The sequence below is a fragment of the Dactylosporangium sp. NPDC006015 genome, assembly GCF_040614215.1.
Taxonomy (GTDB): Bacteria; Actinomycetota; Actinomycetes; order Mycobacteriales; family Micromonosporaceae; genus Dactylosporangium; species Dactylosporangium maewongense.
In genome coordinates, this window is sequence record NZ_JBEXUD010000044.1 from 56,569 (window position 1) to 103,264 (window position 46,696).

A 46,696-nucleotide genomic window follows, 5' to 3' on the forward strand; every position below is an offset into this window, starting at 1 on the left:
TGTCCATCGCCAAGGTCTTCGGCGGCCACGGATTCGATGTCGCCCTCATCTCGCGTAGCAAGGACAAACTCGACGCCCTGGTCGCCGAACTCAACGCCGTCGGGATCACCGCAGAGGGGTTCCCTGCCGACGCCGCAGTCGCCGCCCAGGTCACCGCCGCGCTGCAGCACGCGATCACGCGGTTCGGGCGGATCGACGTGCTGGAGTACTCCCCGCACGCGGGCCTGACCATGACCGCACCCAAAGACGTGACCCTCGAATCGCTGCGCCAGCCGATCGACAGCCTCCTGTACGGCGCGGTCGCCGCGGTCCAGGCGGTGCTGCCCGCCATGATCGTGGCCGGATCCGGCACGGTGCTGTTCACCACCGGCGGCGGCGCGATCAACCCGTACCCGATGCTCGCCGACGTCAACATCGCCCAGGCCGGCCAGCGCAACTGGGCCATCAACCTGCACAACACCCTCGCCGACCAGGGCGTCTACGTGGCGAGCGTGGCCATCAACCTGATGATCGGCACCCAGGCCCCAGACGGCGTCCCCTATCGCGCGCCGGACGAGATCGCCCTCGACTACTGGACCTTGCACACCACCCGAACTCAGGCCGAGCACTTCATCGGCGCCTGACTACCTGCCCATCACCTGCCCACCGTCCTCCCGTGGCTGGTGGCGACGAGTCGGTCTCTTGCCCGGCCGGCAGATTGACCAGGATCAGGACATGATGCGCGTTGCTGCCGTCTCCGCCATCCGTCGCGCAAAGTCACACATGTACCTGCCAGACTGAGTTGGCCATTGCAACGGTGAGTTGGCCAGACAGCCCAGACTGATCGACGGGCATCGTGGATAATGTGACGGTGGACGATCCCTCGGTCTCGGTGAGGCATGCCACCAGCAGCGACGCCGCGACGGTAGCCGAGCTTGCAAGTCGGCTCGCACAGTCGTTCCCGTTCTCCCGAATGCGGTTCGATGCCAACTACGCCGCCCTGCTGAACACGGATGATGCCTGTCTGCTGCACACTGATGGAGGCATTCGAACGGTGGGCCGTGAGCCGGAACTGCAGCCTTGTCACGCTTGCCACCCGACGGGCGGCGCCGTTCTACGTCGCGCTCGGGTACGAGGAGTCGGCGGCCTATCTGAGGAAGGTGCTGCGTGAGCCCGCAGCACAGTGACGGCTCGGCCGTGGCGCGCGTCGCCGCGGAACGGAGGGAGGAACGGTGATGACAACCGCGCAGGTGCTGGCCTTCGGCGGCGTTGTCGCCCTCGGTGCGATGTCGCCTGGACCGGACTTCGCCGTCGTGATGCGCCGCTCGGCCCTTGCAGGCCGCGCGCACGGCATGGCGACAGCGGTGGGCGTCGCCGCCGGGGTCTTCGCCTGGGCGATTGCCGCCGCCACCGGCGTTGCGGCACTGGTCGCCATGAGCTCCGTCGCCTTCACCATCATCAAGCTTGTAGGCGCGGGCTATCTGGTCTACCTGGGTGTCAACGCACTGCGCTCGGCATGGCGCTCGCGCGACGTCCGAGCCGATCCAGACGCCGAGCGCACCGCTGGCTCAGGTCTGTGGGGATCGTTCCGTGACGGTCTGCTGTGCAATGCGCTCAACCCCAAGGCGGCGATCTTCTTTGTCGCGCTCCTGCCCCAGTTTCTTTCGGCCGATGCCGGCCTCGTCCCGATGCTGACGTTGTCACTGATCGCCGTGGTCATCACGGCCGCCTGGTTCCTCACCGTGGCGAATCTGGTCGCCGCGGCGCGCCGGGTGCTCTCCCGACCGGCCGCACGTCGTTTCATCGACGGGATGAGCGGCACGGCGCTGATCGGCCTCGGGGTCCGGCTCGCGTTCACCACCGCCAGGTAAGTCCATCCCAGTCACCCCTCGCTCGATCTGCCGCTGCGCCCATCAGCTGGAACCCTCAGCTCGGACCGAGTCGAACTTCCGTCATCGGCACGAGCCCGTCGCCGGTTTCGACGACCGCCTCGCGCAGTGCGTTCCACCGTTCACATGGCATCACCAGTCGCCTGTTGCGTCATGCCGCATGTGTACGACGAAGCTTGCCACCTCTTCGATGGCGTCCGCCGAGAGCGGCGTCAGGTCCCAGACCAGTCCACCGATGTGTGATCTGTAGTCCGGGGTGGGCTCGTTGCCTGACGGTGTGGGCACTGCACTGAGCGCCGCCAGGTCGTCGGGGCGCAGGTCGAGCACGTCGCCGAGGTAGAGCAGCCACACCGGTTTTGGGGGGAAGTACCCGAGGATGAGCCGGCGGAGCAATGCCTCCGCCCAGCCGATGACATGACACACGCTCGTGTCGTCGAGGTTCCGGACGAGCATGAGCCGTTCGAGCACCGCGCCGAACGTCACGGTCGCCGGTGGCGCTGCCTGCTGGCGCGGGTTGGGCGATGGGGGCAGTGCGCGGGCGTACTGGCGGATCGGACCTATTTCCTTGGCGGTCAGCCGGCAGGTTCCCTGGAGCACATGCTGAACCTGGCGTTTCGCAGTGGGGTCGGCCGGCATCAGATCGGCTGGTATCGGCAGGCCGGCGATCGCGAGCATGTCGGCGAGGCGCCATCCGAGGTTATCGGCAAACTCGGGTAGCCGTTCCTGGTCCGGCACTGCGACGCCGCGGTGTGCTGCCAGCCGACGCAGTAGCACGCTGTCCACGTCGGCACGATAGCCGAACACTGTCTCGACAGCGCCACGACTGCTCATCGGCAGTTCAGTGAACGCCGGTCTTCCCCGGGCTTGCGAATCCCATACGGAGAGTCACACCGGCGCGGATGACGGCGCGCTCGTCCGGCGGCATGAGTGCGCACGTGATCAGGCGGAACGTGAGCCCATGTGTCACAAGGTCACGATCAGGTCCGCCGTCCACCAGTGCGGCCGGTTCTGCGTCCACCTGGCGACGTACCGCTGCTCGGTGATCTCCTCAACCTCGGCCAGCAGTTGTGCCTGCGCTTCCTCCGGGGCCGCCTCCGCTGAGGCATCAAGCATGCCGTCGAGGACCCCCTTGTCGTTGTAGACGGCGTAACGCCACTGCCCCTTCGGGTTGTAGAGCACCAGCACGCGAGCGGTCGCCTTCCATGCATGCCGTCTTGGATCGATCACGTGCTCCACGATGCCAGCTGGACCCCACCACCCACTCATCGGCTTCTTACCGGATCATGGATGTCTGCGGGAAGCTGAGACGGAGTGTCGGCGCGGTCATTGGGTCGGTTTTTGGAGTCCTGGCGTTGGCGTTCAGGCTGAGCACTGCGGTCAGCAATGTGATCCTCGACCTCGGGTCACCGGCGTCCCGTCGGATCCGCTCGACTGTTGCTGAACTGCTCCAGCAGGTCAACGGCGGTGGCGGCGCCGTCGCGCTCGCGGATCTGCTCCCCGAGCCGGCGCGCGGCCGTGCGGTGTGGGCCGTCGGCGAGCAGCGCCGTTACGGCCGCGCGGATGGTCTTCGGCCGCGCCGACTTGGCCAGCATCCGGCCCGCGTCGTGCCGGACCAGCGCGCGGCCGATGGCGGCCTGGTCCATGAGCGGGTGCATCGGCAGGACGAGGAGCGGGATTCCATAGGACAGGGCGCGGGCGGTGGTGCTGTGCCCGCCATGGCCGATCACCAGCGACGTTTCCGGCATGACCGTTGCGTGGTCGAGGTAGCGGTGGACTGCGGCGTTGCCCGGCACCCGCAGGGAGGCCGGATCGATCGAGGGCCCGGTGGTGACGACCACGTCGGTGTCCAGGCCGTCGACGGCGTCGAGGATCCGCTGCAGGGCTTTGTCCTGACCGGGGAACCGGGTGGTGCTCAGGCTGACGAGCACGCGGGGCGGCACGGTGGGCTCGGCCGGGCGGGGCGTGCCGCCTGCTGGCACCTGCCAGACCGGGCCGATGTGATGCACGCGTGAGGGTGCCGGCGGACCCGCGGGCGGCTCGAAGTCCGCGCGCACCGTCACCAGGCTCAGCGCGGGCGAGGCCAGGACGGGCCGCATCCGGATGCCGCGCAGGCGCAGGATCGCGCCGACCGGGCCGCGCGCCTCGGCGTGGAAGAAGCTCCAGAGGGTGTGCACGAGCGAGACGGTCGGCAGGCCGGCCCGCACGAGCTCGTCGAGCCCGCCGAGCAGCAGGCAGTCCACGACGACCACGTCGGTGGGCTCGGCGCGGGCCAGCCGGACGGCGTCGGTGCCGATGCCCCGGTCGGCGAAGACCGCGGTCAGGTCGCGCAGGCGGACAGGGTGCTGCGCGGTGCCGCCGAATCGTATTGCCGGCCCTCGCGCACGGTCTCGAAGCGGAACCCGGCGCGCTCGATGGCGGCGCGCTGCGGTTCGTGGCCGAGGAACCGTGCGCTCCCGCCGCGCCGCACGATCTCGCGGGCGATGCCGAGCGCGGGCGGCAGGTTTCCGCCGGCGTCGACGGTGGCGAAGAGTGCGTCCACGGTGCTCGCTCCTCCTTGCGGGTCATTTGCCGACGAGGATCGCGGTGACCAGGGCATGCATCCGGGCCTGCGTGGTCGCGGCGTCGAGACCGCGGTCGCGGCGCAGCAGCTTCCACGCGTAGACGTCGGTGGCGACCACGAGCAGGTCAATCAGCGTGTCCCGGTCGCCCCCCGCCGCGTCGAGCTGCGGCCGGAAGACGTCCTCGACCCAGCGGCGGTGCAGCAGTTTGCCCGGCCCGACGACGGCGGCGATGCGCGGGTCGTGCTCCTGGCCGAGCAGCCGCAGGACATAGTCACCGCGTCGCTCGTAGTGGGCGACGATGACCGCGAGCGCGCCGGCGACGTCGCCGACCGGCGCGCGGCGCTCCTCCTCGACGTCGGCGGAGGCGAGCCGCACCGCCTCGTCGAGGAGGTTGTCCCGGCTGCCGAAGTGCCGCAGCACGGTCTGCACGCTCGTGCCGGCGCGGGAGGCGACCTCGTCGAGCGTGATCTCGATCGTCATCTTCTCCTCGCTCAGCTCGAGTACGGCGCGCAGCACCCGCAGGTGCGTCGCCGCCTTCGCGTCAGCGCGCGCCCGCATGGTGTAGGTGCGTGGGGCGTCCATCCGTGCTCACGCTACGCCGCGCGAGAATTTGATGTCAACGAGTACTAACGCGAAATAGTAGGGCGCACTCCGGCCGGCAAACCGGCGACCGGAATGGCTACGGCGAGCCTGACCAGCAGGCAAGCGGCGCGCCAGCCCGCGGGTGGCGGCCTGCAGCACGCCCACGACGAACGACCGGCGGTCGCTCCTAGGTAGCCGGCGCACCGGGCCTTCACGGACAACGTGATGGACACCTGCGTGCTCGCAGCGCGCGATCGGCGGGTCGATATCGAGATACGGATGGCCATGATTCACGTACGTCGATAGGGCGATGGTCTTGCATGATCCGGGTTCCTCAATTCGGCACGAGCGAGCGCCGAAGCCGTGATTCGATGTGCCTGTCCACCGCCACGAAGCGTGACGATCTACAGGACCTCGACGCGCGAGACCCGCGGCATGACCGGACACCTGATCAGAGGTGCGATGCCGCTGGAGGTGTCTGGCGCGTGATCACAGCGAGGAAGCGGGGCTTCAGCGCTTCGACGCGGGTGTTACGCCAGCACGCAGCAGTGGCATGATGTAACGACATAGTTGATGCTGGAAGTGTTCATGCCTCGCCGATCAGCGAGTCAGATCAGGATGCAGTCGTCCTGCCGCCGCCGCTGGTATCTGGTCCCCGCATCACGCGTGCCGTTGCCCACCAGCCTGTCAACCTCGACCGAGCACCAGATACGCGACTTCGAACGTCGTCACGGCCTCGACTCCGACCAGGTCGCACGAGCGTTGCTTCGGTGGACCGGTTGGGCCCGATGCCCGCGGCCAGACCGATGGCGTTACGGATGGCAGTTCAGCCCACCTTTTGCCGACGATCGTGCGTTGCTGGAGGCTCTGCTCGCCGAACTCCGTCGACCAGCACGCCGACAGCTCTGGCCGATCGTGGCGACGCTGGACGCGCGCTACCGCGCCGTGACGGTTCCCGATCCCTTCACGCCCGCCTACCTGCCATGGTGGCGCCGCCGGACAGAACTTTGACTCCGGACGCCCTCGCCCTTGGCCCCTTCCGGACGGTCAAATAGCCGGTCCGCCCATCATTGTTGCAGCAGATGGTCGATACCGCGCGGATGCGCTCGCGGGCGTCGTCGCGCGGTACACCGGCCATCAGATGAGCGATGATGGTCGCTGGTCAGGGAGCCTCCTCGACGAGCGGGCCGACTCCCGCCGCCGGTGTCGGCCAGCCCGGCGGAAGCACTGACCGCAGAACGTCGAACACCCGCCGGGCGGCGGCATGGTCGTAGTCGGCCAGCCGCCCGGTCGCCTGCGCCCAGACACCACCCGGGGGCAGCGCCACGACCTCGTGGAACGTCTCACTGTCGAGGCCGACCAGCAACCGCTCCAGCAGCGACTCAACGCCGTAGTGCCCGTCCAGCTCGAGCGATACCTCACCGTAGGCCGGATCGCTCACCGCTGCCACACCAGCTGGGGCCACAACAGCACATCCAGCCACGAACGCCAGACAGCCTGTAACTACGACGAGTCCGACGCCGACCATCAGGCCGGCTTTGGCCGCATAGTACTTCCAGTCCGGGCCGCCTGAGATTGGCGTCTTCGGCGTCTTGGTCGAAGAGTTGCAGCTGGTGCCGCACGGGTAGTACATCCGCAAAGCGGCGGAATAGTCGAAGGTGCAGTTGGACCGCGACCACGATCACGTCGGGCGGAAACCGGAACCCGGCGAACGCCGCCCGTGGCGACGGGGACGCACGTCGGCCGATCTGGAGCTTCACCGGTCAAGCCTGCCTGACCAGGGAGCGCCCCAATGCAATGGACCCCATCAGGCTCGTCAGATCCACTCGACGCCGCGGCTCTCAACGAACCAACTCGTCACATGTGCCGCCACCATGACGACACCCACCGACCACACCGACCAGGTCCAGAACGAATCCAGCGACGGCAGCACCCAGGCCAGGCCGAACACCGGCACCGCAGGGACCAGCATGAGAAACGCCATCCACATCGCGAACCGACTGCGCCACCCCGGATACATGTCCTGCGTCAGGTACCGCTGCCACCGCCACAGCCGGTCGTCGCCGGCCGTCTCGACGATGACGGGCCGGACATGTTCGTCGATGTAGGCGCCGACGCCCTTCGCGTGCACGGTGTACTGCTGGTACAGCAACCCAAGTGCGACCGACACGAACGGCGCGACCAGCAGGAGCTTCGTCGGCACAGCGTTCCCGGCCCCAACTGCTTCACCGTCGTCGAGGACGGCGTCACCGACCTGCCAGATCTGGTCCACCACGTCCGCGACTACCGCAACATCGTCGGGTCGGGTATGCCCAGAACAGGTCACGGGACAGGCCGAGCACGAAACCGTACGCACCCGTCACTGGCCGATTCTCGCGATCGGTCCCGCCTGTCAGGCGCCGGTCCTGCAAACGTCGTCGAGCCCGTCGCGGCAGATGTGTGCACGCCGGTCACTGGGCGGTGTGGTTGCGCTATTGCTACATTGCGGCCGTGCATGATGAGCCGGACCCGTCCGTCGAGCCGGCCCGGTGGGTGGCGCTGGCCGAAGAACTGACGGCGCGTCCGTTCCCGACCACGCCGACCGGAGCCGACAACTGGGTCGTCGGCCAGGCGCAGAGTGGACCGGATCGTCACTTCGCGCCGCTCGCGTCGAGCGAGATCCTTGAGGATGCGCCGGGCGAGCGGTGGGCCGAGGTCGAAGACGATTTTGAGCGGCGGCGCGGCGCGGTTGTCAGCGCACTTACTGCCGCTTGGGGCGAGCCGCGGACCTATTCGTTCGATCGCGACTTCGACCGGCTCATCGCCGGTGAAGCGCTGCCGACGGTGATCCAGGACCTCACGTACTGCTCGTTCGGCCATCACGCAGACACATGGCGGCGCGGCGACCGTACGGTATGCGTCGTCCTCGGCCAGGTCGACAAGCATTTCCCGATCATGGTCCTGCTTGCGGTCATCATGCAGCCGCTGCCATGAGCCGTGGGTCGTCTCTCGCCAAAGCGGCATTGAGCAGGTGAACTCGGATTGCCATGGCGCGCACCCGGTCAAGTCGCGTCGCGCGCCCAGCGGCATGACAGCGCACGTGATCTCAAGGCAGCCTGCTTCGCCCACGGTCTGGCCATTGGTTGCGGTCGCAGTCTCCGCGCGCCTCGCCCGCCGCACATGCCTCGACCTCGTCGAGCTTCGCCCCGAGGTGCTCGACGGGTGCATTGCCGCCGTAGGAGTCAGTTCAGGAAGTGCAGTTCGTTGCCGTCGGCGTCGTAGGTGACGACGTTGCCGGGCGGCCAGATCGAGACACCGCCGTCCCAGTTGACGATCCGGACCTCGTTGTCGGCGCTGGCGTCCTCGACCACGGCGGTCATGGACTGGCCGCCGACCAGGTCGTAGGTCATGCCGGTCGGCTCGAACATCACCGTGAACGGCGCGTCGTGGTCGGCCTCGACCTTGATGACGAGACCGCTGAGCGACGTTACGGGCTTGGGTTCCCGAGACATGCCCTCAACCTACCCACCGCGACCTGGCGGACCGAACGCGATCCAGAAGGTGGCGGAGGGTGAGAGTCTGAACTCGCTGGGCCTGCGAACGAGCACCAGGTGCGGCATGAGCGGACGTCACGACGATTGGCGCTACAACTCGCCGTGGCTCGAGGCGACCGTTCGCCCCCTCGCCGTCATGAACGACCTGCTCACAGCGGCGGGCACGCCGGTTCGTGTCTTCACGCTCTCTGCGGGCGAAAACGACGGTCTGGCACTACTGCTGGACCCGGCGGTCGTTGGCGGCAGGCCGAACGCGATACGGGAGGGCCGTACTCGTGGTGGCCTGGCGATCGGGGGGCGACCTGGATGTCATGGCCCAGCTGTCCGGCTCATCGGGTGCGGCTGAGGGCCGCGTTGAGGTGGTCGAGATGGCGTGCGACGGGGCCGGCGGTGAGCATGCCGCTGCCGGCCCCGGCCAGCTCGTTGGCGGCCGGCGTGAGTTCGGTCCGGGCGCGTTTCATCACCGTCCGGTCGTCCAGGGCGATTGCGGCCTTGGCGGTGAGGCACCACAGGGCCTCGAACAGCAGGTCGCGCGGCGGATCCGGGGCCTGACGCAGCGCCGCGGTGGCATTGGCCCGGCGGTCCCGGGCCAGCAGGACGAGCGGGCGCACCCAGGGTGTGTAAGGGCCCCAGTCGGTGTCATCTTCGAAGCGGATCGGCTCGCCGTGCCACACGCGCAGGCACAGCAGGGCCAGCGGTAGGAGGCCCCGCTCGACACCGGGCATGCCGGCGTTGGCGAGCTGTGCCGCGGCGTCGCGGTAGGCGGCTTCCGCGGCCTGTGGCGACGGCCCGGTCGCGGCGAGTCGCAATGCGCGGTACCACTGGGTGAACACGCCGACCAGCGGGCGGTCGTGCCGCTCGGCGAGCCGGTCCGCTGCGGCGGCGTGCTGGTCGCCGGTGGCGAAGTCCGCGAGCGCGCTGCGGGCCTGTAGCCGGACGAGATGACCGAGGATCTCGAACGTCGCCAGGCCGTGCCGGGCGGAGAGCGCGACCAACTCCGCACCGATCTCGTCCCGCTCGGGAGCCAGGCCCGCGCGGTGAAAGGTCTGCATGAACACGCCGTTCAGGGCGAAGGCCAGCAGGGCCGGGTCGCCCAGGTGGCGCGCGATCCGCTCCGCCTCCCGGGCCGCCTCGGGCCCGCGCGCCGCGCGCGTACCGCGTGACTCCACCGCGATCGTGGCCAGCAGGCGAGCTCGGGTGGTCTCGGACGAGCCGGGGTGAACGGCGGTCAGGGCCCGCTCGGCCGCGGCGACGATCTGCGCCGCCTGCGCCGGATCATCCGAGCGTGTCCAGATCGCGGGTACGTCGTAGCCGCCGATTACCCGGGCGGTGAGCTCGGGATCGCCCAGCTGCTCGGCCGCGGCGATGGCGGCGATCCGCTGCTCCCGCGCCGCCTCGAGTCCGCTCGCCCCCGTCACGGCGAGACTTCGCAGCAAACCGACGGTGGACTCCAGTCGAGCCCCGGAACCGGACGCCACGGTACGGTCGTATGCCGCCGCGGTCTCCGCCCAGACCCGTTCCGGTCCCAGGGAACCAGGACCTTCGCTGACCCGGTCGGCCTGGCGGAGGATGTCGGTCTCCAGGCGGCGCAGTCGCGGGCCCGGATCGATGCCGAGCTGTTCCAGGAGTAGGCCGCGGGCTCGGCGCAGTACCGCAAGTGCATCACCCTGGCGCCCCGCGCGGGACAGCGCAAGCGCCAGCAGCCGCCACGCCTCCTCCCGCCACGGATGCTCGGCCACGTGCGCGTCGAGATCCGGTACGACGTCGGAGGCACGCCCGACAGCCAGTCGCGCCTCGGCCCGCTGCTCGATCGCATTCAGCCGTAGCTGTTCGAGGCGGGAGCGCTCGACGCGGGCCCACGGCTCGTCGTCGAAGCCGGCGAACGCCGGCCCCCGCCACCAGCTCAGGGCACGATCGAGCCGCTCGAGTGTCTCGTGCGGGGGCGCCGTGGACGCGGCGGCGACCGCGTCCTCGAACCGCCAGGCGTCGACCGCGTCGGGCGCCGCCCGAAGCGCGTAGCCCGGGCCCTCGGTGACCAGCAACCGAGCCGGCTCGCGCGGTGGACGCTGCGGCTCCAGCGCGCGCCGCAGCGCCGCTACGAACGTGCGGATCGCGCCGACCGCGCCCGGTGGAGGCTCCTGCCACAGGTCGTCGACGAGGTGGCCGACCGGTACGACCCGGCCGCGCGCGATGACGAGCCGCGCCAGCACCGCGCGGTGTCTCGGCCCTTTCAGGTCTATCGGCGTGCCGACGCCGTCCCAGGCGACAACCGGCCCGAGAACACCGAACCTGACCTGCACTGATCGAACCGTCCTTCCGCGCCTGGGCACAACCTGTCGCGCTCATCGTTTGCTCATCCGCGACCGGCACGCTGACATCGTCCACCCGACGAGAAGAGGACGATCATGACTTTTGCCATTCCCGGGTTCGGCTACCAGCGTGTCGCGGTCGACGATGACGTGACACTCAACGTAGCGGTGGGAGGTACGGGCCGCCCGATCGTGCTGTTGCACGGCTTTCCGCAGACCCACGTCATGTGGCGGCACGTCGCCGCCGACCTGGCCGCCGACCACACCGTGATCTGTCCCGACCTGCGCGGCTACGGCGCCAGCGACAAGCCCGCCGCGCGCGACGGCGACACGTACTCCAAGCGGACCATGGCCGCCGACATCGTCACCCTCGCCGGCAAGCTCGGCCACGAGCGCTTCGCTCTGGCCGGACACGACCGCGGTGCCCTCGTCGCCATCCGCGCCGGCCTCGATCATCCCGCTACGATCACCCACCTCGCCATCCTCGATGTCCTGCCGACCCTGGACATGTGGGACATCCTGCACGGGACTACCGCCGCGGTCGCGTTCCACCTGTACCTGATGGCCCAGCCACCCGGCCTGCCCGAGCAGATGATCAGCGCCAGTGCGGACGCCTTCTTCGGCTACTTTCTCGACGTATGGGCGCAGAGCCCGCAGGCCATTCCTGCGGACCTGCGGGCGGAGTACCTGAAGGCATCCCGGGAGGCGGTTCCCTCCATCATCGCCGACTACCGCGCCTCGGCCGGCATCGACATCGAACACGACCAAGCCGACCGAGCAGCCGGGAGCCGGCTGACCATGCCGGTCACCGTCGTCCAGCAAGACTGGGGAGCCGCACTCGGCTACGACGCCGCCGCGCTGTGGCGCACCTGGGCCACCGATCTGGAGCACCGCACCACCACGGCCGGGCACTTCATGGCCGAGGAAGCACCTGACGAGATCATCAAAGTGCTTCGCTCCCTGCTCGCACGGTAGCGAATCGCCTGCACGCCGACAGCGCGGTGACGCGCTCAATTGCCGCTACTCGGCCCCGGCGACGCGCGTGCCTACCTGGCGGCGTTGGTACCGCGGCTGCGCCCGTTCTGGGCGGCGCGGACGGCGCGCCCGTTGGAGGCCGGTCAACTCGACCCGGCGACCGACCCCCGGCCGAACGGGTTGCAGGCGGGGAAGCAGCCGTAGTCCTGCAGCGGCCGCGGCTCGTTTGGTGCCGAGCAAGGCGCGATGCCAGCGCAACATGTTGGAACGCCATGGTGAGGGAGGCGGTTCCGAGCTCAGGCCCAGAGCGTTGGCAAATGTTCGTTCGCATTGTGTCGTACCGCTCCGTCGGCCCGGTGCCGAAGCGCCGGGCAACCGCTCGACGAGCCGAGCGCCGCTGTGTCAGGACGCCGGGACTTGCGCCGGTCTGCCACGATGCGCCGCATGTCCGAGGAGCCGATCTTCGACCGGGACGCGGCGCGCCGCCTTGCCGACGCCGGGCAGTGGGGCGGCCTGCGCCGGCTCCTGGCCGCCACGGCCGACACCGAATTCGGGCCGGTGAACGCCCGGTGCCACGCGCACGAGACGCACGGCTCGATCGACGATTACCTCGACGAGGTCGAGCCCGCCCGCCGGCACGCCGCCGAGCTGACCGACGCCGCCGTCTCCGCCGGTCGGCCGGCACCCGCTCTCCACGACGAGATCTGGTTCGGGCTGGTCACCGCGGGTCTGCGCGGACGACGCTACGGCATCAGCGCCGACCTGCTCGAGCTGGCGGTGACCGAAGGCATCTGGACCTCGCATCGGGCGCTCGCGCAGCTGCACCGTGACGGCCGGCTCGTCCCGGGGCACGGCAGGTCCGTCCTCCAGCTGCTCCCGCACGTGCCGGAGGACGACCGGCGACGGCTGATCGCCCTGGCGTCGGCCAGTACCGCGGCCGCCGAACACGACTACGCCCGGGTCTACGGATGGGTCGACCTGCTGCCGCATCTGACGCCCGAGGAGAGGGCCGCGACGACCGCGAGGATCCTGGACGAGCTCCTCGCCATGGACGAGTTCACGTTCCAACACCTGCTGCCCGTCGCCGCCCCGCACCTGTCGCACGATGAGCTGCGGCAGGCGTTGGCCGCCGCGGCCGATCATCACCCGGGGCTCTGGTGCGCGCTCGTGGCCGAGGTCGCGCCGCTGCTGTCCTGGGAGCTGGTGCTGCAAGCCATGGAGAGGCTGCACACGCTGGAGTACCCGGCATGGCGGGCCAAGGTCTTGGCCGCGTTCCTGCCGCGCCTGCCGGCCGACCTGCACGCCCGGGCCGTCGCCGACATCCTGGACGCTGCCGCTGACTGTCACGAGGAACTCCGGGAGCAGCTGCTCGCCAGCATCGTCGCGCACCTGTCGGCCGAGCAGCTCGATCGTGCCGCGGTCGTCGCCGTCGACAGCGCATATCCGGCATACCGGGTGCGGATGTTGGCCGTGCTCGTCCCGCACGCGCCGGACCGGTGGCTGCCGCAGCTGTTCTCCACTGCTCTGGAAACCGCCAACGAACAGGCGCGGGCGCATCTGCTGGCCGCGCTGGTGCCGCGCCTACCGGATGGTCCACGCCGCAAGGCCTTCGCCTCCGCGTCCGAGCTGGCCGGCCCGTGGGCGCGGGCGCACCTGCTGACGGCGCTCGTACCGCAGCTGCCGGACGGCACCCGGGGCATCGTCATCGACCGTGCGCTGGCCGCGGCGGCCGCCGTCGATCACCAATACCGGCGGGTCACGACATTGCGGGCCCTGATCCCGTACCTGTCACCCGAGCGCCTCGACTCGTGGCTCGACACCGCGCTCGCCGAGATGGCAGCGTGCCCGGACGCCGTCGACCTTCAGCTGATCGCCGAACATCTGGCGGACCGGCACTGGCCCTCCGTGTTCACCGCGGTGACCGCTGCCGGACGCGACCAGGAGCGGCTGCTGCACGCCTTCGTCCCGCACCTGCCGGACGATCAGCTCGAATCGGCGCTGTCGCTCGCCACGACCATCCTCCGCGGGTACGAGCTGCAAGCGGTGATGACGGCGCTCGCTCCGCGACTCCCGCCCGAGCGTCGCGTCGCGGTGCTGCGCAAGGCCCTCGCCGACGCGACGGTCGTCATCGGCGACGCGTACGAGCGGGCGCCGGTGCTCGCCGCGCTCGTGCCCCACCTGCCGACGGACCGGCTGCCGGAGGTCCTCGCCGCCGGTGACGCGCTCCGCGACCCGTTGCGCCGGGCGGAGGCGCTGGTCGAGGTGGCCCTGCGCCTGCCCGCCGCGCTGCCTCAGGCCCTCGACGCCGTCTCGGCGGTCAAGTTCCCGGGGCACCGGGCCGCGTTGCTGACCCGGCTCGCCCCGCACCTGCCCGCTGACCTGCTCCGACGGGCCGGGCCCGCCCCGCTCGCGCCGGTCGGGGACCAAGAGCATGACGTCGCTGTCGCGTTCGAGGAGGCAATCGCCGCCCAGCACGCGGACGCGCTGAGCGACAACCTGCCGCCGCTGCTGCCGCGGCTGTCCGCGGACCAGCTCGAGCGTGCCCACGCCGCCGTCCTCGCGCTCGACCTCGCAGCCGATCGGGCGACGACGCTCGCGGCGCTGGTGCCGTGGTTGCCGGTGGGCCGGCGCGCGGGCGTGCTCCGGGAGGCCCTCGACGCGGCCGGCGAGATCGTCGACACGCACTGGCGGATACGCACCCTGGCCGGGTTGGCCCCGCTGCTGCCCGTCGCCGCCCGCGATTTGCTCATCGCCGACGCGCTGGCGTTGACCCTCAGCACCGCCGTCGACGAAAACTCGCGCCCACAGACACTGGTCGCGCTCGGCCCGGTGCTGTCCGAAACGCAGCTCGACCGGGCGATGGCCGCCGCCGTCGCGTTCGACGACGACAACGATCGGCGGCAGGCCATGGATGGCCTCGCGTCGCACCTGCCGCCACCGCTCGTCACCCGGTACGCCGGCGTGGCCGCGCGGGACACCTTCACCATGACGGCGATGGCGCGACGGGCATCGGCGATCGTGACGGCCGAGCCGAGCCAGGCGCACGTGGCGCTCACGGTGCTGCGGGCCGGGCTCGCCGCGCCGGAGCGCCGCATCGCGTACGCGGCCCTCGCCGAGCTCACCGGGTTCGTGGCGGCGGTCACGGACGGCGACCTCGGGCCCACTCTCGACGCGGTGCTGCAAACGGCCGCGTGGTGGCGCTGACCCGGCCCGAATCCGGGTGAGGCCGCATGATCGTCCCGCTACGGCGGTGGCCAACCGCTCAGGCATCGCGGCCATGATCACCGCGGTGCCGGTCTGAGCGCTGCGCGCACCACGACGCTGTTAGGTGGGTTCGGACTGGGCTGCGGTGCGGTGGCGGGCGAGGAAGGCGGCGATGGGCAGCGCGGCGACGACGCCGCTGAGGAGGATTGCGGCGAGGGCGCCGAGGATCGCCGGTGAGTTGTCGAAGGCGAGGCTGACCGCGGCGAGGGCCGGGCCGATGTTGCGGACCGCGGCGACGCCGCCCATGGTGGTGCGCCGGCGCGGGGGGCCGGTGGACAGCAGCGTGCCGAGGCCGAACGACGCTGCGGCGAACAGGAAGCCGGCCAGCAGGGTCCGGGTGCCGAGCAGGGCGACGACGTCGGCCCAGTTGCCCAGCAGCATGCCGGTGAGGACCATCAGGAACGTCGCGTCCGACACCTTGACCGAGGCAGGGTGCCAGGCGAGGGCGGTCGGCGGCGCGTACCGGCGCATCGTCAGGCCGACCGCGAACGGCACCAGCTGCAGGAGCGCGACGCTGCGCACCAGCGCGCCGACGTCCAGCGCGGCGCCGGTGCCGACGTGGGCGAACCCGAGCAGCGCGTTGGCGGTGAAGCTGAACGTGACGCTGCCGACGGCGGCGAGCAGGACCTGCATCGCGGCGGCGGCGGTGACGTCACCGGCCTGGATCATGCCAAGCTTGACGGCGAACGGTCCGCCGGGTGACGACGCGGTCAGCAGCAGGGCGACGAACGGGGCGGTCGCCAGGCCGAACAGCGCCGCCAGGCCCCAGCCGAGCAGCGGGACGGCGACGAGGTTGGCCAGCAGCACGAGCAGCAGCAGCGGCACGTCACTGAACGCCGCGCGCAGCGCGGGCAGGGTCGCGCCGAGGCCGGCGGCGAACATGGTCGCGGCGATGAAGACGACGGTGACGGCGTTGAGGAGCTGATGCAGGTCCACGGCCGCGCACTCAAGCCCGCCGCTCGCCGAGCCAGCGCAGCGCGGTGAGGCTGGGCAGGAACGCGTATTCGCCGCCGCGAGTGGTGACGAAGTTCGGCACGCCGCGCAGCTTGCGGCGCACGGGACGCCGCAGGATCGTGGAGTCCACCGTGCCCGGGCCGGCGGTGGCGGCGATCGGGTCGCGGGCGTCGCCGGCGCCGAAGAAGACGCCGTTGTTGAGCCACTCGGTCTGCACGAACTCGAACTGGCGCCCCAGGTGCGCGCCGACGAACGCGAACAGCAGACCCCGGTCCGCGCCGTCGTCGTCGAGGACGCCTTCGGGCAGGGGCGGGCCGTAGGCGGTACCGCGGCGGATCATGCGATGCAGCCGGACCTCTCCCGCTACGGCCGAGTCGCGCGGGTTGGCGCGGCGGATGCGGCTCCCGCCGCGGTCCTGACCGGCGAGCACCAAGGCGTCGGCACGGCACAGCGCCAGGGCGTCGCGCTTGGGCGCGAGTGCCAGCTGCGGGCCGCCGCGCCACCGGCCCATGAGCTCCTCGCCGTCCGTGTCCGCGCTCGCCCGCAGGAACCGGCGGAACGCGGCCACGTCCTGCCGGAGCTTGCGGAACGCGACGTAACTGCCGTTGCGGCCGAGGACGTCCGGGGTGGTGGTCTGCACGCCGCCGAGCTCGTCGGGGTACCCGAGCACGACCTCGCCGGCCTTGAGCGGCGTCTCGAAGGGGTTCGACCCGGGGATGCCGCTGCCCTCGACGGCGGGGTGGCTGATGCCGTCGCGGACGCCGAACGGCTCGGTCCCGGCCGGCGGCGCGTGGCAGTCCTGCCGCCAGATCGCGGTGACGCCGGGCAGCCGCTCGTACGCGGGACGGGCCCGGTCGATCGCGGCGTCCAGCATCGCCGTGTCCGGTGCGAGGGCGACGAGGACGACGTGCACGGCCGGTGACCCGAGCGGCGTCTCCCACACGTCCGGCGCGCTCGGCCCGGTGTCCCCGAGCACGGTCGCGCGGGCCGCCATGCCCTGGCGGAACTCCCACGCCATCGAGTCGAGGGATTTCTCCGGTACGCCCAGCGCCCGCAACCCGTGACAGGTCACGGCGGCGCTGACCCAGGTCTCGCCGAGCGGGCCGGCCGGGTCGGCGGCGGAGGTGACGACGGCCGCGACGCGGCGCATCAGCTTCCGGCCGGCGGCGCGGTCGTCGATGCGGAACGCGAGGTACGCCGCCGCGTACGACGACGGGCGCGGGCTGAGCACGCCGCGCTGGATGTCGTGCAGGTCCATGGTCGCGGTTCTCCCGTCACCCGGTGACGAGGTGGGCGGGGCCGAACACCAGGCCGAACACCGGCAGCGTGTCGGTGTCCTCCAGCACCCGCTCGTCCAGCGGCGTCACGTGCCCGGCCTGGCCGACGCGCTGGTACACCGCCGCCGGCCTGATCTCCATGCGTCCCTCCGGTCACGTCCCCCGGCTTCCCGAGCGCGACCACTGCCCCCCGACCGCCACCCACAAACCCGCGACACCACGCTTCGCCCCCCGCCCCACCACGTGTGCCTGGCTGGTCGGCGCGAAGGCGTCCTTTTGCCGGATGGCGTCGGAGCGTTCCGTCCGTACGCTTGGTGCATGCCGCGCCCTGAGCAGATCCCGCCGCCCGCTGAGGACGCTGTGACGTTTCGCCCCGGGTTCTGGCGCGCGTTCGGTTTCGGCCTGGCGATCTCAACGGCGCTATGGGCGGTGTTCCCGCTCATCATGCTGGCCGTGGCACCCCCTCCGCCGCCCGCCCGGAACTTGTTGATGTTGGGCGGCAACGCCGTTGTCTACAGTTGTACCTACGCCGCATGTTTCGCCTTCTTCCGGTGGCGGTGGTGCCGGGACTGGCTGCGCATCTCCAGCGCGGGCCTGGAGCTGGCCTCCCGCGGCTCGTCCCCGATGATCGTGCGCTGGCCGGCGGTCGAGTCGGTGCGCTTCACCCGCCGCTGGGGCACGCCGCTGCTGGAGGTGACACCGACCGGGCCGCACGGCGTCGCGGTCCTCACCGCCGGCGCGTCGATGCCCCCGATCCGGACCCGCGACGGACGCGACACGTTCGAGGTCGAGATCTGGCTCACCCGCCCCGGCCGCGCCGTGCTGCGCTCAGCCTTGGCAGATCACCTGCCGTCCGAGCATCCTGTACTGGCCGCGGCCGGCCCGACCCGGTAGGTCCGCTTGCCGACGCCGCGCTTCCCAGTCAGCGCCGTGCCCCCTACGCTGCCCGGATGATCTCCGCGATCCTCGCCGGCGTCGCGCGTCACCCTCGCTGGGTGCTCGGCGGCGCGGTAGCCCTTGCCGGCGTGCTCGTGGGCGCGCACCTGCTGTCGGCACCGGACAGCGACCTCAGGTACGCCATACCGACGTTGCCGCCCCTGCTCGGCCTCGCGGCACTCGTCCTGGCGGTCGTCGCGTTGACCCGGCGGCGACCGGCGGCGTTCACGGTCGATGCCGGCGCGGGCGTGTTCCGTGCCCCGTCACCGCCGAACCACGTCCTCCACGCCGCCGGCGCGGCCTTCATGAGCGCGACCATCATCATGATCGCGGTCAACTCCCGTACGCTGCAACGCGACCGGCCGGCCGAAGACCCGGCAGGGTGGTTCATGGGTGACGCGTTGCTCGTCCTGGCCTGCCTGGTCGTCGTGTTGAGCGTCCTGCAGATCGCCGCGGCGTGGCGGGGCGTCGGTGTCCAGCTGGGACCGGACGGCGTGAAGGACCGCGGCCCGCTCGGCACGCTCACCGTTCCGTGGGACGCCCTGACGACGGCCTCGCTGCCACCCACCACACCGACGGCGCTGTCGCTGCGGCTCACGTACGCCAGGCCCGACCTGGTCCGCGCCGCCGGCCTGCCGTTGACCCGGACCCGGATCCGCACCGACACCATCGACGCGCTGTTCCTGGCCCACGCCGTCCACCACTATCTCGTGCATCCCGAGCGTCGCCAGGGCATCGGCACGGCGGCCGGATACGCCGAGCTGATGACCGTGCTGTACGGGGCACCGCCGAATCTCAGCCGTTCCTGAGGTCCCGCACCAGCCGGCGGTACATCGGCCGCAGCTCGACGTCCGTCGCCGCGGACTCGTCAGGGTCCGCCGCCGGCGTCGCCGTTTTCTCGGTGAGCATCTCGATGCGCCGGCCGAGCGGGGGCGTGACCGCGAAGGGTGACGCGGTGCGTGCCACGTCGGCGTCGCACAGCTCGGGCATCGACGGCGCGTGCTTCGCCACGAGAGCGGCGGCGAGGGCGGGCCAGCCGGCGACGACCACCTCGGGCTCGTCGCGCCGGACCACACCGGAGCGGTCACCGGCCCGCGCGTCGCGGCGCAGGACCGTCACCATCGGCTCGACGAGCAGCCGCGTGGCGAGGACCGACCGGACCTGCGGCGTGCCCGCCACCGCCGCCGCACGGGCGTCGGCGGCCAGGACCGCCCGGAGCGCCTCGGGTTGCAGCAGCGTCAGGTAGCCGAGCCGTACCAGGCCGAACCCGCCGTGCAGGAGCGCCACGAACGGCCGTACCAGGTCGCCGGCGAGGTTCGTGTACGACTGCGAGTGCTGCTGGCCGATCCGCGTCGGGTTCGCCGCCATCATCTTGGTGACGTCCTCCTCGCGGCCGGCGTGCAGCAGCTTGTCCGCGCCGGGCTCGAAGATGGCGACCATCGTCGCGAGGGTGCGTTCGACGGTGCCGGTGAGCGCTGCGCGGCTCGGGTCGCCGCCGCCGAACCGGGCCAGTTCCAGGGCCACCAGCGCCGTGCGTTGCGCGGGGTCGAGCACCGCCCAGAGCGGTGCGCCGATGCGCAGGTACCGGCGCCGCAGGAGCCCGGCGTGGCCCGAGCCGGCGGCGAACCGGTCGTCCAGCACCACGAGGTGGGGCCGGGGCACGCCCAGCGCGGCGGCGACCCGGTCGACCAGCGCGTGCAGCGCGGGCATGTCGGCGCGGCGAGCTGTGACGACGTCGCGCGGCAGGGTCGCGGGGCGGGGCAGGGTCAGCACACCGAAGAGGACCAGCACGGCGCCGGGCAGCAGCGCGACGCTGGGGAACCGCACCGTGCACAGCCATGCACCGAACACCAGCGTCGCGAAGGCACCGGCCTGCACGACGGCGGCGACGGCCGCGGTGGCGGCCCGGCGCAGACGGCTCGGTGCCGGTAGGGCGCGGACCAGCCGGCGCACCCGCCGGTGCAGCCGCACATCGAGCCACCGCCAGCCGACGACATTGTCCGCGCTGTCCGTCATGCGTGAATTATGCGCCGCCGTCGTCAGAAGCGCCGCCCCGAGCGCCACGCTTGCCGAGAACGCCGCCGGCGGCGGGTTCGAGCAGACGGTTCGTCCGCTGCCCGACGCGGGACTGCCAAACGCGGAACTGTCGGCCATGATGAGGAATGGCCAGGCGCAAGTCGGGAAACGTCGTGGACCGGCATCCGACGATCGTGGTGCTGCCGCTCCTGCTCATGACGGCAATCGGGGTGAGCATTGATGCCCAGAGGCTGATCGCGGCGATGTCGGAGCGCGGTTGGTCGATGGTCACAGCGACGGTCGCGGGCGCGGCGCTCGGGGTCGTGAGCGTCGCCTTCCTCTTCTGGTGGGGCCGCAGGCTCCGGCGGTCCGACACAGATCCCCACCAGATGAAGTCCTCGGCAACGGTCCGGATCAGCCAGGGGGTCGGTGCCGTGTGGGTGATCGCCTGCTTCGTTGCTTTCCTCGTGACCCATCCCAACCCTCAGTTCCACACCGCCGAGGAATGGCGGCTCACGACCGCTGCGCAGACGGCAACCCTCGCGTACCTGCTGGCACTGGCCCTCGCGCTGACGATCGGGCTCTTCGTGACCTTCGTCGTCCTGCCGGTGCTCATCCGACGGGAGAACTCGCGCCGGCGCCGAGCCTCGGCGCGGCAGCAGGCAGCACAGCTGCCGCTCCCGTGACCGCGTCCCTGTCCGCGTGACAGGCCGACGGGGCCGGTTGCTGCTCAACGTGACGTCGAGACGTCGGCCGCCAGTATCGCCGGCGTCTCGATCGGCCGGGTGGTGTTCGCCTGGAGGCAGAGCGCGGCGAGGTGGTCGATCGCGGCGCCCGGTAGGTGGGCGGTCGGGGTGAGGTCGTCGGGCAGGTCGGGGCCGACGAACACGGACATGCCGCAGGCGCGCAGCATCGGCACGTCGCCGTGGCTGTCGCCGACCGCGGCGACGTCGGCAAGGGACCAGCCGCGGGACGCCGCGTACTGCTCGAGCAGCACCGGCTTGGACGACGGGAACACGTGCCGGAAGCCGCCTCCGGCGAGGATCTCGGTCGCGATGACCGTGGCGACGCCGAGCTGCTCGGCGAAGTGCGTGACGTGCGGGGCGAAGCCCAGCGACACGATCGCCACATCGATTCCGGCGGCGTGCAGGGCCGCGATCCCGGCCGCGGCGCCTGGGGCGAGCGGGATGTCGGCCAGCGGCGCGGTCAGCTGCTCGGGGGTCCAGCCGGACAGCAGCGCCCAGACGGCGTCGCGGATCTCGATGATGGCGTCGTCGCCGCGGGCCCGTTCCCAGATCGCCATCTGCTCGGCGAAGCCGTGCCTGGCCGCCGTCGCCTCCAGGCATGTCGGTCCCCGGGTCAGCGTCCCGTCGAGATCGAACGCCACCAACCGCACCACCACGCGACCAGTCTGTCGTACCGGCGCTGGAGAGCAACGCCGCGTCCGATCGCCGCCAGACGTGGGGCGCGCGGCGCGGAAGGCTGGTCCGCATGACGACGAACACGCTTGAAGGCAAGGTGGCCCTGGTGACCGGCGGAGGGCGCGGGATCGGCGCCGCCGTGGTGCGGCGCCTCGCGGCCCAGGGCGCCGACGTGGCGTTCACGTTCCAGCACGACGAAGGGCGGGCGAAGGAGACCGCCGATGCCGTGACCGCGACCGGGCGCCGGGCCGTCGCGATCCAGGCCGACAGCGCCGACCCCGCCGCGGTCGCCGGGGCCGTCGACCGTACCGCGGCGGAGCTCGGCCGCCTCGACATCCTGGTGAACAACGCCGGCGCCTTCCTCCTCGGCCCCATCGAGGAGCTGGGCCTGGAGGCGTTCGAGGAGACGGTCGCGGTCAACGTCCGCGCGCCGTTCGTGGCCAGCCAGGCCGCGGTGCGGCACATGGCGGCCGGCGGCAGGATCATCAACATTGGGAGCAACGTGGCGGAGCGGGCCGTGTTTCCCGGGTTCAGCCTGTACGCCATGAGCAAGACCGCGCTGGTCGGCCTGACGAAGTCGCTCGGGCGCGAGCTGGGCCCGCGCGCGATCACGGTCAACCTCGTCCATCCGGGTGCCACGGACACGGACCTGAACCCGGCCGACGGTCCGAACGCGGCCACCATCAACGGTTTCACCGCACTCGGGCACTACGCGGACCCGGCCGACGTCGCGGCGACGGTCGCGTTCCTGGCCGGCCCCGACAGCCGGTACATCACCGGCGCCACCGTCAACGTCGACGGCGGCTTCACCATCTGATCCATCTGATCCGTCGGAACCGGCTGATCCGTCGGAACCGAAGCGAGGGCGGTCAGGAGTCGAAGCCGAGGCCGAGCCTGTCCAGGGTGCGCAGCCACAGGTTGCGGCGGCCGTCATGCGCGTCGGCGCGGGCGATCGACCAGCGGGTCAGCTGGATCACCCCGGACCGGACCGGCTCCGGCGGGAACGGCACCGGCTTCGAGCGCACCATCCGCAGCCGGGTCAGCGGCGTCGGCTCGCCGGACAGCAGGTCCAGCATCACCTGCGCGCCGAAGCGGGTCGCGCCGACGCCGAGGCCGGTGAAGCCCGCCGCGTACGCGAGCCGGCCGCCGTGCCCGGTGCCGAAGAACGCGCAGAACCGCGAGCACGTGTCGACGACACCGCCCCACGCGTGCGTGAACCGCAGCCCCTCCAGTTGCGGGAACGTCTCGAAGAAGTGGGTGGCGAGCTTGTCCGATGTGGACGGTCGCTGGTCGTACGCGGGACGGATCGCGCCGCCGTTGTGGTAGACGGCGTCGTAGCCGCCCCACAGGATGCGGTCGTCGTCGGTGCGGCGGTAGTAGTGGAACTGGTTCGCGGCGTCGGCGATGCCCTGCCGCCGGGCCCAGCCGATCGACGCCAGCTGCCCGGCGGTGAGCGGCTCGGTCATGAGCGCGTAGTCGTACACGGGGACGATGAACGGCCGGACCCGCCGCAGCGGCGACCGGAACGCGCCCGTCCCCAGCGCGACCTTCGCCGCGGTGACCGAACCGTCCGGGGTGCGCAGCCGCAGCCCCGCGCCGGCGGGGGAAATGCCGGTGACCCGGGTGCCCTCGTGGAAGCGCACCCCGAGCGCGGCGCACGCGTCGGCGAGCCCCCACGCGAGGCGCGCCGGGTCGAGCAGCGCTGTGCCGTCGCGGTCCCAGACGGCGGCCTCGTAGGTCGCGCCGTGGACCTCCGCGCGGATCGCGTCCCGGTCCAGGAGCTCGACCCGCCGCCCCAGCCGCTCGGACAGCCGCTGCTGCTCGAGGAGCCCCGGCACCTGCCAGGGGGCGGTGGCGACCGACAGCTCACCGGTGCGTTCGAAGCCGCAGTCGATGCTGTACCGCTGGAGCGTCGCCTCGATGCCGTCGAGATTCTCCCGGCCCAGCGCCTCGAGGGTCTCGATCTCGTCGGGGAAGCGCTCGGCGCCGTTGGCGAGGCCGTGGGTGAGGCTGCCCGCGCAGAACCCGCCGTTACGCCCGCTGGCGGCCCACCCGATCCGGCGGCCCTCCAGCACGACGACGTCGAGCCCCGGGTCGCGCTCCTTCGCCAGCAGTGCCGTCCACAGCCCGCTGAACCCGCCGCCGACGACCGCCAGGTCCGCCTCTGCCGCCCCGCGCAGCGGCGGGTGCGGTGGCCGCTGTGGCCGCTGTGGGCGCTGTGGCTGGTCCAGCCAGAACGGCGTGCCGGCGGCGTCGCGCAGCGCGGGGTGTCTCATCGCCGAACTGTACCGGCGCTTCACCCGACGCCGGTGGTGTTCGTGCATGTGGGTCACCGGGCGCGTCGATACACTGGCGTCGTGGCCGCGGACGACCTGCTGTTCGTTGTGCTCGACGGTGCCGGCGGCTGTCTCGTGGCGCTCGACGAGCCGACCTTCACCGAGCCGGTGTCCCGCACCGGCCGCGACGGCATCATCCACCTCATCCCGGCCCGCGCCGGCGCCCGTCCCGGTCCGCCCCGCCGCACCTCGCTGCGGCTGGCGACGGGCACCGCCGCCGGCGCGTCCGCCGCCGCGACCGTGCTGCTCACGCCGCTGGCCGGCGCCGCACTGGGCGCGGCCGCGCTTGCCCTGGGCACGGCCGGCGGGCGGGTGAGCTGGGAGGACCGGCGGGTGGCCCTGCACCGGCCCGCGGACACCGCCGTGTTCGCCGAGGCGTTCAGCGCCGTGCAGGCGACCCTGCTGGTGTGGCCGCGCCTGCGTGACCTGGTCTCCGTGCCCGCCCCGAGCGAGCCGCTCGCCGGGTCGCTGTGGACCCTCGCCGGTCTCCTGCACGACCGCGCCGCCGCAGGCCGGCGACTCATCGACCTGACCCGTGCCGCGGCCGGCCTGCCCGCCGGGCCCGCGTCGGCGGCGCTGCACGCGTCGCTCGCCGACCGGCGCGCCCGCCTCGGCGAGACCCTGACCGGCCTCGACGCCGAGATCGGCCGCCGGGTGCGGGCCCTGGAGTCCCTCGCCGGGGAGTGCGTCGACCTGGTCCGCGACGAGCGGGCCGTCCGCGCCGCCGTCGACGCCGTCCGGCGGGCCGACGGCCTGCTCGACCGGCTGCACCCGGCCCGCGACCCGGGCGTCGAGTTCGCCGAGCTGACCAGCTCGATCATCGGCGCGTACCGGGACCTGACGCACCTTCCTTGACCTTGACACGGTGACAAGCCGTTCACTGTGTCGCAGGAGGTGGTCGAGATGACCATGCAAGCGGTCCAGGCACTGGAGCACGGGAGTTCGTCGGTACGGCTGAAGGCGGCCCTCGCCGTCGGCACCGCCCCCGACCCGTCGCTCGTCGACACCCTGGTCACCCGGTGCGCGGTCGAGCCCGACTTCTTCGTGCGGGACATGCTCACCTGGGCGCTCACCCGCCACCCGGCGGCGGCGACGGTCCCCAGGCTGATCGGCGAGCTGCGGTCGGAGCGGGCGCAGGCGCGCAGCCAGGCGCTGCACACGCTGTCGAAGATCGGCGACCGGCAGGCGTGGCCGGCGATCACCCGCGAGCTGCTCACCGACGCCGACGACACGGTGGCGCGCACCGCGTGGCGGACGGCGGTCGCGCTCGTCCCGGCCGGTGCCGAGGGTGAGCTGGCCGGCGTGCTGGCGACCCAGCTCGGGCGGGGCGACCGCGAGACGCAGCTGAGCCTCAGCCGGTCGCTGGTCGCGCTCGGTGAGATGATCGAGCCGGCCCTGCGCGCCGCGGCGTCGAGCCCGGTGCCGCTCGTACGGCAGCACGCCGCCGCCACGGAGCGGCTGCTGCACGACCCGGACGCCGGCTTCGCGCTCGCGGTCGAGGAGGCGAAGCGCGTCAGGGCCCTCGGCCCGGCCGCCACTGCCCAGGAGGAGTGACCCGCTTTGCTGATCGGTGACGTGGCCCGGCGGTCCGGCGTGAGCGCCCGCATGCTCAGGCACTACGAGTCGCTCGGCCTGGTGCGGCCGACCGGCCGGACCGTCGGCGGCTACCGCGAGTACTCCGACGACGACATCCGCCGGATCTTCCACATCGAGAGCCTGCGGACCCTGGGCCTGTCGCTGCGTGAGGTCGGCCGCGCCCTGGACGACCCCGGCTTCACCCCGTCGGACCTCGTCACCGACCTCATCCGGCAGACCACGGACCGCATCGCGGCCGAGACCGACCTGCTCACCCGGCTGCGCCGGATCGACGCCGCGGAGCCCGCCGCCTGGGACGACGTCCTGCAGATCGTCGCCCTCCTGCAGGCGCTGGGCTCCGACAGCGCCGGCCGCCGCCAGCGCGCCGCCCTGACCTCGGCCCCGGACGCCCCGACGGACGCGCTCGTCGAGGCCGCGCTGAGCGAGTCGGACCCGAACGTCGCCGGCGCCCTGCGCTGGGCCCTCGCCCAGTCGGGCGACGGCGGCCTCACCCTGCTCGCCGAGGGCCTCACCGCCCCGGACCCCGCCGTGCGGGACCGCGCCGTGCAGTCCATCGCCGAGATCCCGGACGCCGCGGCGACCACCCTGCTCCGGTCCGCCCTCACCGACCCCGACGTCACCGTCCGCCGGCACGCGGCCCTCGCGCTCGGCCCCCGCGGCGCCGCCGACGCGGTCCCGACCCTCATCGACATGGTCGTCGACGGCGCGAACGACGTCGACGCCGCCGACGCCCTGACCACCCTCGCGGCCGACGCCGACCTGGGCGAGCGGATCGCGACCGGCCTCACCGCCCGCATCACCCCCGGCGCGGACGCGGCACCGATCCGCCGGCGGCTGGCACAGGCCCTGGCGGACATCCCGGGCCCCACCGCCTCGGCCGCCCTGACGGACCTGGCCGGAGACGAGGACCGCGGCGTCGCCGTCACCGCGGCCTACGTCCTGCAGCTCCGCTCCCGATGACCGACGCCCCCGGGCCGCTGGACGGCGGTCAGGTCGGGCGGTCGAGGTCGGCGACGAGGCGGTAGAGCAGCGCCGCGGCGCGGGCGGGCGCTGTGTCGACGAACCCGCGGGCGCGCGCCACGACCGGATGATCCTCACCGGCGAGGGTCTCCGCCGTCGTCAGCAGCTCATGTACGAACAGCGCCGGCGCCGGCGGAGCGACACCGGACGTCAGTCGCGTCGCCAGGGTCAGGGCGTCGACGGCGTGCAGCGTGTCGTGCCAGTTCGGCGTGTGGCCGGCCGGGAACAGCGGCAGATGCTGCCACAGCTGGTCGGCGAGGTCCTCGAACCCGGTCCGCAGCGGACCGTCGTCGACCGCGGTGGCGGCGCGGACCGCCACGCGGAACAGGATCGGGACAGTGGCGGCGGCCCGCTGCGTCGTGCCGGGCAGGCCGGGACACGGGCAGCGATGCTCCGGCAGCACCGCCGGCGGCGACGCGGCGAGCGGCGGGCGGGCGACGCCGTGCCGGGCGGCCAGGCCGGCGAGGACCCGCAGCAGGTACGCGTACGGCAGCTGCTGGTTGCCGCGCCGGGTGCCGAGCTCCACGCTGGTGATCGCGGCGACCACGGCGCTGTTGTGCAGCGACTCGTCGCCGTCGGCGGTGCGCCACGGGACGCGCTCCAGCGGCCACCGGTGCTCGCCGAACGTGGCGACCCAGGCCCAGTACGCGCCGGTGAGGTCCGAGCGCAGCTGCAGCGCCCGGGCCAGGCGCTGCTGGTCCTCGGTGAGCAGGCCGAGGATCCTGGTGCGTTCCGTGAACAGCTCGTCGACGGCATGGAGCGCGAGGAGCGTGCTGTACAACTGCGGTGCCACGGCGGGACCGGGCCGCTGCGTGATCACCACGCCGTCCGGCAACGGATCGAGATCGACGGGCAGGGCGCCGGCGACGACCGTCCAGGCCCAGCCGCACTCGAACCAGGCGCCCCGGTAGACGGCGTTGTGGTCCGGCAGCGCGCCGATACTGATCTCCCGAAGGCCCGCCTGCACCTCGACGAGTCCCGCCGCGAACTCGTCGCGGACGGCCTGCTCGTCACGCGGGCCCGGCCGCACGAGGTGCCGCAGGTGCGTGTCGTCTGCCGACGCGCGGACCGAGTACGCGCGCAGCAGGCCCGTCATCGCCGCGGTCAGCCGGACCTCGGTGAGCCGCTCGACGTCGGCGGTCTGCCGCCGGTACACGCGGCAGAACCCGAGCATCGCGAGACACAGCCGCAGGTCGGCGCTGAGCCCGGCGACCGCTTCGACGGCTGGTGCCGGCGGCTCCAGCGACGGGCCACCGGGGAAGACCGGCGCGCCGGTGCCGTCGCTGTACCGGGTGAGGTACTCGCGCATCGCGACGACGAGCCGCTCGGGGATCTCGAACCGGTCCCCGAGCGCCCGCAACGCCCCGGCCGCGTCGTCGGCGGTCTCGCCGGGCACGTCCAGGCGCAGCCCGGGCAGGTTCGCGGCCGGCCCGAGGATGCACAGCAGCTGGTGCGCGTCCTCGAGCGCGTCACCGGCGGCCGGGTCGCCCCAGAGGAACCCGCCGTCGCGGAACGAGTACCGCGCCACGGCCTCCCAGACGCGCAGCAACTCCGCCCGCGGATCCAACCGCACCTCAGCCCCCTTCCACCGGCGGCAGGCCGGCGACGTCGCGCTCGCGGGCGGTCAGCGTCCGGCGGTGATGCCGGCCGGCGATCCGGGCGAGCGCCGCCGCGTCGAGGGTAGGCCGGATCCGGAGGGTGCCGCCGCTGGACGCCACGGCGAGACCGGCGTCGCTGAAGGCGATGGCCGTGACGTCCCCGCCGAACCTGAGGCGATGGACAGGACGGCCGTCGACGTCCCAGAGCCGCACGTCGCCGCCGAGTCCACCGGAGACGAGCCGGCCGTCGGCGGCGTACGCGAGCGCGGTGATCGTCTGGCGGTGCCGGCCGATGGGACGGCGGACACGGTCGGGCCGGTCCCACACGATGATGCCGCCGTCCGAGCCGCCGGCGGCGAGCCGTCCGTCCGGTCCGGCTGCCAGTGCCTTGACGGAGCCGTCGGCCGGCACCGGGGTCGCTCCGCCCGGCGTGACGGCGACGAGCCGGGATCCCGCGACGAAGACCCGTTCTTCGGAGGCGCAGGCCAGGCCCGAGAGGCGCCCGGCCGTTGCGTCGAGGCTCCACCGGCAGCGGCCGGTCAGGTCCCACACCTGCACGACGCCGTCGAGGTCGCCGGTCGCGAGCCACCTGCCGTCCGGGGCGAATGTGACCGCTGTGACCTGGCCGGCATGGGCGATGCGTCGCGGCGACGCGTCCGCGGTGTCGCTCAACAACAGGTCGCCGGTCTGCGACACGAGCGCCACCATGCCGGACGGAGACACGGTGAGGGCGCGTGCGGCACCCGGCTCGCCCGGCAACGGGACGATCGGCTGGTCCGCACCGCTCCAGAGGTGGCAGCCGCTGGGTCCGCCGATGACGAGGCGTCCGTCCGGTGTCCAGCCGAGGTGGTGGGCGGGCAGGTTGGTGACGACGTGCTCGGGCCCGTCGGCGAGGTCCCAGACGCTCGCGGTCGAGTGTTCGGTGCCGATTGCCAGCCGGCCGTCCGTGCTGCAACCGATCGAGGACGCGTCCTGACCGTGATCGTGGAAGCTGTGGGCCAGGGTTCCAGCTGCGTCCCAGACGACGGTGGCGGCTCGCGTGCCGCAGACGAGTGAGCCGTTCGGGGCGATGGCCAGCGCGGTGACGTCGGGGCAGTATGCGCGCCACGCGACGGTCGCCGAGGGCAGGTCCCACACGGTGATCGAGTTGTTGCGACCACCGGCGGCGATCCGACCGCCGGGACCCGCCGCGACCGCCAGCACCCGGTTGTCGGGGACGTCGCCGGCGAGCCTGTTCGCGATGCGGCCGGCGGCGTCCCACACCAGGACGCTGCCGTCGCCGCGGCCGGCGGCGAGGCCACCGCCGGGCACGGCGCACATGGCGTAGACGGGGACATGGCCGTCGGACAGGACGCCGACCTCGCGCATGGTCGCGGCGAAGCGGCGGATCCGGCCCTGCTCGTCGGCGGTGGCGAGCAGGGCGTCGTCGGTCCAGCAGACAGCGGTGACCCGGCCGTCGCCGGTGTCCGCTGTGCCCAGGGGGTTGCCGGCGGTGTCCCAGACGTGCACGACGCCTCGGGCGACGGTGGCCAGGCGACCGTCGGGGGCGAACGCGACGGGGCCGTCGCCGTCCGCGCGGAACACCAGACTGCCGTCGAGAGCCCAGACGTCGGTGACGTCCGCGGCCGTGGCGAGGCGGCCGTCGAGGGCGAAGGCCACGTGGACGGGGCGCCGCTCGTACTGGATGGACCGCAGCAGGCCGCTGGCCAGGGCCGACGAGACGGCGTGGGTGGCGAGGGGGGTCGGGGCAAGCTCGCGGTAGGCGGCCCAGGCGAGCGCGAACGCCAGCTCCGGGTCCGCGTCGAGGGTGTCGAGCGCCTGGCGGGCGACGGTGTTGGCGCGGCGTTCGAGGGCACCGGCCTGGTTGCGCTCCGACGCGTCGAGGAACTCCGTGACCTCCGAGGCGACGGTACGGCCGGACCGGGCCCAGGTGAGGGCGTCGGCGAGGCGGGCGCCGCCGATGAGGTAGTCAGGCATCCGGCCGGCGCGGATCCACGCACGGGCGAGCGGCGCCAGCTCGGTGAGGCGTCGCAGGCTCTCCTCGTGCAGGAGGATGTGCTCGGCGAGTGGGCGCCACTGGCGCAGCAGGGCCTCGTGCGCGATGTCGAAGACGGGGCTGCCGCTGGCCTCGTCGCTGGTGAGCAGGCGGGCGTCGACAAACGCGGCGACGACGGCGCGCTGCCGGTGGTCGAGGATCGCGGCGGGGACGCGCTGGCGGGTCGCGCCGCCCGGGCCGAGCGTGACGAACAACAGCAGGGTGTCCAGGCACAGCGGCAGGCTGCCGTCGCCGAGGTCGCGGACGGCATCGTCGGCGCGCCGGCCGATGGCGCCGGCGACGCCGCCCGAGGCGTGGTACTCCCGCCGGGTGATCCGGCGGTCGGTGGCGGCGCCGCGGTAGAGGTCGTTGAGCAGGTAGCTCAGCAGCGGCAGGGCGTCGCCACCGCCGGTGTCGCGGACGATCTCGTCGACCAGGCCGTCGTCGAACGTCACCGCGGCGAGGCGGGCCGGCTCATCCACGACGAGCCGCAGCTCATGCGGGCCCATGACGTTGACCATGAGCGGGTCGCGGAACAGGTCCCGGCCCGGCCCCTGCTGAAACTCGCCGATGGTGTCGGAGCGGACGGTGGCGACGACCCGTAGCCGCGGCTCGTGCTCCAGCAGCGCCTGGACGACCGCGAGCAGCCCGTGCCGGTCCTCCTCGACGCCCTGCGTGACGGTCTCCTCGAGCTGGTCGACGACGATCAGGACCCGGTGGGTGCCGTCGCGGCGGGCGGTGAGGGCGGCGAGCGGCGCGTCGAGGCGGGGCGGCGGGCTACCGGCGCGGGCGGCGGCGAGGGCGGTCGCGGCGGCGGCGGTCAGGTCGGTGCCGAGCACAGCGCCGAGTTCCCCAAGTGCGTCGGTGCCCGGCGTCAGCGGCGGCAGCACGCGGTACGCGTCGCCGAGGGCCGGCAGCAGACCGGCGAGGACGAGCGACGACTTGCCGGACCCGGACGGGCCGAGGACCGGCACGAACCGGCGGGTGGCCGAGCGGGCGTCCCGGATCCGGGCCAGGAGCTGTTCCGTCTCGCTGGTCCGGCCGAAGTAGACGCCGGCCCAGCGCGACGTGTACGCGGACAGGCCGGGCCACGGGTTGCCGTCCGTCCATGTCGGACGCCGGATGCCGGCCCGGCGGACGTCCCACGCCGCCTTCGCGCCGACGGCGACGACCAGCCCGGCGCCGATGGCGGGGGAGTACGTCGCGACCGGCTGCAGGACGGCCGGCCAGCCCGACGGGTCACCGGTGATCAGATTCGTGATCATGCCCATGCCGGTGCCGAGCAGGAACGTCCCGTACCCCGTGGCGCCCCACCGGCCCATGCCGCAGATGGTAGCGATCGGCGTCCAGAACGTCAGCCCACCGCCACGGGCTCAGGACGCGGTGTCGGCTCGGCGGGCTTGGTCAGGCGGCCGGTGACGAACAGGGCGGTGGAGACCAGCAGGGAGCCGACGGCGAGGATGCCCATCGCGGTCGCCGGTGGGGTGTGCTGGGCGATGAGGCCGCCGAGGGTGGCGCCGACCGCCTGCATGGCGAGCAGCCCGGAGCCGAACAGGCCGAGGGCCTGGCCGTGCAGCGACTCGGGGGTGGTGGCGAGGAGGCGGTCCTGCAGCAGGAGGGTCGCGCCGTACCCGACGGAGGCGACGCCGGCGATCGCCACCGCGACCGGCAGCGGCGGGTCGAGGAAGAACAGCAGGTACGGGGCGGCCAGGAGCCAGCGCAGCGGGCCGCTGAGGCGGTAGCGCAGCCGCGGCGGCACGAACCGGCCCGCGATCGCGTCGCCGGCGAGCATGCCGATCGCGGCGGCGACGAAGAGGATGCTGGCCGCGGCGGGGGAGTACGGTACGAACAGCGCCTCGCAGCCGACGATGAGGCCGTTGGGCACCCACATGGCGATGTAGGTCGCGGGCCGCCACACCTTGCGGTTGCCGTGCCAGGTCGCCCGCACCGACGGCCGGTCCGTCGCCCGCGGCGGCCGCGCGGTCAGGCCGAACCGGGCGATGAGCGCCGACACCGCCTGCAGGGCCGCGCCGGCGACGAGCGCGCCGCGCGGGGACACGGCCGCGACGAGGGCGCCGCCGGCGGCGAAGCCGAGGATCTGCATCGCGCCGATCGACATGTTCAGCAGCGAACGGCCCAGGATGTAGCCGTCGGCCGGGAGGATCTCGGCGAGCAGCCCGTACCGGACGCCACCGCCGACCGACGCGGCGAGGCCCTGCGCGAGCACGACCGCGAACACGGCGGCGATCGGCAGGCCCGGCACGGCCAGGACGGCGGTCGTGACCGCGGCGAACACGGCGAGGCCGGTGAGCGCGGCCCGCGGCGGCACCCGGTCCGCCCACGACAGCAGCGTCGCCGCGCCGATCAGCTGCGCGAACGACGCGCCGAACATGCTCAGCGCCGACAGCAGCGGCGAGTCGGTGGCCGCGAAGACGAGGGTGCCGAGCCCGATGCCCGCCACGGTCCCCGCCGCGACCTGCCCGGACAGGGTCGCGAACAGGGCGGGGAACTCGGGCGTGCGGAACAGCTGCCGGTACGTGCGCATGATCGGCATCGTGCTGCGCCGGCGTCGCCGCACGGTACAGTTTCGGGTGGAGGCGAAACGTGGGGTTCTGGCAGATCGGCACGGACGTGCTCGCCGGCAGCCGGTTCGTCGTGTCGCCGCTCGCCGAGACGGTCGCGTGCCTGTCCGCGCTCGGCGGCCAGCACGTGGTGTCGGCGCCGCAGCGGGAGTGGCTCGCCGCGCACCGGCCGGCGTTCGACGCCCACTACGCCGGCGACCCGTTCGTGCGGCCGTTCCTGCGCGCCGCGATCCGCCCCGGCTGGATCGCCGACTTCCTGGTCACGCCGCCGCAGACGCCCGGCGAGACGTTCCAGACCGAGCTCGCCCGGCTGCGCGCCACCCCTCCCGCGCTCGCCCGGGAGCACCTCGGCCTCGGCGACGCCGTGCCGGACGTGCTGCGCGCCGGCGACATCGCCGACCACGCCGCCGACCTCGTCGAGTTCGTGTGGTCGCAGCTGGTACTGCCGGGCTGGCCCCGCCTGCGCCGCGTCTTCGAGGCGGACATCGTGTCCCGCACCGACCGGCTCAGCACCGGCGGATGGGCCGCCGTCCTGGACGGAATGCGGCCCGGCATGCGCTGGCTCGGCGACGGGCGCCTGCAGATCAACACGTACGACTACGCGCCGCTGGACGTCACCGACGCCGCGCTGCTGTTCATCCCCACGACCGCCGCCCGCGGCTGGGTCGGCTGGGACGAGGCGGCCACCTCGTACTCCGTCATCTACCCGTGCACCGGCTGGCTCGCCGACACCGGCGCGACACCCACCGACGCGCTCGCCCGCCTCCTCGGCCCGCTGCGCGCCACCGTACTGACGCTGCTGGCCGCACCGCTGAGCACCACCCAGCTGGTCGCCCTGACCGGCACCGCCCTCGGCTCCGTCGGCGGCCACCTCCGGATCCTCCTCGACGCCGGCCTCGTCACCCGGCGCCGCTCGGGCCGCTCCGTCCTCTACTACCGCACCCCCGCCGGCGACGCCCTCCTCGACGCCGCGAAAACCCCGGGCGGACGCTCGCACCCGTCTGGATGATGGTGCCGTGACATGGACCGAGGAGACGCGGATCGGCCTCGAGGTGGCGCTGAACGAGGCAGACGTGCTGGGACTGCGGGTCTCGCCCGTGGACGACGCGGCGGAGCTGCTGCTGCACGTGTGCGCGCAGTCGGAGCAGACCGCGCCCGATCCGGACCCGCGCCGGGTGCTCCGCCTGCTGGGCGCGACCCGGATCCGGGTGCTGCTGCGCGAGGACCCGCACGGCGGGTACGGCCCGATGATTCCCCTGACCGGCCTGGACGACGTGGAGGCGTTCTACGCCGCGCTCGGCGGCTGGTACTCGATGTACGGCTGGGAGTTCCTCGACCGCCCGGCACGGACCGCCGGCTGGCCCGCCGAGCCGAGCCTCACCGTCGACCTGCGCCCGGGCCCGCCGCCGCACACGCTGTTCTGGTTCACCGAAGGCTGGAAGGCCGGCGAGGGCACCGGCTACTGCATCGAGGGCACCGTCGAGTTCGCCGGCCTCGAGGTGACCCGCGCCGACGGCACGCCCGTGCCCGTCGAGGAGTTCACCGCCGACGCGCGCCACTACTGGGACGTGCTGTTCGGCCGGCGCGGCGCGCCCCCGCAGGCGCAGGTGGCCCCGGCCGCCGCCCCCTCCTGGCGCCAGCCCGTCCCCTTCGACGACGAGGACTGAGCGCCTGGGGTGTTTCGCCGCTCGAAAACCTGGCCGCGGATGCATTCGCCCGGCAGGTGGCGGGTAGAGGTCCACTCCGAACCCGTACCGCCGAGGAGGATGCGATGGGCAGCTTCATGGACCGGGCCAAGGATCTCGTCGGCAAGCACGACGACAAGGTCGACGAGGGCATCGAGAAGGCCGGCGACCAGGCCGACCGGCGTACCGAGGGCAAGTACACCGAGCAGATCGACAAGGGCGTGGACGCCGCGAAGCAGCGCACCGGTCAGGGCGACACCCGGCCGTGAGCCGGGCGCCCTGATCGCGGGGCGGGCGCGGGAGTCACCGCGGCCGCCCGGCGCACGCCGTTGGACGAGCCGGGTTGCCCGGTCGGGATCCGGGTCCGGTGAGGTGCGTGGCACCGGTGCCGGCAGACACCGGTGCCACGCGCGCGTCATGCCGTCCGGGGTCCTGGCTCCGGGTGGCCCGCCGGAGGGGGACGGCGGTGACGGATCTCAGTGAACGCCACTGGACTTGTGAGCCGTTTGCGGCAGGCTGTCGGCGATCCGTCACGGCGCGAAGGTCCGGCCACCACACCGCCCCGGACGCCGGTGGTGGTGCGTCAGAAGTCGAACACCTCGAACACCTCATCCGCCGGGACTCCGGCCCGCTCGGCCAGCGCCGCGACGGCGTCGCCGACCTGCTCGCGCCGGAGTGTGTCCAGGGCGAGCAGCGACGCGTGGATGGTGTTGAAGCGGCCCACCATGGTGAGCAGGATCTGCCGCGGGTCTGCGTTGTTCGCCGCGATCGCCCGTGCCGCATCGGCGTATGCCTTGCATGCGACGGTGGCGGCGCGCGGGTGGTCGTCGGCCCAGTCGCGGAACGGGTTGTCGAGGTTCGCCGCGAGCCACGTGTCGGACTTGGCCCCGCGCAGCGCCGGCCGCACGCCGCCGCGACGGTGCCGCCGCCGGAGCCCGGCCGCTGCCGAGGCGCGCAGCCCGTCGACGGTGAGCACCCGCAGTCCGGGTAGGTCCGGCAGCGTGTCGGCGTCCAACCCGTACGCGCCGGAGAGCTCGACGACGGTGAGCCCGTCGAGCCCGGCCAGACCGGCGGCCCCATGGAGCTCTCCTGGCGGTCGTTGCCACCGTACGCGCAGCGACCGCAGCCCGGGCAGCGCTTCGCGAAGCCCCGCCACCGACACCGTGCCCGCACCTCGGAGGTCCGCCACCGGCACCTGGTCGAGACCGCTCGGCAGCACCGTGCCGGCGCCGGCACCGTCGACCGCGAGCCAGAACCGGCCCGGCGCGACGATCCTGCCGGGCAGGCCCGCGCCGTCGAGCGTGAGGCGCTGCAGCGCGGCCGGAAGCCGCACCAGCGAGTCCGCCCGGCCGGACACCCGCACATCGGCCAGCGCGGTGCCGCTCAGCTCCACTGTGGACGGCGCGGCCGTCCACACGAGCGTGTCGATGCACGGCCTGGCGGCCAGCCTGCTGTCGGCGCCGGACCAGGTCAGCTCGGTGCACCTGGGGAAGCCGTCCAGTGCGGCGGCCGGGGGTCAGCCGGTCGGGTCCAGGGCGGCGGGGGCGGTCATGTTGTGTTCGCGGATGAGGGCGATGGCGCGGTGCTCGTCGCGGGTGGCGATGGCGTCGACGAGGGCGGCGTGCAAGTCGTAGCGGCTCTGGATGTATTCGGGGAGGGGCTGGTCGCCCAGGGGCTGCACGGCGAGGGTGTGCGACTCGATGATCTCGAGCAGGCTGAGGTAGAACGAGCGGAGCATGGCGTTGGGGGTCACGTCGGCGATGCGGGCGTGCAGGGCCCAGTTGGCGTGGATGAAGGCGATGCCGTCCAGGTCGGCGGCGGCGGCGCGCATGCGGTCCAGCTCGCGGCGCATGGCGGTGACGTCGGTGGGGCCGGCGTGGCGCAGGGCGTCCTCGACGAGGAGGGGGTCGAGGGCGTCGCGGAGGCGGACGGCGTCGGCGACGGAGGCGGCGTCCTCGTCGAGGGCGAGGACCGAGTTGCCGAGGCGGACGAGCGGTGACTGCCGGTTGGCGAAGAGGCCGCCGGTGCGGCCCGGGCGGACGTCGATGACGCCGCGGGCCTGGACGAGGCGCAGCGCCTCGTTGAAGGTGCCGACGGAGACGCCGCAGTAGACGCGGAGCTCCTCCTTCGTGCCCAGGCGGGCGCCGGGCTCGGCGGCGGCGGCGAGGGCGGCGAGCCGCTCGGCGGCCTGCTCGGGCCGGCGCGGGGCCGCGGCACGCTCCCAGTCGGCGCGGCGCAAGGCGGGTGGATCGGCAACCATCAGCGCCTCCAGCGTCGGTCGGACCCGTCCCGAAAAAACTACCATGCTGATTTAGCCCGGAATACTTGACGGGCGACCGCACCCGAACCAAGCTGGCTAAACCAGCATGGTGGTTTGAAGGGAGCGGTCATGCGGGATCAGGACTTCCGGGACCTCATGGCCGGCGTGTGCGCGCCGGTCACCGTCGTGACCACCGCCGACGGCGACGGCCCGCACGGCGCGACGGTCAGCTCGTTCGCGTCGTTGTCGCTGCGCCCGCCGCTGGTGACCGTCGCGCTGGACCGCCGCTCCGCGCTGCTGGCACGGATCCTCGGCAGCCGCCGCTTCGGGGTGAACGTGCTCCGCGACACCGACGACGACCTGGCGCTGCTCTTCGCCCGCCGCGACGCGGACCGCTTCGGCCAGGCCGACTGGCGCCCCTCGCACGGGCTGCCGCGCCTGGAGACCGCGGCCGGCTGGGCGGTCTGCGAGCTGTCGCAGGTCGTGGAGGGCGGCGACCATCTCCTGCTCGTCGGGCTCGTCACCCACGCCGAGTCGAGTGGCCTGTCGCCGCTGATCTACGGGTACCGCACCTTCGGCACCCACTCGCGCTTCGCGGCCCGGCCGAGACCCCCGATCGCCGACAGCATCGCCGCCTGCGCCCGCTAGCCCGGCGCACACCAGACAAAGCACACCGAACAAAGAGCGGCCCGGCACACGCTGTACAAGAGCCGCCAACGCCAACAGAAGCAACCAACACCCCACAAGGAGCTTCGATGACCGCCGTGCACACCGAACCCGTCAGCGCCGCCGAACTCGTCGCCCGCGCGAAGGAGCTGCGACCCCTGCTGGAGCGCAACGCCGCCGCCGGCGAGCGGGACCGGAGGGTGGTTGAGGAGAGCATCCAGGCGCTCACCGACGCCGGCCTGTTCAGGATCGCCGTGCCGAAGCGGTACGGCGGCTACGAGACCTCCCTGCGCACGATGCTCGACGTGTCCGCCGCGGTCGCCGAGGCCGACGGCGGGACCGCCTGGGTGCTCACCCTGACCAACGTGTGCAACTGGATGGTCGGCCTGCTGCCGCAGCGGGCGCAGGACGAGATCTTCGGCGCCGACCCTGACGCGAAGGTCTCCGGTGTACTGGCACCGACCGCCACCACCACGAAGGTGGACGGCGGCTGGCGGGTCACCGGCAAGTGGTTCTACAACTCCGGCTCCTGGCACGCCACCTGGGCCGGTCTCGGCATCCCGATCACCGACGAGTCCGGCGAGGTCGTCGACCAGGGCCTCGCGATGATCCCGCGCACCGACCTGGGCCTGGAGGACACCTGGTTCGTCGCCGGGATGAAGTCCTCGGGCAGCAACTGCCTCGTCGCCGAGGACGTGTTCGTGCCGGAGCACCGGGTGCTGCTGGTCCCGCCCGCCATCAACGGCGAGTACCCCAGCGAGCACCTGGACACCGAGGCGTTCTACCGCTCCGCGCTGGTGCCCGTCCTCGCGCTGGTCCTCGTCGGCCCGCAGCTCGGCATGGGCCGGGCGGCGCTGGACTACGTGGTCGGCAAGGCGCCCAAGAAGCCGATCTCGTACACCTTCTACACCGCGCAGACCGAGTCGGTCGGCTTCCAGCTGCAGATCGCCGAGGCGGCGCGGCTGATCGACACCGCGCACCTGCACGCGTACCGCGCCGCCGCCGACGTCGACGAGGCCGCCGCGCGCGGCGCGTACCCGGACTTCACGACCCGCGCCCGGGTGCGCTCCGACACCGGCTACGTCGCCGAGTGCATCACCAAGGCGATCGACATCCTGCTGTTCGCGCACGGCGCCGGGTCGTTCGCCGACGTCAACCCGCTGCAGCGGATCTGGCGCGACTCGGCCACCGCGGCCCGGCACGCCGTCGTGTCCCCGCAGGTCAGCTACGAGCTGTACGGCAAGGCCCTGCTCGGGGTCGAGGAAACCATCACCCCGCTCATCTGAACAACCTGGAGCTTCCGACATGCGCATCGCCAATCTCAAGGGCCGCCTCGTGCTGGTCACCGCCGACGGCACCGGCGCCGTCGACGTGGAACGGGCCAGCGGCGGCCGATTCGGCCCCGACCCGCAGGCCGTCTACGAGCAGTGGGCCGACTTCACCGCCTGGGCCACCGAACCGTTGCCGGCCGGTGAACCGTTCGCCGTCGAGGACCTCGGCGCGCCCGCCCCGCGGCCCCGGCAGGTCCTCGCCATCGGCCTCAACTACTCCAAGCACGCCGCCGAGTCCGGGTTCGCCGTCCCCGACGCGCCCACGGTCATGTTCACCAAGTGGCCGTCGTGCCTGACCGGGCCGGTCACCACCGTCGAGCTGCCCGCCGGCGGCAGCACCGACTGGGAGGTGGAGCTGGTCGTCGTCATCGGCGCCACCGCCCGCAACGTGCCGCAGGAGCGGGCGTGGGAGCACGTCGCCGGCCTGACGGTCGGCCAGGACCTGTCGGAGCGGGTGCGGCAGACGGCCGGGCCGTCCCCGCAGTTCAGCCTCGGCAAGTCGCTGCCGGGCTTCGGGCCGACGGGGCCGTGGCTGGTCACGCCGGACGAGCTCGACGACCGCGACGACCTCGAGCTCGGCTGCTCCGTCAACGGTGAGGAGGTGCAGAAGGGCCGTACCCGCGAGCTGATCTTCTCGGTGCCGGCGATGGTGTCGAAGCTGTCGGCGGCGCTGCCGCTGCTGCCCGGCGACGTGCTCTTCACCGGTACCCCGGCCGGCGTCGGCATGGGCCGCACCCCGCCCCGTTTCCTCGCGCCCGGCGACGAGCTCGTCAGTTATGTCACCGGGATAGGCGAGCTCCGCCAGCGTTTCGTCGCCGCCACGAACTGAGAGGACCGCACATGGCTCTGCACCGGCTGACCCAGATCGTGATGGGCGTGCCAGACGTCGCGGCCACCGCCGCGTACTACGAGGACTTCGGCCTGACCCCGACCGGTGGTCATGCCTTCGCCACCGCGGACGGCGGGGAGCAGCTGCGCGTCGTGCACAGCGAGCGCCGCCGGCTGCTGCGGCTCGGCGTCGGCGCCGACGACCCCGACGACCTCGACCGCGTCGCGTCGTCGCTGGCCGCGCTGGACGTCGCGGTCGAGCGCACCGCGACCGGGGTCCGTGCCTTCGACCCCGGTAGCGAGGTCACCGTCGAGATCGGGATCGCTCCACGGTACGAGCAGCCGCCCACGCCCGCACCGCCGTACAACACGCCGGGGGTGAACGCCCGCGTCGGCGAGCGCGCACCGGGCATCCTGCGCGACCACCCGGTCCGGCCGCGCAAGCTCGGCCACGTCGTGCTCGGCTCGACCGACCAGGCGTTCTCGCAGCGGTTCTTCACCGACGGCATCGGCTTCAAGGTCAGCGACACGGTCCCCGGCCTGGCGGCGTTCCTGCGCTGCTCCACCGACCACCACAACGTGCTCGTGCAGCAGGCGCCGGTCGCGTTCCTGCACCACACCTCGTGGCAGGTCGACGACGTCGACGAGGTCGGCCGCGGCGCCACCGCGATGCTGGAGAAGGACCCGTCGCGGCACGTGTGGGGGCTGGGCCGGCACCACGTCGGGTCGAACTTCTTCTGGTACCTGCGGGACCCGGCCGGGAACTTCTCCGAGTACTACTCCGACCTGGACTGCATCGTCGACGACGCGCTGTGGACCCCGCAGGTCTGGGAGGGCGCGCGCGGCCTCTTCCGGTGGGGCCCGCCTCCGCCGCCGTCGTTCCTGGCTCCCGAGGACCTCGCGGAGCTGATGACCGGCGCCCACCAGCCCGGCTGATGGAGCCGATCTGGAAGCCCGCCCCGGCGACGGTCGAGGCCGCCACTATCACCCGGTTCGCCCGCCACCTGACCGGGCGGACCGGGGTCGAGTTCGGCGGCTACCGCGACCTGTGGGAGTTCTCCGTACGGCGGCTGCCGGAGTTCTGGTCCGCCGTCTGGGACTTCTTCGACGTCCAGGCCGACGGCACCCCCGGCACGGTCCTCGCCGGCGACGCGATGCCGGGCGCGACCTGGTCGGCCGGCACGGTCCTTGCGGGCGACGCGATGCCGGGCGCGACCTGGTCGGCCGGCACGGTCCTTGCGGGCGACGCTGTGCCGGGCGCGACCTGGTCCGCCGGCACGGTCCTTGCGGGCGAGGCGATGCCGGGCGCGACCTGGTTCCCCGGCACCCGCCTCAACTACGCCGAGCACGCGCTGCGGCACGGCCTCCCGGACGCGGTCGCCGTCACGGCGGTCGCGGAGGACGGCACGACGAGCACCCTCACCTGGGGCGAGCTGCGCGGTCAGGTCGCCGCGCTCGCGCAGTGGCTGCGGCGGGCCGGCGTGCGTCACGGCGACCGGGTCGTCGGCTACCTGCCGAACACGCCGCACGCCCTGGTGGCGTTCCTGGCCACCGCCACCGTCGGCGCGGTCTGGTCGGCGTGCGCGCAGGACTACTCGGCGCGGGGCGCCGCGGCCCGCTTCGCGCAGCTGGAGCCGGTCGTCCTGATCGCCGCCGACGGCTACCGGTGGAACGGCACGGCGCACGACCGGCGCGCCGAGGTGGCCGCGCTGCGGGCGGCGCTGCCGACGGTCCGCGCCACCCTCGGTACCGGCGAATCCTGGGAAGCGGTGGTCTCGGCGCCGGCGGAGCCGCGCTTCGACCGGGTGGACTTCGACGCGCCGCTGTGGGTGCTGTTCTCCTCCGGCACCACGGGACTGCCGAAGGGCATCGTGCACGGTCACGGCGGCGTGCTGCTGGAGCACCTGAAGCTGCTCGGGCTGCACCTGGACGTCGGACCGGACCGGCCACTTTTCTGGTACACCAGCACCAACTGGATGATGTGGAACATCGTCGCGTCGGCGCTGCTCGTCGGCGCGCCCGTGGTCCTGTACGACGGCAGCCCCACCCACCCGTCGCCGGACCGGCTGTGGCGGATCGCCGCCGCGTGCCGGGTCGCGGCGCTCGGCGTCAGCCCCGGCTATCTCCTGGCGAGCGCCCAGGCGGGGCTCGCGCCCGGCCGGGACCTGGACCTGGGCGCGCTGCGGACCGTCGGCGTGACCGGCGCACCGCTGTCGGCGGCGTCCTACCAGTGGGTCCACGACCACGTCGGGCCCGGGGTGCAGCTGGCGTCGGTCAGCGGCGGCACCGACGTGGTCAGCGGCTTCGCCGGCAGCGCGCCCACGACACCGGTGTGGCCGGGCGAGATCTCAGCGCCGTTGCTCGGCGTCGCCCTCGCGTCGTTCGACCACCGCGGCCGGCCGGTCGTCGGCGAGGTCGGGGAGCTCGTCGTGACCCGACCGATGCCGTCGATGCCGCTGTACTTCTGGCGGGACCCCGATGGGTCGCGGTACCGGGAGGCCTACTTCGACGCATTCCCGGGCGTGTGGCGGCACGGCGACTGGATGCTGACCACGCCGCGGGGCAGCGTCGTGGTGTCGGGGCGCTCCGACTCGACGCTCAACCGGCACGGCGTGCGCCTCGGCAGCGCCGACATCTACGCCGTCGTCGACGGACTCCCGCAGATCCGCGACTCGCTCGTCATCGGCGCCGAGCTCGGCGACGGCGCCTACTGGCTCGTCCTGTTCGTCGTCCTCGCCGGCGACGCCCCGCTCACCGACGCGCTCGTCGCGCAGGTGAAGGCCGCGATCCGGGCCCAGGCGTCGCCGCGGCACGTCCCCGACGACGTCATCGCCGTGCCCGCCATCCCGCACACCCGCACCGGCAAGAAGCTCGAGGTGCCCGTGAAGCGGCTCATCCAGGGCCATCCGCTGGAGCAGGTCGCCGCCCGGGACGCGGTCGACGACTTCGCCGCGCTCGCCCGGTTCGCCGCGTACGCCGGAGGGCCGCGCTGATCGCTGGATTGCATATTGATCCGATCGGATTAGGCGAGTTAAGGTCTGCGGCATGCAGACATCGATGCTCTCCCGCCGCCTGCTGCTCGCCTCCGCGGGCGCCGGCGCCGTCGGCGTCCTCACGCTCCCCGGGCGCGCCGAGGCCGCCGGCGGCCGCGTGGACACCCTGCTGGAGTGGTACGACCTGACCGCCGCGACCGTCGGCGTCATCACCGGCCCGCAGCAGGTCACCAACAGCCGCACCTGGGCGGTCGCCTGGATCGCCGCCGGCCGGGCGGTCGCCGCCACGCGCAGCGAGCTGGCGCTCGCCGCCGCCGTCCACCACGCGCTCGTGACGATCACGCCGGCCGCCGCCGCGACCCTCGACGCGGCACTCGCCGCCACCGTCGCCCGGATCCCCGGCCGGCACGCCGACCGGGCCGTGCGGGCCGGCGTCGACGCCGCCACGGCCGTGCTCGCCGAACGCGCCGGCGACGGCCTCGACCTCGCCTCGGTCAACCGGCCGTTCACCGTGCCGCCGGCCGCGCCGGGCGTGTGGCAGCCGACGCCGCCCGCGTTCGCCGCGCCCGTCCAGGCCGGCCAGGGCGACGGCCGGCCGTTCCTGGTCCGCGACGTCGAGCCCCTGCAGCCCGGCCCGCCGCCGGCCCTGACCAGCGCCGTGCACCAGCGCGACCTGGCCGAGATCCGGGCGGTCGGCGCCGCGGCGAGCACCGTGCGCACCGCGCAGCAGACCGCCGTCGCCAGGTTCTGGGCGCAGACGTCGCTCAACGGATTCACCGGAGCGCTGCGCACCACGCTCGCGCCGCACGGCTCGCACGGCGCCGCCCGCCGCTCCCTCGCCGACCGGATCGCGCTCGTCGCGGTCTTCCACGCCGCGACCATCGACGCGCAGATCACCACGTACCGCGCCAAGTACCGCTACCTGGCCTGGCGCCCGGTCACCGAGATCCGCACCGGCGCGGCCGCCCCCGACCCGGCGTGGACGCCGCTGCTCGCCACGCCCGCGCACCCCGAGTACCCGAGCGGCCACACCACCTACGCCGGCGCCGCGCAGGCCGTCCTCGACACCCTGGCCGGCCCGCCCCGCGCGGCGTTCGACCTGACCAGCACCGCCGCCCCCGACGTGACGCTGCGCTACACCTCCTGGCACCACCTCACCCGCGACAACATCGACGCCCGCGTCTGGGAAGGCGTCCACTACCGCCACACCGACGAGACCGGCGCCACCGTCGGCCGCCGCGCCGCCCTCGCCGCCCTGTCCCGCTGGCACGGCCGCACCCTGTAGTGCCCAGGGTGTGGGCGCCGCCTCCCGGCGCCCACACCAACCGGCCCGAAGCCGGATCGGGCAGGCGGTACGCTCCGTGGCCATGAGCCTCGATCGACTCGCCGCGGCCGGTGCGGAAGGTCGCTGCCGGGCGCTGTGGAAGTTCGAGGATTCGCCGGACGTCCGCCAGATGCTCAACGACGTGCGACGTCATGGCCCCGGCCGCCTGCGCCGCGCCGCCTTGGACGAGGTCGCCGCTGCGATCAGCCTGGACGTGGGCTGGCATCGCCCGGTCTCGGCCGACGTGAGCGGGTGGCCGCTCCTCGCCTCGGTACCAGGCACGGGCCTGACGACGTTGCCGGCCGGCGTGTACGAGATTTGAGCACACGCAAGATGTCATCCGATCACGGCATTCTCAGCGGTCGCATGGTCCGGTTGCGCCCAGTTGCTGAGGACGACTTGGATCTTCTTGCCGGCTGGTTCGGCGATCCGGGCTTCATCGACCACTGGGGGGATACGCCCCTCACGCGTGAGCAGGTGGCCGCGAAGTACATCGGACGGCGCCGACCCGAGGTTGAGTCCTTCATCGTCCTGACCGGCGACGCGCCGATCGGATACGCCCAGTACTGGCACGCCGGCGAGTTCGAGGGCGGGATCGACCTGATCCTCGAACCGCACGGGCGTGGACGCGGCTACGGACCTGACGCCGCCGACACACTGGCGCGGCACCTCTTGCAGCAGCTGCACTGGACCCGCGTCACCGCCGACCCCGTCGCGACCAACGCCCGCGCGATCCGCGCATGGGAGAAGGCCGGGTTCCGTCGCGTCGGCCAGCACGGCGAGGCGCTCATCATGGAACGCCAACGTCAGTGGACAAGCACCGACCACTTTGGAATGTAGGTACAGGATGATCGCACGGACATGGCGGGGCTGGGCTTCGCCGTCGACGGCCGATGACTACCAGCATCATTACGAGACCGATGTCGCTGAGCACCTGGGACAGGTGCCGGGATTCCGCGGTGCGCGGCTGTTGCGCCGTCGCGACGGCGGGGAAGTGCTGTTCACCTCCATCACGTTCTTCGCGAACATGGACGACGTGCGTGCGTTCGCGGGTGAGGAGCCCGAGCGGGCCGTGGTGGAGCAGGCCGCCCGCAGTGCTCTGACACGGTGGGACGAGTTCGTGACACACGACGAGGTCGCCGTCGTCGTCTGACCATCGCGCGCTCGCTTCTGCCGCAGCGAAGGACGTGCTGACGGCGAGGTGGTGCGTGGACGGTTTTCCGGCTGTCGCGCGAGTACGTTGCGGGCGCGCTCGTGGGAGCGCCGGCAGCGAGGACGGAGACCGGATGGCGCAGGTGTGGGCACTGCTTGTGGGGTTGGTTGCGGTCGGGGTGCGGGAGGCCTTCGTAACGGTGCGGCATGTCTCGGCGGTGCGGGCCGCCGAGCGGGTGGCGCGGCGATCGCGGGGGAGATGCGCGGTCAGGTGGAGTTGTACGGCTCGGGGCGCTGAGGTGGTCGTGGCCAGGCCGGAGCGGTGAGCCGGTACGAGGGTTACGAGGCGTTCTACAAAGAGGCGTTCGCCCGGGTGCTGTTCCGGGCGCTGTGCATCACCGGCAACAAGGAGCTGGCCTGGGACGTCGCTCAAGAGGCCATGTTGGTGATGGTGGAGAAGTGGGACGAGCGTCGTGGGCGCACGTTCGACGACAACCTCAGGTACGCCGCCGGAGTTGCCGGGAAGCAGGCGCTGAGTGCTCGGCGGCGCATCGCTGTCCAGGTCAAGACTCTCATCCAGCTTGGCGGGCGGCGGGAGACGTCCGCGGTGCCCTTCGACGTCGAGGTGGAGTTCGCGCACGACCTGATGGCTGCGTTGGAGGGGATGAGCGTTCAGGAGCGGGCGGTGGCGGTGCTGAGCGCATCCGGGATGAGTACCGGCGACGTGGCGGACGCGCTCAAGATCACGCAGTCGACGGTGCGCAGTCATAAGCAGAGGATCCGGCGGGGGCTGCACCTGCCGTCGGTTGTGCTTGCCCTGGGGGAGGGGGACGCGTGAAGGAGTTCGGAAGGCTGGCCCGAGAGGCCGAGGATCGATTCGTCGAGGCGGCGTCCATCGACGCGGTGGCCGGGATCGCCGACGTCATGCGCCGGCGTGCCGCGCACCGGCGCGCTGACGCGTTCAAAAGGGTCGCGTGCCTGGTGATGCTCGCCGGCATGCTGCTCCTGCCGGGGACGCGCCCCGCCCCAGGCACTGCTGCCGACGTGCAGCGCAAGGTGGACCTGTACCTCGCCGCGAATCCCGGGGGACAGCAGACGGGTCCGGGACAGGTCAGCTACAACAATGGTGCGGTGGTGATCACCGTGGCCGGCGGCAGCGCGGTCGACTGCCCGCTGGGCTCGGTGTGCTTCTACGATCGGCCCGACTTCGGGTATCCCCGGGGCGAGGTCCACGATTGCGGATGGCAGGACCTGTCGACGTTCGGCTGGCAGAACCGGATCGAGTCCGCGGTGTTCAACCGCTCACACGGGCTCGCACAGTTCTTCGACTCGGGAACGGCACTGTTCTCGGTGGGCGTCGGGTATCCCTCGGTGCCCGATGCGGGTACCGAGGCCAGGAACAGGGCAGATCAGGTGTATGTCCAGTGCTGATGAGGTCATGCGACTCACGAGGTGATCGGGCGGGCTCGTCGCCGGACCGTGTGCGCTTCCACATCTGGTAGCCGAGCCAGACGGGCCGGGCGCCGGCCCGCCGGGCGCCGGCCCGCCGGGCGCCGGCCCGCCGGGCGCCGGGCCGCGAGCCGGGGGGGAGAGA

The 46,696-nt window shown here is 72.8% G+C and carries 47 protein-coding genes (1 of these 47 cut by a window edge); 27 read left to right on the top strand and 20 right to left on the bottom strand.

Translation table 11 applies throughout. From position 1 onward, the window contains the following. Positions 1-623: the 3' portion of an SDR family NAD(P)-dependent oxidoreductase gene (locus ABZ321_RS46015; protein WP_354902485.1), read on the top strand. Its footprint begins 43 nt before the window's first position; 623 of the gene's 666 nt are visible here — the last part of the coding sequence; its start codon lies off the left edge, out of view; it ends in the stop codon at positions 621-623. A 591-nt stretch (positions 624-1,214) separates the two neighbouring features. Beyond that, positions 1,215-1,850, top strand: a complete 636-nt coding sequence (locus ABZ321_RS46020) for a LysE family translocator (RefSeq protein ID WP_354902488.1) — start codon at positions 1,215-1,217, stop codon at positions 1,848-1,850. 150 nt (positions 1,851-2,000) lie between these two features. Here ABZ321_RS46020 and ABZ321_RS46025 read toward each other — a convergent pair whose 3' ends face one another. The 5 genes from ABZ321_RS46025 to ABZ321_RS46045 all read right to left on the bottom strand — a co-directional run bounded on the left by ABZ321_RS46025 (position 2,001) and on the right by ABZ321_RS46045 (position 5,011). After that, a complete protein-coding gene (locus tag ABZ321_RS46025) occupies positions 2,001-2,651 on the bottom strand; it encodes a hypothetical protein (RefSeq protein ID WP_354902490.1) in 651 nt (216 codons plus the stop codon). 180 nt (positions 2,652-2,831) lie between these two features. Next, positions 2,832-3,104 (bottom strand): hypothetical protein, encoded by a 273-nt coding sequence (locus ABZ321_RS46030; RefSeq protein ID WP_354902492.1) that lies wholly within the window; start codon positions 3,102-3,104, stop codon positions 2,832-2,834. A 167-nt stretch (positions 3,105-3,271) separates the two neighbouring features. Next, positions 3,272-4,117, bottom strand: coding sequence for a nucleotide disphospho-sugar-binding domain-containing protein (locus tag ABZ321_RS46035; protein ID WP_354902495.1), 846 nt, complete (start codon positions 4,115-4,117; stop codon positions 3,272-3,274). 68 nt (positions 4,118-4,185) lie between these two features. Further along, on the bottom strand, positions 4,186-4,407 hold the full coding sequence (locus tag ABZ321_RS46040; protein ID WP_354902496.1) for a hypothetical protein: 222 nt from the start codon (positions 4,405-4,407) through the stop codon (positions 4,186-4,188). A 22-nt stretch (positions 4,408-4,429) separates the two neighbouring features. Further along, entirely contained in the window at positions 4,430-5,011 is a 582-nt protein-coding gene (locus ABZ321_RS46045; protein WP_344507083.1) for a TetR/AcrR family transcriptional regulator, read from the bottom strand. 573 nt (positions 5,012-5,584) lie between these two features. Here ABZ321_RS46045 and ABZ321_RS46050 point away from each other — a divergent pair. Further along, entirely contained in the window at positions 5,585-6,022 is a 438-nt protein-coding gene (locus tag ABZ321_RS46050; protein ID WP_354902497.1) for a hypothetical protein, read from the top strand. Positions 6,023-6,173: 151 nt separating this feature from the next. Here the strand turns inward: ABZ321_RS46050 and ABZ321_RS46055 are convergent, their stop codons facing one another. Next, positions 6,174-6,452 carry a hypothetical protein gene (locus ABZ321_RS46055; RefSeq protein ID WP_354902499.1) on the bottom strand — a complete coding sequence of 93 codons (279 nt, stop codon included), beginning with the start codon at positions 6,450-6,452 and terminating at the stop codon, positions 6,174-6,176. A gap of 375 nt (positions 6,453-6,827) precedes the next feature. Then, positions 6,828-7,286 (bottom strand): hypothetical protein, encoded by a 459-nt coding sequence (locus ABZ321_RS46060; RefSeq protein WP_354902501.1) that lies wholly within the window; start codon positions 7,284-7,286, stop codon positions 6,828-6,830. A gap of 215 nt (positions 7,287-7,501) precedes the next feature. On the opposite strand from ABZ321_RS46060, the gene ABZ321_RS46065 reads away from it, so the two are divergent. Further along, positions 7,502-7,984, top strand: coding sequence for a hypothetical protein (locus tag ABZ321_RS46065; protein WP_354902504.1), 483 nt, complete (start codon positions 7,502-7,504; stop codon positions 7,982-7,984). Positions 7,985-8,232: 248 nt separating this feature from the next. On the opposite strand, the gene ABZ321_RS46070 is transcribed toward ABZ321_RS46065, so the two are convergent. Next, entirely contained in the window at positions 8,233-8,502 is a 270-nt protein-coding gene (locus ABZ321_RS46070) for a hypothetical protein (RefSeq protein WP_354902506.1), read from the bottom strand. A gap of 371 nt (positions 8,503-8,873) precedes the next feature. Beyond that, positions 8,874-10,844, bottom strand: a complete 1,971-nt coding sequence (locus tag ABZ321_RS46075) for a BTAD domain-containing putative transcriptional regulator (protein ID WP_354902509.1) — start codon at positions 10,842-10,844, stop codon at positions 8,874-8,876. A gap of 105 nt (positions 10,845-10,949) precedes the next feature. Here ABZ321_RS46075 and ABZ321_RS46080 point away from each other — a divergent pair, with 105 nt between their 5' ends. Then, complete coding sequence (locus ABZ321_RS46080; RefSeq protein WP_354902512.1) at positions 10,950-11,828, top strand: alpha/beta hydrolase; 879 nt, start codon at positions 10,950-10,952, stop codon at positions 11,826-11,828. A gap of 444 nt (positions 11,829-12,272) precedes the next feature. Further along, entirely contained in the window at positions 12,273-15,032 is a 2,760-nt protein-coding gene (locus ABZ321_RS46085) for a hypothetical protein (RefSeq protein WP_354902514.1), read from the top strand. A gap of 120 nt (positions 15,033-15,152) precedes the next feature. On the opposite strand, the gene ABZ321_RS46090 is transcribed toward ABZ321_RS46085, so the two are convergent. Genes ABZ321_RS46090 through ABZ321_RS46100 form a run of 3 tightly spaced genes read right to left on the bottom strand, consistent with a single transcriptional unit; the run spans position 15,153 to position 17,464 of the window. Then, positions 15,153-16,028 carry a hypothetical protein gene (locus tag ABZ321_RS46090; protein WP_344507069.1) on the bottom strand — a complete coding sequence of 292 codons (876 nt, stop codon included), beginning with the start codon at positions 16,026-16,028 and terminating at the stop codon, positions 15,153-15,155. Positions 16,029-16,038: 10 nt separating this feature from the next. Beyond that, positions 16,039-17,304 (bottom strand): hypothetical protein, encoded by a 1,266-nt coding sequence (locus ABZ321_RS46095; protein WP_354902517.1) that lies wholly within the window; start codon positions 17,302-17,304, stop codon positions 16,039-16,041. Positions 17,305-17,320: 16 nt separating this feature from the next. Next, positions 17,321-17,464: a hypothetical protein gene (locus ABZ321_RS46100; RefSeq protein WP_354902520.1), complete on the bottom strand. Its 144-nt coding sequence runs from the start codon at positions 17,462-17,464 to the stop codon at positions 17,321-17,323. 177 nt (positions 17,465-17,641) lie between these two features. Between ABZ321_RS46100 and ABZ321_RS46105 the strand changes: the two genes are divergently transcribed. Together ABZ321_RS46105 and ABZ321_RS46110 are read left to right on the top strand one after the other, a co-directional pair. Beyond that, positions 17,642-18,217 carry a hypothetical protein gene (locus ABZ321_RS46105; protein WP_344507063.1) on the top strand — a complete coding sequence of 192 codons (576 nt, stop codon included), beginning with the start codon at positions 17,642-17,644 and terminating at the stop codon, positions 18,215-18,217. 56 nt (positions 18,218-18,273) lie between these two features. Then, on the top strand, positions 18,274-19,068 hold the full coding sequence (locus tag ABZ321_RS46110; RefSeq protein WP_344507061.1) for a hypothetical protein: 795 nt from the start codon (positions 18,274-18,276) through the stop codon (positions 19,066-19,068). On the opposite strand, the gene ABZ321_RS46115 is transcribed toward ABZ321_RS46110, so the two are convergent. After that, positions 19,055-20,275 (bottom strand): M48 family metallopeptidase, encoded by a 1,221-nt coding sequence (locus tag ABZ321_RS46115; protein WP_354902522.1) that lies wholly within the window; start codon positions 20,273-20,275, stop codon positions 19,055-19,057. The genes ABZ321_RS46110 and ABZ321_RS46115 overlap by 14 nt on opposite strands. A 146-nt stretch (positions 20,276-20,421) precedes the next feature. Between ABZ321_RS46115 and ABZ321_RS46120 the strand changes: the two genes are divergently transcribed. Then, a complete protein-coding gene (locus ABZ321_RS46120) occupies positions 20,422-20,961 on the top strand; it encodes a hypothetical protein (protein ID WP_354902524.1) in 540 nt (179 codons plus the stop codon). A 44-nt stretch (positions 20,962-21,005) separates the two neighbouring features. Here the strand turns inward: ABZ321_RS46120 and ABZ321_RS46125 are convergent, their stop codons facing one another. Further along, entirely contained in the window at positions 21,006-21,677 is a 672-nt protein-coding gene (locus ABZ321_RS46125) for an HAD-IB family phosphatase (protein WP_354902527.1), read from the bottom strand. Positions 21,678-21,766: 89 nt separating this feature from the next. On the opposite strand from ABZ321_RS46125, the gene ABZ321_RS46130 reads away from it, so the two are divergent. Continuing rightward, positions 21,767-22,513, top strand: coding sequence for an SDR family oxidoreductase (locus tag ABZ321_RS46130; RefSeq protein WP_344507053.1), 747 nt, complete (start codon positions 21,767-21,769; stop codon positions 22,511-22,513). A gap of 52 nt (positions 22,514-22,565) precedes the next feature. Here ABZ321_RS46130 and ABZ321_RS46135 read toward each other — a convergent pair whose 3' ends face one another. After that, a complete protein-coding gene (locus ABZ321_RS46135; protein ID WP_354902531.1) occupies positions 22,566-23,972 on the bottom strand; it encodes an FAD-dependent oxidoreductase in 1,407 nt (468 codons plus the stop codon). A gap of 81 nt (positions 23,973-24,053) precedes the next feature. On the opposite strand from ABZ321_RS46135, the gene ABZ321_RS46140 reads away from it, so the two are divergent. Genes ABZ321_RS46140 through ABZ321_RS46150 form a run of 3 tightly spaced genes read left to right on the top strand, consistent with a single transcriptional unit; the run spans position 24,054 to position 26,588 of the window. Next, a complete protein-coding gene (locus tag ABZ321_RS46140; protein ID WP_354902533.1) occupies positions 24,054-24,887 on the top strand; it encodes a hypothetical protein in 834 nt (277 codons plus the stop codon). 48 nt (positions 24,888-24,935) lie between these two features. Beyond that, complete coding sequence (locus ABZ321_RS46145) at positions 24,936-25,586, top strand: HEAT repeat domain-containing protein (RefSeq protein WP_344507047.1); 651 nt, start codon at positions 24,936-24,938, stop codon at positions 25,584-25,586. 6 nt (positions 25,587-25,592) lie between these two features. Then, positions 25,593-26,588, top strand: a complete 996-nt coding sequence (locus tag ABZ321_RS46150) for a HEAT repeat domain-containing protein (RefSeq protein WP_354902535.1) — start codon at positions 25,593-25,595, stop codon at positions 26,586-26,588. A gap of 28 nt (positions 26,589-26,616) precedes the next feature. Here the strand turns inward: ABZ321_RS46150 and ABZ321_RS46155 are convergent, their stop codons facing one another. The 3 genes from ABZ321_RS46155 to ABZ321_RS46165 are packed head-to-tail and all read right to left on the bottom strand — an operon-like array spanning position 26,617 to position 32,826. Next, complete coding sequence (locus ABZ321_RS46155; RefSeq protein WP_354902538.1) at positions 26,617-28,221, bottom strand: SCO2524 family protein; 1,605 nt, start codon at positions 28,219-28,221, stop codon at positions 26,617-26,619. Between the two features lies 1 nt (position 28,222). After that, positions 28,223-31,603, bottom strand: coding sequence for an AAA family ATPase (locus ABZ321_RS46160; RefSeq protein ID WP_354902541.1), 3,381 nt, complete (start codon positions 31,601-31,603; stop codon positions 28,223-28,225). A 32-nt stretch (positions 31,604-31,635) separates the two neighbouring features. Then, a complete protein-coding gene (locus ABZ321_RS46165; RefSeq protein ID WP_354902543.1) occupies positions 31,636-32,826 on the bottom strand; it encodes an MFS transporter in 1,191 nt (396 codons plus the stop codon). 59 nt (positions 32,827-32,885) lie between these two features. Here ABZ321_RS46165 and ABZ321_RS46170 point away from each other — a divergent pair, with 59 nt between their 5' ends. The 3 genes from ABZ321_RS46170 to ABZ321_RS46180 all read left to right on the top strand — a co-directional run bounded on the left by ABZ321_RS46170 (position 32,886) and on the right by ABZ321_RS46180 (position 34,817). Then, positions 32,886-33,872: a transcriptional regulator gene (locus ABZ321_RS46170; protein ID WP_354902546.1), complete on the top strand. Its 987-nt coding sequence runs from the start codon at positions 32,886-32,888 to the stop codon at positions 33,870-33,872. A gap of 7 nt (positions 33,873-33,879) precedes the next feature. Further along, positions 33,880-34,530 carry a hypothetical protein gene (locus ABZ321_RS46175; RefSeq protein ID WP_354902549.1) on the top strand — a complete coding sequence of 217 codons (651 nt, stop codon included), beginning with the start codon at positions 33,880-33,882 and terminating at the stop codon, positions 34,528-34,530. A 104-nt stretch (positions 34,531-34,634) separates the two neighbouring features. Continuing rightward, on the top strand, positions 34,635-34,817 hold the full coding sequence (locus ABZ321_RS46180) for an antitoxin (protein WP_354902552.1): 183 nt from the start codon (positions 34,635-34,637) through the stop codon (positions 34,815-34,817). Between the two features lie 314 nt (positions 34,818-35,131). Here the strand turns inward: ABZ321_RS46180 and ABZ321_RS46185 are convergent, their stop codons facing one another. Both ABZ321_RS46185 and ABZ321_RS46190 read right to left on the bottom strand, forming a co-directional pair. Next, complete coding sequence (locus tag ABZ321_RS46185; protein ID WP_354902555.1) at positions 35,132-35,965, bottom strand: hypothetical protein; 834 nt, start codon at positions 35,963-35,965, stop codon at positions 35,132-35,134. Between the two features lie 99 nt (positions 35,966-36,064). After that, positions 36,065-36,808, bottom strand: coding sequence for an FCD domain-containing protein (locus ABZ321_RS46190; protein ID WP_354902558.1), 744 nt, complete (start codon positions 36,806-36,808; stop codon positions 36,065-36,067). A gap of 129 nt (positions 36,809-36,937) precedes the next feature. On the opposite strand from ABZ321_RS46190, the gene ABZ321_RS46195 reads away from it, so the two are divergent. The 11 genes from ABZ321_RS46195 to ABZ321_RS46245 all read left to right on the top strand — a co-directional run bounded on the left by ABZ321_RS46195 (position 36,938) and on the right by ABZ321_RS46245 (position 46,533). Continuing rightward, the gene (locus ABZ321_RS46195; RefSeq protein ID WP_344507029.1) at positions 36,938-37,456 is read left to right on the top strand and encodes a flavin reductase family protein; all 519 of its coding nucleotides are present in this window, start codon (positions 36,938-36,940) and stop codon (positions 37,454-37,456) included. A 107-nt stretch (positions 37,457-37,563) separates the two neighbouring features. Further along, positions 37,564-38,760 carry an acyl-CoA dehydrogenase family protein gene (locus ABZ321_RS46200; protein ID WP_354902561.1) on the top strand — a complete coding sequence of 399 codons (1,197 nt, stop codon included), beginning with the start codon at positions 37,564-37,566 and terminating at the stop codon, positions 38,758-38,760. A 19-nt stretch (positions 38,761-38,779) separates the two neighbouring features. Next, complete coding sequence (locus ABZ321_RS46205; RefSeq protein ID WP_354902564.1) at positions 38,780-39,634, top strand: fumarylacetoacetate hydrolase family protein; 855 nt, start codon at positions 38,780-38,782, stop codon at positions 39,632-39,634. A gap of 11 nt (positions 39,635-39,645) precedes the next feature. Next, the gene (locus ABZ321_RS46210) at positions 39,646-40,569 is read left to right on the top strand and encodes a VOC family protein (RefSeq protein ID WP_354902566.1); all 924 of its coding nucleotides are present in this window, start codon (positions 39,646-39,648) and stop codon (positions 40,567-40,569) included. Beyond that, entirely contained in the window at positions 40,569-42,626 is a 2,058-nt protein-coding gene (locus tag ABZ321_RS46215) for an acetoacetate--CoA ligase (protein ID WP_354902569.1), read from the top strand. Before ABZ321_RS46210 ends, ABZ321_RS46215 begins: the two co-directional genes overlap by 1 nt. A 52-nt stretch (positions 42,627-42,678) precedes the next feature. Then, on the top strand, positions 42,679-43,911 hold the full coding sequence (locus ABZ321_RS46220) for a vanadium-dependent haloperoxidase (RefSeq protein ID WP_354902572.1): 1,233 nt from the start codon (positions 42,679-42,681) through the stop codon (positions 43,909-43,911). Positions 43,912-43,993: 82 nt separating this feature from the next. Next, on the top strand, positions 43,994-44,272 hold the full coding sequence (locus tag ABZ321_RS46225) for a hypothetical protein (protein ID WP_354902575.1): 279 nt from the start codon (positions 43,994-43,996) through the stop codon (positions 44,270-44,272). A gap of 11 nt (positions 44,273-44,283) precedes the next feature. After that, positions 44,284-44,790, top strand: a complete 507-nt coding sequence (locus tag ABZ321_RS46230; RefSeq protein WP_354902578.1) for a GNAT family N-acetyltransferase — start codon at positions 44,284-44,286, stop codon at positions 44,788-44,790. Between the two features lie 7 nt (positions 44,791-44,797). Then, the gene (locus tag ABZ321_RS46235; RefSeq protein WP_344507013.1) at positions 44,798-45,103 is read left to right on the top strand and encodes an antibiotic biosynthesis monooxygenase; all 306 of its coding nucleotides are present in this window, start codon (positions 44,798-44,800) and stop codon (positions 45,101-45,103) included. A 321-nt stretch (positions 45,104-45,424) separates the two neighbouring features. Continuing rightward, complete coding sequence (locus ABZ321_RS46240; RefSeq protein WP_354902582.1) at positions 45,425-45,940, top strand: sigma-70 family RNA polymerase sigma factor; 516 nt, start codon at positions 45,425-45,427, stop codon at positions 45,938-45,940. Next, on the top strand, positions 45,937-46,533 hold the full coding sequence (locus tag ABZ321_RS46245; RefSeq protein WP_354902585.1) for a hypothetical protein: 597 nt from the start codon (positions 45,937-45,939) through the stop codon (positions 46,531-46,533). The genes ABZ321_RS46240 and ABZ321_RS46245 overlap by 4 nt, the downstream gene beginning before the upstream one ends. Positions 46,534-46,696: the final 163 nt, after the last annotated feature.

Coding starts and splice junctions, on each gene's coding strand:
- ABZ321_RS46020 (WP_354902488.1), top strand. CDS start 1,215: ATGACAACCGCGCAGGTGCTGGCCTTCGGCGGCGTTGTCGCCCTCGGT.
- ABZ321_RS46045 (WP_344507083.1), bottom strand. CDS start 5,011: ATGGACGCCCCACGCACCTACACCATGCGGGCGCGCGCTGACGCGAAG.
- ABZ321_RS46050 (WP_354902497.1), top strand. CDS start 5,585: ATGCTGGAAGTGTTCATGCCTCGCCGATCAGCGAGTCAGATCAGGATG.
- ABZ321_RS46070 (WP_354902506.1), bottom strand. CDS start 8,502: ATGTCTCGGGAACCCAAGCCCGTAACGTCGCTCAGCGGTCTCGTCATC.
- ABZ321_RS46080 (WP_354902512.1), top strand. CDS start 10,950: ATGACTTTTGCCATTCCCGGGTTCGGCTACCAGCGTGTCGCGGTCGAC.
- ABZ321_RS46085 (WP_354902514.1), top strand. CDS start 12,273: ATGTCCGAGGAGCCGATCTTCGACCGGGACGCGGCGCGCCGCCTTGCC.
- ABZ321_RS46095 (WP_354902517.1), bottom strand. CDS start 17,304: ATGGACCTGCACGACATCCAGCGCGGCGTGCTCAGCCCGCGCCCGTCG.
- ABZ321_RS46100 (WP_354902520.1), bottom strand. CDS start 17,464: ATGGAGATCAGGCCGGCGGCGGTGTACCAGCGCGTCGGCCAGGCCGGG.
- ABZ321_RS46105 (WP_344507063.1), top strand. CDS start 17,642: ATGCCGCGCCCTGAGCAGATCCCGCCGCCCGCTGAGGACGCTGTGACG.
- ABZ321_RS46110 (WP_344507061.1), top strand. CDS start 18,274: ATGATCTCCGCGATCCTCGCCGGCGTCGCGCGTCACCCTCGCTGGGTG.
- ABZ321_RS46115 (WP_354902522.1), bottom strand. CDS start 20,275: ATGACGGACAGCGCGGACAATGTCGTCGGCTGGCGGTGGCTCGATGTG.
- ABZ321_RS46120 (WP_354902524.1), top strand. CDS start 20,422: ATGGCCAGGCGCAAGTCGGGAAACGTCGTGGACCGGCATCCGACGATC.
- ABZ321_RS46130 (WP_344507053.1), top strand. CDS start 21,767: ATGACGACGAACACGCTTGAAGGCAAGGTGGCCCTGGTGACCGGCGGA.
- ABZ321_RS46135 (WP_354902531.1), bottom strand. CDS start 23,972: ATGAGACACCCCGCGCTGCGCGACGCCGCCGGCACGCCGTTCTGGCTG.
- ABZ321_RS46145 (WP_344507047.1), top strand. CDS start 24,936: ATGACCATGCAAGCGGTCCAGGCACTGGAGCACGGGAGTTCGTCGGTA.
- ABZ321_RS46160 (WP_354902541.1), bottom strand. CDS start 31,603: ATGGGCCGGTGGGGCGCCACGGGGTACGGGACGTTCCTGCTCGGCACC.
- ABZ321_RS46165 (WP_354902543.1), bottom strand. CDS start 32,826: ATGCGCACGTACCGGCAGCTGTTCCGCACGCCCGAGTTCCCCGCCCTG.
- ABZ321_RS46180 (WP_354902552.1), top strand. CDS start 34,635: ATGGGCAGCTTCATGGACCGGGCCAAGGATCTCGTCGGCAAGCACGAC.
- ABZ321_RS46190 (WP_354902558.1), bottom strand. CDS start 36,808: ATGGTTGCCGATCCACCCGCCTTGCGCCGCGCCGACTGGGAGCGTGCC.
- ABZ321_RS46195 (WP_344507029.1), top strand. CDS start 36,938: ATGCGGGATCAGGACTTCCGGGACCTCATGGCCGGCGTGTGCGCGCCG.
- ABZ321_RS46200 (WP_354902561.1), top strand. CDS start 37,564: ATGACCGCCGTGCACACCGAACCCGTCAGCGCCGCCGAACTCGTCGCC.
- ABZ321_RS46205 (WP_354902564.1), top strand. CDS start 38,780: ATGCGCATCGCCAATCTCAAGGGCCGCCTCGTGCTGGTCACCGCCGAC.
- ABZ321_RS46210 (WP_354902566.1), top strand. CDS start 39,646: ATGGCTCTGCACCGGCTGACCCAGATCGTGATGGGCGTGCCAGACGTC.
- ABZ321_RS46215 (WP_354902569.1), top strand. CDS start 40,569: ATGGAGCCGATCTGGAAGCCCGCCCCGGCGACGGTCGAGGCCGCCACT.
- ABZ321_RS46220 (WP_354902572.1), top strand. CDS start 42,679: ATGCAGACATCGATGCTCTCCCGCCGCCTGCTGCTCGCCTCCGCGGGC.
- ABZ321_RS46225 (WP_354902575.1), top strand. CDS start 43,994: ATGAGCCTCGATCGACTCGCCGCGGCCGGTGCGGAAGGTCGCTGCCGG.
- ABZ321_RS46230 (WP_354902578.1), top strand. CDS start 44,284: ATGTCATCCGATCACGGCATTCTCAGCGGTCGCATGGTCCGGTTGCGC.
- ABZ321_RS46235 (WP_344507013.1), top strand. CDS start 44,798: ATGATCGCACGGACATGGCGGGGCTGGGCTTCGCCGTCGACGGCCGAT.